A 53,210-nucleotide genomic window follows, 5' to 3' on the forward strand; every position below is an offset into this window, starting at 1 on the left:
TCAGCCTGCGGAGGGCAGTTCGGCAGGCCATCATCACCACGTCGAGGCCGACCAGCCGACGATGGGTGAGACGTGGGCCAAGGCCGATCACGGCTCCGGCAAGGCGGAGCAGCCATCCGGAACAAAGTGCGTGCAGTGCGCGCCTTGCTGCGGCGCCGTGGCGCCCCAGGCCGAAACGCCTGGCCTTGCGGCCGATGTGGTCAACGCCGACACGGTCTTGCAGCAGGTCCGCTCCCTTGTCGTGGGCGGCCGTATCGACCGCATCGACCGCCCCCCAAGAAGCCTGACCTGAGCCAGCCCGGCGGCTGTGCCTGAGCGCCCGCTGCAAACCGGCTCAAACTCGACCACGAGACCCCGCACGTCTGCCGCACCGGCAGCCGCTGCCGCGGACTCTTCGATCCACCTATTCGGACGAGGACATCATGTTCCCCACCCCCTTGAACGACGGTCTTTCCGCCGCGCGTTCGGCCTGGCCAGCCTCGGCCTTGGCCATGGTCTTTGCCGCGGCCCTGCTGCCGGCCCAGGCGCAGACGGCAGCTGGAAGGGCCGACCCCACCGACGCGCAAGCCAGCGCGCCTGCCGTTCGCCATGAAAGCGCACTTGCCCGCTACCGCCCGTTACAGGAGGCGCCGACCGGCTCCTGGCAGCAGGCCAACGAGGCGACCAACCGCGCGGGCGGCTGGCGCGCCTACGCCCGCGAGAAGGTGCAGACGGATGATCGCCCCGCGACGCCCGCCACTGCGCGTCCTGCAGCACAGCGCAGCGAGCAACATGAACACCACGCGCCGCGTTGAAGGAGGTCGACCGATGAAACGATCCCGACTCCCCCTTTCGCTGCTGGCCATCGCGGCGCTGGCAGGCTGCGCCTCCGTCGAACCGGGTGCCGCGCTCACCCAGGTGCAATCACTGACCCAGGCTCACACGGTTCATGCGGTGGCGGCTGATCGCTCCGACGCAGACCTGGCCCGCACGGATGCCAAGGTGGCGGAACTGCTGCGCCAGCCGATCAGCGCCGACGCGGCCGTGCAGATCGCGCTGCTGAACAACCGCGGCCTGCAGGCCCGGCTGCAGCAGCTCGGTATTACCGAGGCCGAAGTCAGCCAGGCATCGCGCCTGCCCAATCCGGGTTTCAGCTTCGGCCGCCTGACAAAAGGTGACGAGATCGAGCTGGAGCGCGGGCTGCATCTCAACCTCGCCCGGCTGCTGACCCTGCCCCTGGTCAGCCGGCTGGAGGAACGCCGGTTGCAGGGCGTGCAGCGTGAGGTGGCGATGGATGTGCTGAGCCTGGCCGCCGACACGCGCAAGGCCTGGGTGCAGGCCGTCGCGGCCGGGGAAAGCCTGCGCTATATGCGCCAGGTGCAGGACGCGGCGGAGGCGAGTGCCGAACTGGCGCGCAGGATGCAGCAGGCCGGCAACTTCAACGCCCTGACGCGGCTGCGCGAGCAGGGCTTCTATGCCGATGCGGCGCTGGGCCTGGCCCATGCCGAGCAGCGCCACCGCGCCGCGCGTGAGCGCCTGACCCGCTTGCTCGGGCTCTGGGGCGATCAGCTCGGCTTCCAGCTGCCCGAGCGCCTGCCCGACCTGCCCGCCGCGCCCAAGGACCAGCCCGACATCGAGCGCCAGGCCCTGGCCCAGCGCCTGGATGTGCAGTCGGCCCGCCTGGCGGCCGAACAGACCGCCAAGAACCTGCGCCTGACCCAGGTGACGCGTTTCATCAGCGTGTTCGAGCTGGGCCTGGTGCGCAACACCTCCAACGAGGCGCCACGCCAGACCGGCTGGGAGGTCGGCCTGGAGCTGCCGCTGTTCGACTGGGGCGGCGCCCGCACGGCCAAGGCTGAAGCGCTCTACATGCAGGCCCTGCACCAGGCGGCGGCGACGGCCATCAATGCCCGCTCGGAAGTGCGCGAGGCCTACGGCAACTACCGCGCCAGCTACGACATCGCCCGCCATCACCGCGACGAGATCGTGCCGCTGAAGAAGCGCATCTCCGAGGAGCAGCTGCTGCGCTACAACGGCATGTTGATCGGCGTGTTCGAGCTGCTGGCCGATGCGCGCTCGCAGGTCGGCAGCGTCAACGCATCCATCGAAGCCCTGCGCGATTTCTGGCTCGCTAAAGCCGATCTCGATGCGGCGTTGATCGGCCGCGCCGCCCTGTCCATGCCGGCCGCAGCCGCTGCGCCCGCCGGGGCCGAAGCCGGTGCGGGCCACTGAAGCTTTTCCAAGGAACACACATGACTTTCAATCGACGCTCCCTGCTGGGCGGTGCCGGTGCGATCACTGCCGCCGCTTCGATGGCCGCGGTCAGCAAGGTCGCCATGGCCGCCCTGCCCGAGCCGGTGCTGCAGACCAGGCCCGACACCATGCCGCCGCTGGTGCCCAACACCGGCCGGCCCTACAACCCCGTGGTTACGCTGAACGGCTGGACCCTGCCCTGGCGCATGAACCAGGGTGTCAAGGAGTTCCACCTGGTGGCCGAACCCGTGGCGCGCGAGATGGCGCCCGGCTTCAAGGCGCATCTCTGGGGCTACAACGGCCAAAGCCCGGGCCCGACCATCGAGGTGGTCGAAGGCGACCGGGTGCGCATCTTCGTCACCAACAAGCTCGGCGAGCTGACGAGCATCCACTGGCACGGCCAGCGCCTGCCCAACGGCATGGACGGTGTCACCGGCCTGAACCAGCCGGGCATCCCACCCGGCAAGACCTACGTCTACGAGTTCGTCGCACGCCGGCCCGGCACCTTCATGTACCACCCACATGCCGACGAGATGGTGCAGATGGCCATGGGCATGATGGGCTTCTGGGTCACGCATCCGAAGACCAAGCACCCGCTCATCGACGAGGTGGACCGCGACTTCTGCTTCCTGCTCAACGCCTACGACATCGATCCCGGCGCGGCCACGCCCAAGATCATGACGATGCTGGACTTCAACCTGTGGAGCTGGAACAGCCGCATCTTCCCGGGCATCGACCCGCTCGTCGTCGGCTTCAAGGACAAGGTGCGCATCCGCATCGGCAACCTGACGATGACCAACCATCCCATCCATCTGCACGGGCATGAGTTCCTCATCACCGGCACCGATGGCGGCCCCACGCCCAACAGCGCGCGCTGGCCCGAGATCACCACCGACGTGGCGGTGGGCCAGATGCGCCAGATCGACTTCCTGGCCGACGAAGAGGGTGACTGGGCCTTCCACTGCCACAAGAGCCACCACACCATGAACGCCATGGGCCACGACGTGCCGACCATGATCGGCGTGGACCACAGCGGCCTGGCCAGCAAGATCCGCAAGCTGGTGCCCGACTACATGGTGATGGGCGAGCGCGGCATGAAGGACATGACCGAGATGGACATGCCTTTGCCCGACAACACCGCACCCATGATGGCCGGCCAGGGTCCTTTCGGCGCCGTCGGCATGGGCGGCATGTTCAGCGTCGTCAAGGTACGCAAGGGCCAGAAGAAGGGCGACTACAGCGACCCCGGCTGGTACCAGCATCCCGCCGGCACCGTGGCCTATGAGTTCAATGGCAGCCTGCCCGACGCCGCCCGCTTCCAGTCGGAAAGCCCGGGGCTGATGCCGCAAGTCCAGCGCCCGAAGACCGACGTCGAGGTCAAGGTCCGCAAGCCAAGCGGTGGCCACAGCGGTCACTGATTTTCAGTTCATCGATCCGAAGAAGAGGACAACCATGAAACGAATCGCCACCGCCACCTTGCTCTCGCTCGCCGCCCTCAGCGGCTCAGCGTGGGCGCACGGCGACGAGAAGCACGGCAAGACTGCCGCGCCGCTGAAGAAGGAACAGGAGGCCTGGGGCATTGCCGGCGACGCCAAGAAGGTCACCCGCACCGTCACGCTGAAGATGACGGACAACATGCGCTTCACGCCCGACCGCATCGAGGTGAAGCTGGGAGAGACCCTCCGCCTTGTCGTGCACAACGACGGCAAGATGCTGCACGAACTGGTCATCGGCACGAAGAAGGAACTCGACGAGCATGCCGCGCTGATGCTGAAGTTCCCGAACATGGAACACGACGAGCCCTACATGACCCATGTCGACCCGGGCAAGAAGGGCGAGATCGTCTGGACCTTCAACCGCGCCGGCGAGTTCGACTTTGCCTGCCTGATCGCCGGCCACTACCAGGCCGGCATGGTCGGCAAGATACGCGTCGCCGCCCGATGACACCCGCTTCGCGCCTTGAATCAAACTCATTGAAAGCAACTGCCATGAACCGCATCACGACACATCGCCCCGGACTGTTTGCCGCCACCCTGCTGACCGTCGCCCTGCTGAGCCCTGCAGCCTGGGCCGCCGGCTCGGGCGCGCCGCCCGCACAGGCCAGCGCCCCCACGGCCAGCGCCGAGATGACCGACGCCGAAGTGCGCAAGGTCGACCGCGACACCGGCAGGCTCACGCTCAAACACGCCGACATCAAGAGTCTGGACATGCCGGCGATGACCATGGTCTTCCAGGTGCGCGACAAGGCGATGCTGGACAAGCTCCAGCCCGGTACCCGCATCCAGTTCAACGCCGTCAGCGAAGGCGGCAAGTTCGTCGTCACCGCCTTGAAGGTGCTGCCTTGAGGGCCGTCGCGCCGGCCGCCTGGGTCGCGCCGCTCGCCGGCATGCTGGCAGCGCTGCTGGCACCGACCGGGGCCGCCATCGCCGCCAGCCACATCGTGGACATTAAGTGGGACGCCCAGGGTCAGTTCGTCCACCAGGCAGACGTTGCGCCGGCCAAGTTCGTCGAGGTCTGCGGCGAGCTCAAGCCAGGTCAGCGGATCGCATGGTCCTTCAAGGGCAGTGCGCCGATGAACTTCAACATCCACTACCACCTGGGCAAGGAGACGGTCTATCCCGTCAAGCTCAGCGCGGCCAGGGACGGGGCGCAGACCCTCCAGGTGCAGGTCGAACAGGTCTATTGCTGGATGTGGTCCAACAAGACGGCATCTGGCGCGTCGCTGGACCTGGCATTGAAGATCGAGCGCTGAGCGCCTGATTCAAGCCCCCCAGACCCGGCCGAAGCGGTTGGCCGCGCGCGGCCTGCCCGAGGCCGCGGTCGCGCCGGGCCGCGTGACCGTCGACCTCGCGACCACGGCAGATTCGGGTGATGGGGCGAGAATCACACTCCATACCGGGGGAGGCACCATGCCCAGGATCAACAGGGTTGTATCGCGTTTGAAGCGTCCCGCCTCGCCGGCCAACCACGCAGCGCAACTGCGCAACCTCGTCGCGGCGCATACGGGCACGGTCATCCTGAGGGTTCCGTCCGGCACCGACAGCACGCCTGTCGCTGAAGCGCTTGGCCGCACGATGGATCGCAGCGTGGTGAAGGTCGACCTCGCCCAGGTGGCGAGCCGGTTCATCGGGGAGACCGAGAAGAACCTGGATCGCCTTTTCGCGGCGGCTGCGGCGAGTGGTGCCGTACTGTTCTTCGACGAGGCAGATGCGTTGTTCGGGAAACGCAGCGACATCAAGGACAGCCATGATCGCTATGCCAACGTGGAGCTTGGCTATCTTCTGCAGAAAATCGAGGCCTACAGCGGGATCGTCGTGCTTGCTTCGAACGCGCTGCAGGGCGTGGATCCCGCCCTCTCGAAGCGGTTGCGACACGCCCTCGAGCTTGCCTGGCCACCAACGGACGAGTGAACCGCCAGCCTGGGCGACAGGCTCAACATGGCTTGCGGCCTGACGGCCTTCACCGCAGCGTGCCAGCGCCGCACTCGGTGAGCCGGGCGGCGCGGACCTGCAGCCAGCGCGGTTCGGGTTCCCGCACCGCTGGTTTTGCGGGCGAGGTGCAATCCCTCCGCATCGGCATCGGCATCGCAGGCCGTGCAGGTGTTCAAGGCGGCCTACTCCCGGGTCTGCCGCGTTAGGCGGGGCGTCATCGCCGCCGCGGATGCCACGGCGCATGAACTACACTTTTTTCACACCCGCCCCGCCCCGCCCCGCCGCCGCAAGCCCAGGCCACGCTGCCGACAATCTCCGCATGCGCTTCGCCTACCGCTTCATGCGCCTGCTGTGCCTGCTCCTGATCCTGCAACTCGGCCCGGCCTGGGTCGCTGCAACACCGGCCGCATTGCGCGTGGACAACAGCAGCGACATCGCGCTGTGGCCGGCTGTGACCTTGCTGGACGACCCCAGCCACCGCCTGGGCGTCGCCGACGTGCTGCCGCGCCGCGCCGAGTTCTCCCCGCACACCGGCACGCCCGGCAATCTGGGGCGGCACGCTGCGGCGCTCTGGCTGCATGTGCCGCTCGACGTGACAGGCAGCGGCCCGCAGCAGCGCGTGCTGGAGATCGACTATCCGTCGCTGAACCGCGTCGAGGTCTATCTGGTGCGCGACGGGCAGGTGGTCTCGCAGCAGCTGATGGGCAACGAACTGGTCTACTCGGCCCGCCCCCTGCCCTCGCGGACGCCGGCCGCGCTGCTGACGCTGGAGCCCGGCCGCAGCGAACTGCTGATCCGCGTCCGCACCCAAAGCTCAATGGTGCTGCCCATCACGCTGCGCACGCCGCAGGGCTTTCTGGCAGCGGAGTCCGCGACACACCTGGTTCAAGGCATCCTGCTCGGGCTGGCGCTGTGCATGCTGATCTACAGCCTGGCGCACTACGTCAGCCTGCGCGACCCGATGTTCTTGCAGTACACCGCCATGCTGGTGGGCAACCTGGTGTTCCTGCTGGCCTACTTTGGCGTGGGGCCGCAATACCTCTGGCAGGACGCGCCGGAGCTGTCGCGCAAGCTGGCGCCCCTGGGTGTGCTGCTGTCGGTGGCTGCGGCGGCCCACTTCATCAACGGCGCGCTGGTCCTGCGGGACAGCCAACGCCTGATGTTCCACATGATGCGGGTCGTGGCGGCGCTGGCTCTGCTGACCATTGCGCTGGCCCTGCTGGGCGTGCTGACCTATGGCACGGCCCAAACACTGGCGATGGTGCTGGGCGTCGGCACGCCCGCCTCCGTGCTGCCACTGGCGTTCATCAGAGTGCTGCGCGGCGAACGCGTGGCCGCCTACATGCTGTTCGGCTGGACCTTCTACTTGGGCGGTGCGGCGACCTTGTCGTTGCTGATCCGGGGCTATACCGAGCCCACCGTGCTGGCGCAGTACAGCTACCCTGCCAGCATCATCATCGAGATGGCCGCATGGATGGGCGTGCTGGGCTTGCGGGTGCAGGCGATGCACCGCAGCGCCGACCGCGCACGGCTGGAGAGCGAGGGCCTGCGTGCATTGGCGCAGACCGACGCGCTGACCGGCCTGCCCAATCGCCGCGGCCTGCAGGATCGGCTGGCCGGCGCCCTGCCGCAGGCCACGCCACAGCGGCCGCTGGCCATCTACCTGCTCGACCTGGACGGATTCAAACCGGTGAACGACATGCACGGCCACGATGTCGGCGATGCCTTGCTGGTGGCCGTGGGCCAGCGGTTGCGGCAGCATCTGCGTGACAGCGACGTGGTCGCGCGGCTGGGTGGCGACGAGTTCGTCGTGCTGGCCGACGACCTGACCGACAACGACGCCGCCGCCGGGCTGGGCCAGAAGCTGCTGGCAGCCTTCGACGACCCCTTCGTCGTGCTGGGTCACCGCTGCAAGGTAGGCCTGACCATCGGCTACGCCATGGCGCCCCAGGACGGCCAGCGCGGCAATGACCTGCTCAAGCGCGCAGACGCCGCCATGTACGCCGGCAAGCGCGCCGGCCGGCATTGCATGCGCCGAGCCGAGCCGGCCAAGACCAGCGCCTAGGCGCGCCGACGGGCAAGTCGTCTCGTTATGCCTCGGGCGGCCGCTTGGTCGCGCGCAGTTCCCCGCGGCAGATGGCGCGTACCAGCGAGTAGGTGCACATCACCGCGACCGCACCGCCCATCGCAATGGGCAGCAGGGAATCGGTCGCGCTGGTCACGCCTGCGCCGATCACGATGCTGGCGATGCCGAGCAGATAGTTCTGCAAGGCGGGGTGGCGGAGTTTGGGCACGGCAGTCAAGGTGAGCGGCGGTCGCGCCAGTATGGGCATCACCGGCGAATCGCGGTGGGCGCGCTGCGATGGTTCCGGGCCGGTGCGTGCAAAAGGTCGCGGCGCACGCCTGCAGTTGACGGCGCGGCGGGCCGGCTCGTCCATCAGCTTGACCCGAGGGCGCAGTTCATGTCGCGGGCCATGACATAGCATCGCGCCATGACGAGCGCACCACCGAAGCAGCACAGCCGCGCTGAGCCCCTGCACGGTGGCCCGGCCGACGGCTGGCGCGTGCAGATGTACACGGTGATCTTCGAGGCCGATACGCGGGCCGGACGCATGTTCGACCTGATCCTGATCGCGATGATCCTGGCCAGCGTGACCGTGGTCGTGCTGGACAGCATGGCCGCCGTGCACTCGCGCTACAGCCAGCTCTTGGACGCGCTGGAATGGGCCTTCACCCTGCTGTTCACGTTGGAGTACGTCGCCCGCCTGTCCTGCGTCAGGCACCCCAGGCGGTATGCGGGCAGCGCGCTGGGCATCATCGATCTGGTCGCCTTGCTGCCCACCTACATGGCGATCCTGGTGCCGGGGCTGAACGCGCTGATCGACGTCAGGGTGCTGCGGCTGCTGCGGCTGTTCCGCATCCTCAAGCTCGGCGCCTACGTGGCCGAATTCGGCCTGCTGGGCCAGGCGCTTGCAGCGTCCAGGCGCAAGATCCTGGTGTTCATGGTCTTCGTGATGATGGTGGTCACCATCATGGGCACGCTGATGTACGTGGTGGAAGGCCCCGCAAACGGCTACACCAGCATTCCGGTGGGCGTGTACTGGGCCATCACGACGATGACCACCGTGGGCTTCGGCGACATCACCCCCAACACCGATCTCGGGCGTGGCATCGCCTCGCTGATGATGCTGCTGGGCTGGGGGACGCTGGCCGTGCCGACCGGCATCGTCAGCGCCGAGTTCACCGCGCAACGCATGAACCGGGCGCCCACCACGCGAACCTGCCATGAATGCCTGAGCGAAGGCCACTGGCCCAGCGCCAAGTTCTGCCGCGACTGCGGCGCGCCGCTGCCGCCGTGGCGGCACGACGAGCCGCCTGCCGGCTGACGCGCAAGGTGGACGGCGTCAGGTGAACGCGTTGGCGATCAGGAACAGCACCGTGCGCGCAATCGCGTAGATGACACCTGCCACCAGCAGCAGCGCCGCCGCGCCGACCAGCAGGCCGAAGGCGACCCACAAGCCGTCCCTCTCCATCAGACCCAGACACAGCACGCAGACCGCGAAGGCGGGCAGCATGTTGCCCAGCGGAATGGGCAGGAAGACCACCACGGACAGCACCAGGCAGACCAGGCCCACCAGGCGCTCGGCACTGTGTCCGGACCAGGCCGGCCACCGCGGCCGCAGCCGCCGCTCGGCGCGCTGCAACCAGGGGCTGATCCTGGCCACGACGGCGACGAACTGCGCATGCGACAGCGAGCGCTGGGCGACGAAGGCGGGCAGCCACGGCTTTGAGCCCAGCGTCAGTTGCGCAGCAAGCATCAGCATGGGCAGACCGAGGATCGCCGACGCGCCCGGCGGCACGGGAATCACGTTCGGCAAAGCGAATATCAGCAGCAGTGCCGCTACGGCACGGTCGCCGAGCAAATTCAGCAGATCTTGCAGCGAGACCCGCTCGCGACCGGTTTCGGCCGCGCGCGACGCCAGCGCCGCTGACAAGGGAGGTTGAACGCCTGAGTCTGGACTGTTCCCGCCTGTCTCAGCGTTCACTCGTCCCGGCCGCCAGCCAGACCGAGCAGTGCCAGCAGCGACTGGAACACGTTGTAGATGCTGAGATAGACACCCAGCGTGGCGCTGATGTAGTTGGTCTCGTAACCGTCCTGGACGCGCTTGAGGTCATGCAGGATGAAGGCCGAGAAGATGCCGATCGCCAGCACGCACAGCGTCATCATCAGGGCGCTGCTCTGCAGGAAGAAGTTCGCGATGCCCGCGACCAGCAGCATGACGGCGCCGATGAACAGCCACTTGCCCATTGCCGACAAGTCACGCTTGATGACGGAACTCAGCGTCGCCATGCCCAGGAAGATGACTGCCGTGCCGGCGAAGGCGGTCATGATCAGGCTCGCGCCGTTGGCCAGGCCAAGCACCGAGCCCACCAGCCGCGACAGCATCAGCCCCATGAAGAAGGTGAAGGCCAGCAGCACGGGCACACCGGCAGCCGAGTTCTTGGTCTTCTCGATGGCGAACATGAAGCCGAAGGCGCCGACAAGGAAGACCATGAGCCCGATGCCCGGCGACATGGCCTGCGCCAGGCCGGTGGACAGCCCGACCCAGGCGCCGACCACGGTGGGGACCATGGACAGCGCCAGCAGCCAGTAGGTATTGCGCAGCACGCGGTTGCGCTCGACGGCCGGGAGTACCGCGGCCGAATGGTGGGAGTGGGGGAATGAAGGATTCATGATGGCTCCTGAAAGCAAAGGGGTTGAAAGCAATGGGCACGGTGGCCGCCGGGCGGTGCGCTCGCGCGCAAGGTCGACGCGGGTCGACCGAGAAGCGGTTGCCGGTGACGGCAACCCAGCGGATCAGCCGAGGCGGGGTGGCCGGTCGAGACGGCTCAGTATGAGGCTCGGCACCGGAGCGCGCTCATGCCCGGCTGCATCGGACGGCACCGGCGAGGCTTGCCGCATATCCGCCAAGGGCAATGCGCATTCCTGGGGGTCCGCTGCGTTGTCCGTCGATGCCAGGTCGGCGTCCCAGATACCCGGCGGCGCCGGCTCCGAAGCATCGCGCTCACCGACGACCGCATCGGCATGGCATTCGCCTGCGGCGGCATGCACGGAAGTCCCGGGGCCGGCCAACACTTGAGCAGCGGTTGCTCCGCTCACACCGAAGACGACGGCCAGCAGCAGGAGCAATACCAACAGGCAGCGAGAGGTCGACAGGGAAGGCGCGATCACGGTGCCAGTTTAGCAATCGGGATGCCCATTGCCGGCGGCAGCGGCGTTGTCCCCGCGGTCAAGGTGTTGAGATCGCACGGTCCACCCATGGCTACACTGCGCGCCGGGTGCTGAGCCGATCCCCGGAACAGTAGGTTGATGAGCGCTGGTCGGGCCGCCACGCGGAGCAAACACGCGCATTCCCGCCATGTCCGAAGACGTCGTTCAGTACACCGCCCTGGTCATCTTTGTGCTGGCCCTGACGCACACGTTCGCAGCCAAGCAGCTCGAACGTCTGTCGCACCGTTTCCCGCAGCATTCAGGCCTGTTCCACCTCCTCGGGGAGGTCGAGGTGGTTTTCGGCTTCTGGGCGATCGTGCTGATCATGGCCATGGCCCTGTTGCAGGGCGGCGGTCAAGCCCTGGCCTACGCAGAATCGCGCAACTACACGGAACCGTTGTTCGTCTTCGTCGTGATGGTCGTGGCCGCGTCCCGGCCCGTGCTCCGCACCGTGATCTGGGTGGTGGACGGCATCGCCCGCGTGCTGCCGCTGCCCACGCCGATGGCGAGCGCCTGGCTGGGCCTGGCGGCGGTGCCGCTGCTGGGCTCGCTCATCACCGAGCCCGCAGCCATGACCATCGCCGCGCTGATGCTGGCGCCGCAGGTTTTCAGGCCGCAGGTGCCCGAGCGGCTGAAATACTTCGCCCTGGGCGTGCTGTTCGTCAACATCTCCATCGGCGGCACGCTCACCTCCTATGCCGCGCCGCCGGTACTGATGGTCGCGGCCACCTGGCAGTGGGACAGTGCCTTCATGTTCATGCACTTCGGCTGGAAGTCGACGCTGGCAGTGGTGACCAACGCGACCATCGCCACCGTGGTGCTGCGCAAGCACCTGGGCTCGGCGTCCGCCCCGGTCGCGCCTGCGGAAGCTGCCGTTCCCGTGTTGGTGGTGCTGGTGCACTTGGCGTTGCTGGCCGGCGTCGTCCTGCTGGCCCACCATCCGGTCGCCTTCCTCGGCCTGTTCCTGATGTTCCTCGGCTTCACGCAGGCGTACGAGCGCTATCAGAACCCGCTCATCCTGAAGGAGGCCCTGCTGGTGGCCTTCTTCCTGGCGGGGCTGGTGGTACTCGGCGGGCTGCAGGGCTGGTGGCTGCAGCCCATCGTCTCCAGCCTCGAACCCGTCGCCTTGTTTTTTGGTGCGCTGGGACTGACGGCCATCACCGACAACGCCGCGCTGACCTACCTGGGCTCCCTCATCGCCAACATCTCCGATGAAGCCAAGTACATGCTGGTGGCCGGCGCCGTGGCGGGTGGCGGCCTGACGGTGATCGCCAACGCGCCCAATCCGGCGGGCGTGGCCTTGCTCAAGCGCGGCTTCGAGGATGAATCCGTCGGCGCTGGCGGCCTGCTGATGGGCGCGCTCGGGCCCACGCTGATCGCGGCAGCGGCCCTGCTGCTGCTCTGAAGGCGCCTGCCGGCACGCGGCCTTGTCCGACTCCGCGGTAGCCGCGGGGCCGACGGGGCGGGCACGCGGGCCTTCCTAAGCTTCCTGGTGTGCCAGCCGCCGTCAGAGGACGCAGGCTGGCACTCCCCAAGCAAAAGGAGAACCCGATGAAAACGCAAACTCATACCCGCCTGCTCTGCGCCATCGCCCTGATGGGCCTGAGCAGCGTTGCCTCCGCCAACCTCACTCAGCCCGTCTATTCGCAGGCCAAGGATGAGGTGAAGGCGATGTTCAAGACCGAGCGCGACCGTTGTGGCTCGCTGTCTGGCAACGCCAAGGATGTCTGCGTCGAGCGCGCCAAGGGCCATGAGAAGGTGGCACTGGCCAATCTCGAATACCAACACACGGGCACGGTCAAGGACCGCAACGACTACCTCGAAGCGCGCTACGAAGCCCGCTACGAGCTCGCCAAGGAAATGTGCGATGACAAGACCGGCAACGCCAAGGACGTCTGTGTCGCCCAGGCCAAGGCCAGCCACGACAAGGCCAAGGCCGACCTGAAGGCGAACAAGGCCGTCGCCGAGGCACAGGCCGACGCGATGGAGGCCAAGCTCAAGGCCGACTACAAGGTCGCCAACGAGCGCTGCGACTCGCTGTCCGGCAACGCCAAGGACAGCTGCCAGGCCAGCGCCAAGGCACGCTACTTCCAGTAATTCAAAGCGCCCGCTGCAGCGGTTGCAGCGGGCGCCGTAACTCCCGCCGCCGGTTCATCAAACCGGCGGCTTTTTCATTGCGGCTTGGCGGCCGGCGACGTTGGCGGCAGCGTAGGCGCGGTACTGCCGCCCACGGCGACGACCTGCGGCGCCTGCGGCAATGTCAGCCGGTTGTCGACGCCGCGCACACCCTCCGGTGCACCAGCGAGCACCGTGGCGCGGTCCTTGGCGACCTGGTCCGGGGCCGGGCCCTCCAGACGCACGATGCCCTGGGTGGTGGTGACGTCGATACGCGGCGCGCTCAGGGCCGGGTCGGCGGCCAGTGCAGTCTTGACCTTCAGGCTGATGGCGGTGTCGTCGACCGCCGTGGTGACACCATCGAGCGCATTGCGCGACACATCCACGGCCGCGCTCTGCGAATCGGCAACGGCGCGCCCGGCCTGGCTGCCCATCTCACGCACGCTGGAGACGGCATCGTCGAGCTGGGCGCCCAGGCTGCGAGGGTCATGCATGTTGGACACGGCGATCGCCGCGATGGCCGCGCCCAACCCAAGGGCCAGCAGCCAACCGCCCACGCCGGACCGGCGTCGGCGCGGCTGCGTCACCGGCACGGGGGGCTGGACGACAGGATGAACGGCAGGCTGGCCGTAGGGTGGCAGGTTGTCGCGCCAATCGGCGGGCTCGGGGCGGGTTGAAGATTTCATGACGGTCTCCTGATCGGCAGGCTTAGGCCAGCCCGCAGGCCAAGTCTGCGCCGCGCTGGCGCCCCGGCCCATCAGTCGCCACAGCCGCCCGCTGTAGGACCACGCGCTGCTGCGCTCGGATGTCGTCTGGGCTTCGCTTTGTCCGATAGCACGCTCCGCAAGCCGCCGACAACGCGGGCCCGGCCGCACGCGGATCATTTGTGCATCCCACTTCAAGCGTCGCTGCCATGAAGCTCCCCCTGCTTTTCGCGCTGCTCAGTTTGTCACTCGCCCAAGCTGCCCGAGCCGATGGTTCGCTGGCGGGCGCTGCCGCTGCTGGCCCATCCACCGGCCCGGTCGCCGCAGCCGACCCTGAATTGCACTGGCGCGACCCGCGTTGGCTGAGCCGCCAACGCGAGCCGTCGCGCTGGCGCTATCAGTTGGGCGTGGAGCAGCGGCTGCGCTCGCCGGTGCAGTTCGGTCCGCAGGCCGCTGTGCGCGAAGCGGTGTGGGCGGGCGTCAGCTACGACTTCACCCGTCGCCTCACCGGTGGTGTGGAGTCGCCCGTCTGGGAGCGCGACAGCGGTTGGGCGTCGCGTATGGCGTTTGAAAAGCCAAAGAAGGAAGGCCTGGCTGGCCTGCGCGGCGCCTTCACGTATCAGCTGTCATCGCAAAGCCGGCTGACACTGCGCCCGCGGGCGCGCAGTGTGATGGTGAGCTACTCGGCGACTTGGTGATGGCCGGAGCGGGTTCGCGGACCGGGCGCTTAAACGGCCGCCCGAGGTCGTACCCTGAGAGCGACTTGTTCAGGCGGGCTTGGCTGACAGGCCAGCGCAGTAGCTGATCAGATCTTCCAGCTGGCGGCACTTGTCGAACACACGCTCCGCGCCCAGGACGGCGCAGCGCCGGCGCACCTCGTCGGTGGCGTAGTTGGTCAGCACGATGCGGCGAGCCGCAACGCCCAGACGCTGGGCGGCACGCAGCACGCCCAGGCCGCTGCCGGAGTTGAGGAAGACATCGACGATGACCACATCGGCCTTGCGGGCGCCCGGCCGGCTCATCCAATGCACGGCCGACTCTTCGTCGCCAGCGCTCCCGATGACTTCGACGTTGGCCAGTTCCTCCAGCGTGCCGGCCAGGTTCTCCCGGATGACGGGGCTGTTCTCGACGATGAAGGCACGCAATGCAGTCATGGAAGCCTCGGCCTCAGGCCAGCGCCTGACGTTGTTTGAACCGCCTGCAAGCCGGCTGAGCCGGCCGCAGGCATCGGCCGTCAGCCATTGCGCGCGACGGTCAGCTGGTTGTCGACCGAGCGGACGCCGTCCACAGCCGCCGCCAGCGTCGTTGCGCGGGCCTGCGAGTCGGCGTCGGGAGCGGTGCCGCTCAGGATGACGCGGCCCGCGTCAACCTTCACGTCGATCTGGGTCGCCTTGAGCTTGTCATCGGCCATCAGCGCCGCATTGACCTTGGTAACGATGCTTGCATCTGCCATGGCATCGGATGCGGTGGCCGTGGCGGCCTTGAGCTTGTTCTCGGCCGTGTCCATCGCCTGGCCGGCCTCGACCCTGGCTTCTGCGCCTGCCTGCTTGGCTTCGGCAATCGCGCCATCGAGCTTCTGGCCGGCGGTGCGGTCGTCTTCTTGCTTGCTGCAAGCGGCCAGGGCGGCCGCCAGAGCCAGGGCGCCGATCAACGGCGCGCGGAAAGTTGTGTTGCGTTTCATCATGCTTCCTTTGCTCATCGTTGGAATACCGGGGACACGACCGCCCTTGGCTGTGGCGCCTGGCTGCGCGCTGCCGTGGCCACGGTGTGCCGGGCGCTGCCACGTTGGGCCTGACGCAATTCCTCGCCATGGCGAACGTTCTTGTGCAGGGTGTTGACGAAGGCCGCCATCAAGGCGGCACCCACCACGGCCGCGATCATCAACGTCACCCAAAGCGGTGGCGTGGTACGCGGCAGGTTGGCGGTCAGGGCTTTCATCACTCACTCCGTATCGGCCAACAGGGCCATGGAACGAACTGTGCAAAAAGCCGAGCGCCACGAGTGCCGGCCGTAAACCCAAGCTGATGTAGGACAGAAGCCGCGACATGACTCGTGTAGGACACCGCTGATCGCATACGGCAAACGGCATCGTTACGCTTACGCACATCCCTCGATTGATGCGGAGAGTGAAACATGATTCGAATTGGCATCGTTGACGACCACGCCATCGTCCGCTCGGGCCTGCGACAGTTCCTGAGCGAGAACGTCGACCTCCGCGTCACCGGCGAGGCCGGCAACGGGCGCGACGCGCTGGAGCTGGCGCGCGGCGGCGAGGTCGACGTGCTGCTGATGGACATCTCCATGCCGGGCCAAAGCGGCGTGGACGCGCTGTCCGCCATCAAGACGCGCTTCCCCGACTTGCCGGTGCTGATCCTGAGCGGCTTTCCTGAGACGCACTACGCCACGACGCTGCTGCGCCAGGGCGCCAGCGGCTACCTGAACAAGGAATGCGACCCGGAGGAAATCGCCAACGCGATCCGCACCGTGGCGCGCGGCCGCCGCTACATCAGCCCGGCCGTCGCCGAGTTGCTGGCCGACGGCGTGGCCGGCGGTGCTTCGGACCGGCCGCTGCACGAGTCGCTGTCGGAGCGCGAACTGCAGGTCTTCCTGCGCCTAGCCAAGGGCGAAACCGTGGGCGACATGGCCAAGGCGATGTTCCTCAGCGTCAAGACCGTCAGCACCTACCGCACCCGCGTGCTGGAAAAGATCAAGCTGGAGACCAACAGCGACCTGACCTACTACGCGCTGAAGAACGGGCTCATCCAATAGGGACGCGAGCTTCTTCCTGCCGGGTCGCCGTTCAGTGGCCGCCAAGCATCGGTGCCATCGACAGGAAGGCGCGCTGCCGTACCCCGCGTTGAACTGTCGCCCGCGCTACGCCGCTTCCAGCACGTTTCCCGCCCGCGTCCAGGCCTCGATGCCGCCGCGCAGCACACGTGCCGGGTAGCCCTGGCGCTGCAGCCACTGAGCCGCGCGAGCCGCGGAGACATCGTTGGGGCAGGCACAGTAGGTGACGAACTCGGCACCCGCCGGCCAACCGACGAGCGCCGCGTCGCCCAGGGCGCCGAGGTCGAGATGGCGTGCCCCGGGGATGCGGCTGGTGGGCGGCCCGCCGCGTACATCGACGAAGACGATCTGGCAGCCCTGCTGCTGCAAGCTCGCCACTTCTGCCGGGTCCAGGCGCTCGAGGCCGTTCAGCTCACGCCGCACGACGGCGCGCCGCCATAACCGCCAGCCCAGATAGGCCGCAACCACCGCCACGCCCAGCGCGATGGCCGCGCTGCCCAGCCGGCCCAGCTCGCGCAGCAGCGCATCGATTTGCGCATGGAAGACGCGGCCAGCCGCCAGGCCCGCGGCGGCCCAGAGGGCCGAGCCGAGCAGGTTCCAGCTCAGGAAGCGCCCCGCCGTCATGCCTAGCGCGCCGGCGAGCGGCGGCGCCAGCATCGACAGCCCCGGCACGAACTTGGCGATGAGCAATGTCAGAGCGCCTCGGCGGGCAAAGCTGATCTCATTCTGTCGTACACAGCTGTCGGGCGAGATGGAGATACGGCACAACGCCGTCAGCACGCGCCGCCCGAGCCGCCGCCCGGCCCAGAACCACATCGTGTTGGCCACGACTGCGGCCCCCGTGATGGCGGCGAAGGCGCGCAGCGCCAGCCCGTCGCGCGACGCCGACTCGGCGCCCAGCAGCAACAGCAGCGGCGTGGACGGCAGCGGCGCGCCGAGCTGATGCAGCAGCACGGCCACGGCCACGGCGGCCAGACCGTGGCGGGAGAAGAGTTCGGTCAGCAGTTCCAAGCGGGTGCGCGCCAGCATAGAGCCATCAGCCATGCCCCGGCCGGCCTCGGCATTCCGTGATGTAGTCCATTACATTACGAACCATGCCAGCCGATCTCTGGACCCAGTTCGACGCCGCGCCGCTGGCCTTGACGCTGCGCGTGGCCGGCGTGGCGACGGCGCTGGCGCTGCTGCTGGGCGTGGCGCTGGGCTGGGTGTTCGCCCGCACCAAACTGCCCGGGCGCGGGGTGCTGGAGGCCATCTGCATGCTGCCGCTGGTGCTGCCGCCGACCGTGCTGGGCTACGGCATCCTGGTGCTGATGGGGCGGCGCAGTGCGCTGGGAGCCTGGCTGCGCGAGCACTTTGACTACACCGTCATCTTCAGCTGGCATGGCGCCGTGATCGCCTCCACGCTGGTGGCGCTGCCGCTGGTGCTCAAGGGCGCCAGCAGCGCCTTCTCACAGGTGGACCGCAACCTGGAGGCGGCCGCGCGCACGCTGCGCCAGTCGCGCTGGAGCACCTTCGTGCGCGTCACGCTGCCACTGGCCTGGCCCGGCATCCTGGCCGGCACGCTGCTGGCCTTCGCCCGGGCGATGGGGGAGTTCGGCGCATCGCTGATGGTGGCCGGCTCGATTCCCGGGCAGACGCAGACCGCGTCCATGGCCATCTATGACGCCGTGCAGGCAGGGCGCGACGACGTGGCGCTGATGCTTGCGCTGATCGTCTCGGCGGTGTCGGTCGCCATCCTGGTGCTGTCCAACCGTTTCCTGCAACGCTCGCCGTCATGAAGCGCCTGCTACTCCTCCTGCTGGCTGGCCTGCCCTGGCTGGCGTCGGCTCAACCACTGACGGTGTCGGCAGCGGCGAGCCTGACCGATGCCTTCAAGCAGATAGCCCAGCGCTTCGAGGCGACAAGGCCGGGCGTGACGCTGCGCTTGAACTTCGCCGCGTCGGGCCAGTTGCTGCAGCAGATCGCCCACGGCGCGCCGGTCGATGTGTTCGCCAGCGCCGACCCCGGCACGATGGATCGCGCAGCCGCGCAAAAGCTCATCCACGCCGACACGCGACGCGACTTTGCGAGCAACACGCTGGTGCTGGTCACGCCGCCCGGTGGCGCCGTCAAGTCCGTTCGCGACCTCGCGCGACCGGGGGTGAAACGCATCGCCATCGGCAAGGTCGCGTCCGTGCCGGTGGGCCGTTACACCCAGCAGGCGCTGCAAGCGGCCCAACTCTGGGCGCCGCTGCAGCCCAAGTTCGTCTTTGCCGACAACGTGCGCCAGGTGCTGGACTATGTGTCGCGCGGCGAGGTCGAGGCCGGCTTCGTCTACCGCACCGACGCCGACCTGGCGAAGGGCAAGGTCAGCATCGCGACGACCGTCGGCGGCCATGCACCCGCCACCTACCCGGCCGCCGTGGTGGCGGACAGCAAGCAGGCGGCGCTGGCACGCGACTTCGTTAAATTTCTCGACGGTGTGCAGGCGCAAGCCATCCTCGCCAACTACGGCTTCGGCAAACCTTGATCGACATTGCGCTCAGTTTGTCCGTCAGCGACGCTGGAGCCCGACCCCAGCGCCGCTTCGACCTCGACATCGCCTTCGCCACCGACGCGCCCTTTGTCGCGCTCTACGGCCCCTCGGGCGCCGGCAAGTCGCTGACGCTGCAAGCCATGGCCGGGCTGCTGCCGGTGCGTGCGGGACACGTCAGGCTCAACGGCCGCACGCTGCTGGACACGGCTGCCGGCATCGACTTGGCCGCAGAGGTGCGCGGCGTGGGCTACCTGTTCCAGCACTACGCCCTGTTCCCCCACCTCAGCGTGCGCGACAACATCGCCTTCGGTCTGACAAGCTGGCGCCAGCGCCTCAAGGCCGACGACGCGGCGCGGGTGGACGAGCTGATCGAATCCTTTGGCCTGACGGCCATGGCGGGCAGCCGGCCGGCGGCCCTGTCCGGCGGCCAGCAACAGCGCGTGGCGCTGGCCCGGGCCTTGGCCTGCAAGCCGCAGGTGCTGCTGCTGGACGAGCCCTTCGCCGCGCTGCACAGCGCGCTGCGGCGCGAGCTGCGCGCGGAGCTGAAGCGGGTGCGCGCGCAGTGGGGCATCCCGGCCATGATGGTCAGCCACGATGCGGACGACGTCATCGCGTTGGCCGACGAGGTCTACCTGTTCGACGGCGGCCGCATCACCGAATGCCTGCGCGCTGTCGACCACGACCTGCGGGAGCGGCTGAGATGAAATCAAAAGGCAACCACAGAGGCACAGAGACACAGAGGAATGCACAGAGATCTTTTCTTCTCATCTCTGTGTCTCTGTGCCTCTGTGGTTGCATTTCTGTACCCGTTCCATCCGCTGCGGGTGGCGCATGGCGCCGTGGACAGGTGAGATGACGGCCAACGACCACCCGCTGCTGCAGGGCGAGCTGCGCCTGGCCGGCCGGCTGGACGGGCGCTTCTTCGACCTGCTGGCCGCGCTGGCGTTGACCGGCTCGCTGCAGAAGGCGGCCAAGGCCGCCGGCTACAGCTACAAGGGCGCCTGGCTGGTGCTGGACGCAGTGACCGCGTTGACGCACGCGCCGCTGGTCGACAAGGCCACGGGCGGCACAGGCGGCGGCGGCACGACGCTGACGGCACAGGGTCAGGCCTTGCTGCTGGCCTGGCGCGAGCTGCAGGCCCGCCACGCCGCCTTCCTGCACGAACAGGCCGCCTGGCTGGCCACGCAACCGGCGCTCGACGCGCTGCTGAAAAGGATGAGCATGAAGACCACCGCCCGCAACCAGTTCCTCGGCCGCATTGCGAACGTGAACGCCGGCCCATCGACGACGACGGTGCGTGTCGCGCTGGACGACGGGCATTCGGTCACTGCCTCGCTGACCACCGAGGCTGCGCAGGAACTGAAGGTCAGACAAGGCCAGGAGGCGCTGGCGCTCGTCAAGTCCAGCGAGGTCGTGCTGGTGACGGACTTCGGCGGCTATCGCCTGTCGGCGCGCAACCAGCTGGCCGGCACGGTGTCACGCGTGGAGCGTGGCGCGGTGTCGTCGCTGGTGGGGTTGACCCTGCCGGGCGGCGTGGTCGTGACGGCCAGCGTCACCAACGATGCGGTCGACGGGCTGGCACTGGCCGTGGGCCAAGCAGCCACGGCGACCTTCAAGGCCTATGCGGTGATGCTGGCGGTGCGGGCGTGAATCCACCGCTGCAGGCGACACCCAATCAAATTTGCAGGACGGGGCTTTAGATCGACAGACTGGCCCCGACTTCACGATTTCGATCGAACTGCAGGACCGAGGATCGGTGTTGATGACCTTGCCGGACTACCGCGCTGAACTGGCCAGCGAGCGCCGCTTTGCGCGCGACTTGTTTGCATTGGTCGCGCCCGCCGGACCCGCGCGGGCTTCTCCGCCCAGCCGGCAGCACCTGGAGCAGTTCGCTCGGCACGAGGCCGACGAGTCCGGCCGCCGCATCGACGAGCAGACGGTCGATGACCTGGAGCTGCACGCCGCGGTGAATGCCGTGTTCGAGCCCTGTTCGAAGGCCGGGCACTACGCCGCCTACGCGGCACTCGTCAGCGGTACTGCGGATGTGGAGCGAAGCCACGCCACTTTGAAGGCCGATGTCAGGCGCAATGCCGAAACGCTGGAGCCGCTGCTCAAGCCGCTCCGCCATTCCCCGGACGACCCCTTGCCCTTTCTCTTCCTCGGCGCTCGATACCCGACACCGGCCTGGGCCAACCACCTGTACGTCGTGCCGCTGTTGCTGCTCATCGGCATTGCGCTGGTGGCCTCAGGTGCGGTGGCGCCGGCAGGCTGGACGTGCCTGGTCGTTGCGCTCGCAGGCATGGCGTACGCGCAAATCAGGCTGCATGCTTTCGTGATCTCGTGGAAGACGGTCAGGGCGGGCATCTGCACCGTGCTCGCCACTGCGGAATCGTTGATCGCATCGACGGATGTACGGCACACCCTGCCGCTTGCAGACATTCAGCGCATCCGCAAGGCGCTGGCGCGCAGCGAGTCGCAATGGGCATGGCTGAATGAGTACCTCAACCTCGTCATGCTTCGTGAGTACCGCAGCATGCTGGCCGACATCAGGCGTGTGGAGCGCGACGTCGACGTGGTTCGCCGCGCCTACCTCCACTGCGCGGGCATCGACTGCCAGCATGCGCTCGCCACGGCACCGGCTCGGCTCGGCATCCCGTGGTCGGATGCGCAGGACGATCCCGCGACGCGGGCCGACACCTTGAGCTTCGAAGGGCTGGTGCACCCGGGGCTGGCGGCTCCGGTTGCTTTTTCAGGCCTCCAAACCGACGTTGGCGGCACCTTCATCTCGGGCCAGAACGCCGCCGGGAAGAGCACCCTCCTGCGTACCGTTGGCGTCAACGCCCTGTTCCTGCGCGCCTTTGCCGGAGCCTTCTGCACCCGCTGCGCAGGCGAGGTGACCGGCGTCATCAGCTCGATCACCGCCACCGATTCCATGGCGAACCGCGAAAGCCTGTACGCCGCCGAACTCCGGCGATGCCGGCAAGTGCTGTCCAACGTGGAATCGACGGACAAGGTGCTGGTGCTGGTGGACGAGCCGTTCAGGGGCACCAACAACCTGGAAGCACTCTCCGCCTCCGCCAGCGTCCTGGAGTTCCTGGCCTCACGCGCGCGCACGGTCGTCGTCACGCACAACGTGCTTCTTTGCAGCCTGCTGCCGCAGTTCCGCGCTCTGCAGATCAAGCGGGCCAGCAAGCACATCTCGGTGGAGCCGGGCGTGCTTGCGGACCCGAACGGATTGCAGCTGTTCGACGACGTCGTCCAGGACGCCAAGCTGTCTGCCCGGGCGCGCTACTGGTTTGAGCGCATCAGCCGGGAGCACCTGCGCGATCTGGCCTGATGCGCGTCCGACCCACCGTTCACAGACCCAGGTCGCTCAACCCCGGATGCTCATCCGGCCGACGACCCAGCGGCCAGAAGAACAGCCGCGCCGATTCAAGTAAGGGCAGGTCGTTGATGCTGGCAAAGCGCCGCCGCATCAGGCCCTCGTCGGTGAACTCCCAGTTCTCGTTGCCGTAGCTGCGGAACCAGTGGCCCGAATCGTCGTGCCATTCGTAGGCAAAGCGCACGGCGATGCGGTTGCCACCAAAGGCCCACAGCTCCTTGATGAGCCGGTAGTCCAGCTCGCGGGCCCACTTGCGCGAGAGCAGCGCGTGGACCTGATCACGGCCGACGGGGAACTCGGCGCGGTTGCGCCACACCGTATCGTCGGTGTAGACGCCGACGACGCGGTCGGGGTCGCGGCTGTTCCAGGCGTCCTCGGCGAGGCGCACTTTCTGCGCCGCCGTCTCCGGCGTGAAAGGCGGCAGGGGCGGTTTGGTCGTCATCTCAGTAGGTTTTGTAGGGCAGAAACTTGCCGCTCATGACGATGCTGACGCGGTCGCCGGCCGCGTTGGGCTCGCGCTGCAGGTCCATCTTGAAGTCGATGGCGCTCATGATGCCGTCGCCGAACTCCTCGTGGATCAACTCCTTGAACGTGGTGCCGTAGACGCTGATCAGCTCGTAGAAGCGGTAGATCAGCGGGTCGGTCGGCACGCTGGTCGGCAGGCTGCCCTTGTAGGGCACGACCTTGAGCCACTGCGTCTCGCCCTCGGTCAGGTCGAAGGTCTTGGCGAGCTTGGCGGCCTGCTCGTCGTTGAAGGTCATCTGGCCGAGGCAGCCGGCTGTGACCCATTCCTTGCTCAGGCCGATGTCGGCAGCGACGTCGGCCCACTTGATGCCTTTGGCGACCTTGGTGGCGATGATCTTTTCGGTGACTTCGAGGCGGCTCATGCGTGACTCCTGTGGATGGCGGGGTTGGGTTCGAGAGGGATGACTTCGGCGGTCTGCGCGAGCCCCGGCCGCACTTCCGGCGGGTGCTCCGGCGCGCGGCCGTGCGACAGCGTGGCGCTGCGCTCGACGAGGAAGTCGACGAGGTGGTTGCGAATTCGGTAGAACTGCGGGTCGTGGTGCAGCGACGCGCGCTGCCGGCCACGGCTCATGGTGTTGACGACGATCTCCGCCACGCGCGCCTGCGGGCCGTTGGCCATCAGCAGGATGCGGTCGGCGAGAAGAATCGCTTCGTCCACGTCGTGCGTGATCATGAACACCGTCTGCCGCGTGGCGGCGCAGATCTTCAACAGCTCATCCTGGATGGTGCCGCGGGTCAGCGCGTCCAGCGCACCGAAGGGCTCGTCCAGCAGCAGCATGCGCGGCTCGATGGCAAAGGCGCGGGCGATGCCCACCCGCTGCTTCATGCCGCCGGACAGCTGGCTGGGCTTCTTGTCCAGCGCGGGCGTCAGTCCCACGAGGGCGACGTACTTCTCGACCTGCGCATCGATCTCAGCACGCTTCCAGTCGGGCCACTTGCTGCGCACCGCGAAGGCGATGTTCTGACGCACGGTGAGCCAGGGCATCAGCGCATGACCCTGGAAGACGACACCGCGCTCCAGCCCAGGCGCATTGACTTCGCGTTTGGCCATGAAGACGTGGCCGCTGCTGGCCTGCTCCAGCCCGGCCAGCACATTGAGGATGGTCGTCTTGCCGCAGCCGCTGTGGCCGATGATGCAGACGAACTCACCCTCGGTCAGCGTGAAGTTGACGTTATCGAAGACGGTCGCGTCGCCATAGCGCTTGGCCAGGCCCTGGACTTGCACGAGTTCAGTCGACATACGTGATCGCCTTCTGGGCGCGGGCAAAGAGAAGATCGAGCGCCATGCCGACCAGGCCGATGACGAGGATGGCGAAGATGACGTTGGGCAGGCTCAGGTTGTTCCACTCGTTCCAGACGAAGTAGCCGATGCCGGTGCCGCCGACCAGCATCTCGGCCGCCACGATGACCAGCCAGGCAATGCCCATGCTGATGCGCATGCCCGTCAGGATGGTGGGCGCCGCCGCCGGCAGGATGACCTCGAAGGCGCGGCGCAGCGGGCTCACCTCCAGCGTGCGCGCCACGTTCAGCCACTCGCGCCGCACGCCGGCCACGCCGAAGGCGGTGTTGATCAGCATCGGCCACAGGCTGCAGATGAAGATGACGAAGATGCCGCTCGCGGCCGAGTCCGTGTTCGTGTAGAGGGCCAGCGGCATCCAGGCCAGCGGCGAGATGGGCTTCAAGACCTGGATGAACGGGTCCAGCGCGCGGTGGATGAGCGGGCTCATGCCGATGACAAAGCCCAGCGGGATGGCAACCAGCGCCGCCAGCAGATAGCCCACGCCGACGCGGCCCAGCGAGTAGGCCAGCTGCAGGCCCAGCCCCTTGTCGTTGGGGCCGCGGTCGTAGAAGGGATCGGTGAGGTGGTGCAGCACCGTGCCCCCCATCTGCGCCAGCGTCGGAAAACCGCTCTTGGCCGCGACTGGCGTGGCATCGACAGGCTTGCCCATCAGCTTGGCGTACTCGATCTGCTCGGGCGTCATGGCGGCAGAGGGCGCCGCCTGCATGCCGCCCAGCGTGGCCAGATGCCACAAGCCGAGCAGGCAGCCGAGCAGCAGCAGCGACAGCAGGCCGGCGCGGAGGTTCAAGGATCTATGCATGGCGATGTCGAATGAGGAAATGCAACCACAGAGGCACAGAGACACAGAGAAGGCTCGGTATTCCTCCGTGCCTCTGTGCCTCTGTGGTTGCCTTTGAATTGGCAGTTCAGGCCCGCCTGATGGCGAAGCTGTTCACGTAGGCGTCCGCCTTGGCCGGATCGAACTCCTTGCCCATGACCTTGAACTTCGGGTAGCCGCCCGTCTTGTCATCCGGCAGCGCGATGTCCAGCGCCTTCATGTGCTTGCGCGCATCGGTCAGCAGGAAGACCTTCTCGGCGATCTGCTTGTAGTTCACCTCCCCCTTCAGGTAGCCCCAGCGCTTCATCTGCGTCAGCATCCACACGGCCATGCTCTGCCAGGGCATGGGGTCGAAGTCGGCGCGGTCGGGCACGACCTTGACTTGCCCCAGGCCATCGGCGAACTTGCCCGTCAGCACCTGGGCGATGACGGTCTCGGGCTGGTTCAGATAGGCCTGCGGTGCGATGACCTTGGCGATCAGCTCGCGGTTCTTGGCTTCGCGCGCCATCGCCGCCGCGGTCAGCACGGCGCGGTACAGCGCGATGAAGGTGTTGGGGTTCTTCTGGATGAACTCCGTGCTGGTGCCGAAGGCGCAGCAGGGGTGGCCGTTCCACAGCTCCTTGGTGAGGATGTGGAGGAAGCCCACTTCCTCGTACACCGCGCGCTGGTTGAACGGGTCCGGGCCGAGGAAGCCGTCGATGTTGCCGGAGCGCAGGTTGGCCACCATTTCGGGCGGCGGCAGCACGCGGATCTGGATGTCGCGGTCCGGGTCCAGCCCCGCTTCGGCGACGTAGTAGCGCAGCAGGAAGTTGTGCATCGAGAACTCGAAGGGCACCGCGAACTTGAAGCCCTTCCACATCGCCGGGTCGCGCTTGTCCTTGTGCTTGACGTTCAGGGTGATCGCCTGGCCGTTGGTGTTCTGGATGGTCGCCACGTTCATCGGCGTGGCCACCGAGCCCAGGCCCTGGCTGATGGCCAACGGCATCGGCGACAGGAAGTGCGTGGCGTCGTACTCCTTGTTGATCATCTTGTCGCGGATCAGCGCCCAGCCCGCCGTCTTCACCACCTCCACGTTCAGCCCCTGCTTCTCGTAGAAGCCGAGTGGCTTGGCCATGATCAGCGGCGTGGCGCAGGTGATGGGGATGAAGCCGATCTTCAGATCCTTCTTCTCCAGCGGGCCGTTCGTGCCTTGCGCCATCGCCTGCAGCGAGGCAATGGGCAGCACGCTGGAGATGGCGGCCATCGCCGTGTTGCGGCCGACGGCTCTCAGGAAGCGGCGGCGCAGTGCGTCCTGCGGGAACAGCGCCTTCACCAGCGTGGCTTCGATGAAGTTGGCCGATTCGGCCTCGAAGTCGGCCGTTTCGCTGCGGGTGCGGAGTTCAGCGGCAGCATGGTCGGCCGCGCTCGCATGCTGGCCGCAGCTGCAACGCATCAGCAGGGGCCGGTCAGCGTCGTAGGGATCGTGGGTCATCGAGTGCTCCTGGAGATGGGAGCGACTCTAAGAACGCCTGCGCCGTCGCGGAATCGTGGGGGGCGGCGAGTTTTTGTAGGGGTGGAACTACGAGGGAAAACCTGGGCCTCCGACGCGCGGCGCGCAAGCGGGCTGCATAGCATCCCCATCGGGAGACAGCGCCCTGTTCCGGCGCCGTCGCTTCGGACATCGGAGGTTCGCATGAGCTACATCGACTGTTTCCTCGCCCCGGTCCCGCGCGCCAACCGGGCCGCCTACGAAAGGCTCGCCAGGATCTCGGCGGCGGTGGTCAGGGAGCATGGCGCGGTGAACGTCGTCGAGTGCTGGCTTGACGAGTCGGGCCCGCAGGCCCAGTCCTACCACGGTGCGGAAACCAAGGGCTCCGAGATCGCCTACGGCAGCTTCACCACGGCTGCAGGCGCGCGGCAGGGCGAAACGGTCGTTCTCTCTTGGGTCGAATGGCCTGACAAGGCCGCGCGGGACGTGGGGATGGAGAAGGTCACGAACGATCCCCGCATGCAGTTTGGAGACCAGCCCGCCGCATTCGACGGCGGCCGCCTGATCGCGGCGGGCTTCAAGCCCATGCCACTGGGCATCGGCGACGCCTGACCGCGTCGCGACGACGCGCCTGTCGATCCGGTGCTGCCTGGTTCGTCGTGAGCGTTGCCGGCCAGCTTTGGCCGGCTCAACGAAGGAGCATCCAGTGACCCAGTACCTGATCTCGTTCAACGAAGGCGCGATGAACCACATCCCGCAAGCCGACTTCCCGGCCGTGGCCAGGGCCGCCGCGGCGGCCGTGCTGGACGCCATCGACGCCGGCGTCTTCGTCTTCGCCGGCGGGCTGCTGGAGCCGCCGACGACGACCATCGTGGCGATCGATGGGCGCATCACCCCGGGCCCCGACCCGGCTTGCCGGGACTTCATCGGCGGCTTCACCGTCGTCGACGTGCCCGACCGGGACGTCGCCCACCACTGGGCCGCCAGGATCGCCGCGGCCTGCCGCTGCGCGCAGGACGTGCGCGAGTTCATGCCGCTGCCGCCTGAGGTCGAAGAACGAATCAGACAAGGCTGACGCGCAGCCACCCCGATCACGGGCAGCATGGGCCGCAAGGAGACCGCCGCCGTGATTGAAAACCTGTTGGGTCGTTGGGCGTTTGAACCTTTCTCGAAGGCCCTCCCCCAGATGGGAGACACCGAGCGCGCCGCGCTCGAAGCGGGCACCGTCGGCTTCGAGGGCGAGCTGTTCGGCGGCAAGCCGGATTTCGACCGCCTGTTGGCCATGCCGGCCAACCGCCTGACGCCAGCGGAGCAGGCCTTCATCGACGGCGACGTGCGCGAACTGGTCGCGATGCTGGACGACTTCGCCATCGACGAGGCGGGCGACCTGCCGCCCGAGGTGTGGCGCTTTCTGCGCGAGCGGGGCTTCTTCGGCATGATCATCCCGCGTGAGCAGGGCGGGCTGGGCTTCGGCCATTTCGCGCACGCGGCGGTCGTCACGCGCATCGCCACCGTCAACGTCGCCGCCGCCGTGACGGTGATGGTGCCCAATTCGCTCGGCCCGGCCGAGCTGCTGCTGCGCTACGGCACCGACGCGCAGAAGGCCCATTACCTGCCACGCCTGGCGGACGGCCGCGACCTGCCCTGCTTCGGGCTGACCTCCCCCTATGCGGGGTCGGACGCCGCGTCCATTCCCGACACCGGCGTGTTGACCGAGCGCGACATCGACGGCGCGCGCGTGCGCGGCTTCGTCGTGAACTTCGACAAGCGCTACATCACGCTGGCACCCGTGGCCACCGTCGTGGGCCTGGCCTTCCAGGCCGTGGACCCGTCCCGGCCCGAGGGTCAGCAGCTGCTCGGCATCACCTGCGCCCTGATCCCCGTGCCCACGCCGGGGCTGCAGATCGGGCGCCGCCACCGGCCGATGGACTCGGCCTTCATGAACGGCCCCATCCACGGCGACGAGGTCTTCGTGCCGATGGACTGGGTCATCGGGGGCGAGGCGCAGGTGGGCCAGGGCTGGCGCATGCTGATGGAATGCCTGGCCGCCGGCCGGGCCATCTCGCTGCCGGCGCTGGGCGCGGCCATGCAGCAGACGGCGCTCTATGTGATGACGGGCTACGGCCGCATCCGCGAGCAGTTCGGCCTGCCCATCTCGCGCTTCGAGGCCATCGCGGGGCTCATCGCGCGCACGGCGGCCGACTTGTACGCGACCGACGCCGCGCGCCGCTACACGGCCGCGGCGCTGGACGCCGGCGAGCGGCCCAGCGTGGCCAGCGCCATCCTGAAGGTGCACCTGACCGAAGCCGGCCGCCGCGCCGTGACGACCGGCATGGACGTGCTGGGCGGCAAGGGCATCAGCAGCGGCCCCAGCAATCTGCTGGGCGTGGCCTACCGGCAGTCGCCCATCGCCATCACGGTGGAAGGCGCCAATTTGCTGTCGCGGGCCCTGATCATCTTCGGCCAGGGCGCCGTGCGCTGCCACCCGCATGTCATGGACGAGATGACGGCCGTGCAGGCGCGGGACGAGACCGCGCTGGGCCGCGCGCTGCTGGCCCATGCGGGCCACGTGCTGCGCAACCTCGGCGCCAGCCTGTTCAGCGCGGGCGCCAAGGGCCGGGTGCCACAGGGGCTGGAGAAGGAAGCGCACCTGATCGCCCGCGTGTCGGCCAAGTACGCCCTGACAGCCGACCTCGCGATGGGGCTGCTGGGCGGGCGTCTCAAGCGCATGGAGTTGCTGTCGGCGCGGCTGGGCGACGTGCTGTCCCACCTCTACCTGGCGGCAGCCAGCGTGTGGCGCTTCCAGGTAGAGGCCGACGCCGCGATGCTGCCGTTCGCGCGCGCGGCCATCCGCTTCCAGCTCGAAGCGGCGGCCGCCACGCTGCGCGACCTGCACGCCAACCTGCCGTCGGGTGCGCTGAAGGCGCTGTCGCCGCTGCTGCTGCACGGCACCCGCCACCTTGCACCGCTGCGCGACCGCGACCTCGTCGCGCTGTCCGAGACGCTGCGCACCACGCCATCCCTCGTGGCTCGCCTGTGCCCCGACTTCACGCCGCCGGCCAGCGGCGGCCTGCGCGACCTGGCCGATGCGCTGCGGCTGGCCGACGCGCTGGGCGACGAGGTGGCCGTCCTGAACAGCGCGTTACGCCGCACGCGGTCGCTGGAGCTTGCCGCGGCGAAGTCACGCGATCCAGCCGCCGCGCTGGCCTATCTGCGCGCGGCGGACAAGGTCATCCAGGTGGACGACTTCCCGCCGTCGTGACCGCGTCAGCCGCCGCTTGCGCCGGCGCGCGTGATCTGCACCTGCACCTCGCCGACGCCGGCAAACACATGCCGCGACTGCTGGCCGATGCGGATGTCGTGCACGCCGGTGATCATGCCGGTGGAGATCACGTCACCGGCCTTCAAGGCCTGGCCTTGCTGCGCACGCTTGTTCAGCGTGAAGGCCAGTGCGCCCAGCGGGCCCGGCCTGATGGCGACCTTGCCGGTGCCGACCGATTGGCCGTCGATGAAGGTCTCGACATCGATGGTGTCCAGCTCGCGCCAGTTGGCGATCTCGGCGCCGACGACGACGCCCCAGTTGTTGCCGAAATCGGAGATGACGGCGCCGGGGCCGATGTCGTTCAACGTGGCGAGCGGGCTGCTGGCGACTTCGACGCCGATGTGCATGGACTTGACGAGCGGGGCGACGGTGTCGACCGTCCAGTCGGCCTTGCCGGCCGGCGCGTCCTGGGCGACGACGATGACCACCTCGGCCTCCACCGCCGCGAAGCCGCCGTCGAACACCGGGCAGACGGCCGTGCCGCCCATCTCGACGCGGTGCACGTTGGGAGCGAACGCCGGGCCGATCAGGCGCTCCTCAGGGAACTGCACCGCGAAGGCCGGGTTCACGCGGGCGACCTTCCAGCCCTTGACTGCATCGGGCCAGCGCGCGATGGCCGCCGCCTGGATGGCATAGGCCTCGGCGAGCGTGGCGGGTGGCGTGCCCGGGTAGGCCTCGATGGCACGGCCGGCGGCGCGGGCGGCGGTGAAGGCTTCGGCGATTTGCTGGGTGGCGCTCATGGATTTCTTTCTGTGCGCCGTCCGGCGCCGTGATGCATGCGGCCGGCAATGTACCGCGCAAAACGAAACAGGGTTTCAATTTGCGGAAAGTACGCCTATCCGGCCTGCTCCATGCGCACCGCGAACAGCGCCAGTTCGACGTCGTTGCGAACGCCGATCTTCTCCAGCACGCGCGTGCGGTAGGTCGACACGGTGTTGGGCGACAGCACCAGTTGCTCGGCGATCTCGCCCACGCTGCGGCCGGCGGCCAGCAGCTGGAAGACCTGGTGCTCGCGATGCGACAGCTTCTCGTGCAGCGGCTGCTCGTCGTCCACGGGGCGGCCGCCTGCGCCGATGGCGCCGGCCAGCTGCTCGGCCACGCTGGGCGTGATGAAGAGCCGGCCGCGCGCGACGCTGCGCACCGCGTCGATCATCTGCTCGCTGTCGGCGCTCTTGTTCAGGTAGCCGGCGGCACCGAGCTTCAAGCTGCGCACGGCGTACTGGCGGTCGGGGTAGGTGGACAGCATCAGCACCGGCAGCCTGGGGAACTCGGACTTCAGCGCCTTGAGGATGTCCAGGCCGTCGCGCTGGGGCATGGCGATGTCCAGCAGCACGACGTCGACGCCGCCAGCGCGCACCTGCTGGATGGCGTCTGGCCCGTTGGCCGCTTCGCCGACGACGCGCAGGTCCTCGGCCTCGGCCAGCACCTGCTTGATGCCCTGGCGGACGATGAGGTGGTCGTCGCAGATCAGCACTCGGATCATTCCGCCTCCAGCGGCATCACCAGGCGCACGGTCGTGCCGCGCCCGGGGAAACTCTCTATGCCCAGCCGCCCGCCGAAGTGCCCCGCCCGCTCGCGCATGCCCAGCACGCCATAGCTGCGCGCATCGGTGAGCGCCTCCGGCGCCGCGCCGACGCCGTCGTCGCGCACCTGCAGGTAAAGCACCGGCGCGGGCGGCGCGTCCACGTCGATGCGGATGGACACCTGGCGGGCACGCGCATGCCGGGCCACGTTGGACAGCACCTCCTGGAAGATGCGGAACACGGCGATCGCGAGCCCGCCTTCCGGGGGCGCCACGTCGGCGGCGACGTGCATCTTGAAGTCCACCGTGCGCTCGTCGCTGCCCGCCAACTGAAACTCCTGGGCCTGCCATTCCAGCGCCGCCCACAGGCCCTGGTGGTCCAGGATGCTGGGTCGCAGGTCGGTGATGATGCGGCCGACGGCATCCACCGCCGTGTCCACCAGCCCGCCCATGCGCTGGCATTTGTCGACCATGGGCTCGCGCTGCGCCGCATCACCCACGCGCCGCGCCAGCCAGTCCAGGTCCATCTTCAGCGCGACGAGCAGCGAGCCCAGCTCGTCGTGGATCTCGCGGGCGATGCGCTTGCGCTCGGTCTCGCGCATGGCCTCCATGTGGTGAGCCAGCTCGCGCAGTTCGGCGGTGCGCTCGGCGACGCGCTGCTCCAGCTCGTCATGGCTGGCACGCAGAAGCGCCTCGGCCCGGCGGCGCGCCGAGATGTCGACGAAAGTGACGACGGCCCCCTGCACGACGCCGTTCTCGATGACCGGATAGCTCGAATACTCGGCCGGGAAGGGGCTGCCGTCGGCCCGCCACAGCACCTCGTCGTCGATGCGGCAGGGTTCGCCGCGCCGGAAGGCATTGAAGATGGGGCAGTCGCACTCGGGGTAGTGGGCGCCGTCGTCGCGCGAATGGTGGATGAGCGCGTGCATGTTGCGGCCCAGCACCTCCTCGGTGCGCCAGCCCAGCCCATCGCAGGCGGCGCGATTCACAAAGGTGCATCGACCGTCCATGTCGATGCCGAAAATGCCCTCGCCGGTGCTTTCCAGCAGCAGCGTCAGGCGGCGCGTGGCCTCTTCCGACGCGGGCGGCGGGGTGGTCAAGGCAAAAGGCATGCTCATGCGGGGAGCAAGCTCCATGCCACCATTTGGTGCATTCCGAATAAGGAAATAAGCAAACTGTCGTTTGGCGAATAAGCGACTTCGGGCACCCTCGCGGCTTTCGTTCACCCGAAGCCAAACACATGCCTGCCCTCCTGCCCACCCGCCGCGCCCTTGTCGCTTTGCTGGCCGCCTCGGCCGCGCTGCCTGCCTTCGCCGCGGACCCGACGCTGCTCAACGTTTCCTATGACGTCGCCCGCGAGCTCTACAAGCAGATCAACCCGGCCTTCGTCGCCGCACAGAAGGCCAAAGGCCAGGTCGTGACGGTCAACCAGAGCCACGGTGGCTCCAGCAAGCAGATCGGTGCCGTCATCGGCGGCCTGGAGGCCGACGTGGTGACGATGAACCAGGCCACCGACGTGGACCAGCTGGCCACCAGCGGCCTGACGCCGGCCGACTGGCGCAGCCGCTTCCCCAATGCCGCAGCGCCCTACTCGTCGACGATGACCTTCCTGGTCCGCAAGGGCAACCCCAAGGGCATCAAGGACTGGGCCGACCTGGCCCGCCCCGGCGTGCAGGTCATCCTGCCCAACCCCAAGGTCACCGGCAACGGCCGCTACAGCTACCTGGCCATCTGGGGCAGCGTCATCGCCAACGGCGGCAGCGAAGCCCAGGCGCGCGAGCTGGTGACCAAGGTGCTGACCAACGTGCCGGTGCTGGACGGCGGCGGCCGCGGTGCGACGACGACCTTCACCCAGCGCGGCATCGGCGACGTGCTCGTCACCTTCGAGGCCGAGGTCGAGCTGATCGAGAACGAGTTCGGCAAGGGCAACTTCGAGCAGGTCAACCCCAGCATCTCCATCGAGACCGATGCGCCGGTGGCCCTGGTCGACAAGGTGGCCGCCAAGAAGGGCACGGCCGCGCTGGCCAAGGCCTACCTGGACTTCCACTGGACGCCGGAGGCGCAGGAAATCATCGCCAGGAACAACTTCCGCCCGCGTGACCCGGCCGTCTTCAAGAAGCACGCGCAGCGCTTTGCCAACATCAAGCTCTTCACGGTCGACCAGACGCTGGGCGGCTGGGCCAAGGTGAGCAAGCAGCACTTTGCCGATGGCGGCAGCTTCGACCAGGTGATGGCGAGCATCAAACGCTGAGCCAATTCAAACGCAACCACAGAGGCACTGAGGCACAGAGAGAACTCCAGAGTCAGGTTTTGCTCTGTGCCCCTGTACCTCTGTGGTTGCATTCCTCTCTGCCGCCGCCGCGGCTGGACATCACTCGATATGGCCCTGCTCTCCCTGGGAAGACGACGCGTGCTCCCCGGCTTCGCGCCCACGCTCGGCTTCACGCTGTTCTACCTGTCGCTGATCGTGCTGATCCCGCTGATCGCGGTGTTCATCAAGTCCTCGGGCCACGGTTTCGAGGCCTTCTGGGCGGCGGCCACGTCGCCGCGGGTGATGGCCTCGTACAAGCTGAGCTTCGGCGCCTCCCTGCTGGCTGCGCTCATCAACCTGTTCTTTGGCCTCATCCTGGCCTGGTGCATCGTGCGCTATGAGTTCCCGGGCAAAAAGCTGGTGGACGCGCTGATCGATCTGCCCTTCGCGCTGCCCACCGCCGTCGCCGGCATCGCGCTGACGGCGCTGTATGCCCCCAACGGCTGGGTCGGCTCGCTGTTCGCGCCTGGGGGCTCGCTGGCCTTCCTGTTCGGCGATGACGGTCTCAAGATCGCCTTCACGCCGCTGGGCATCCTGCTGGCGCTGATCTTCATCGGTCTGCCCTTCATCGTGCGCACCGTGCAGCCGGTGCTGGAGGACATGGAGACCGAGCTGGAGGAAGCCGCCGCATCGCTGGGCGCGCAGCGCTGGCAGACCTTCCGATATGTCGTGCTGCCGACACTGCTGCCGGCCCTGCTGACCGGCTTCGCGCTGGCCTTCGCGCGCGCCGTGGGCGAGTACGGCTCGGTGATCTTCATCGCCGGCAACATCCCCATGGTCAGCGAGATCACGCCGCTGATGATCATCGCCAAGCTGGAGCAGTACGACTACGTCGGCGCCACGGCGATCGCAACGGTGATGCTGATCGTCAGCTTCGTGCTGCTGCTCATCATCAACGGGCTGCAGGCCTGGAGTTCGCAGCGGGGAGGCCGGAAATGAGTGCAGCCTTGCATCTCGCCCCGGCGCGCGCCCGCGCCAAATACCAGGACAACCCCGCCACGCGCGAATCCCCCTGGGTGCGGCGCTCGCTGCTGGCCCTGGGCCTGGGCTTCTTCCTCATCTTCCTGGTGCTGCCACTGGTGGCCGTCTTCACCGAGGCGCTGCGCAAGGGCTGGGAGGTCTACTTCGCATCGCTGGGCGATGAAGAAACCTTCTCGGCCATCAAGCTGACGCTGCTGGCCGCAGCCATCGCCGTGCCGCTGAACCTCGTGTTCGGCCTGGCCGCGTCCTGGGCCATCGCCAAGCACGACTTCCGTGGCAAGCAGTTGCTGATCACCTTCATCGACCTGCCCTTCTCGGTCTCGCCCGTGGTGGCGGGTTTGATGTATGTGCTGATCTTCGGCGCGCAGGGCTGGTTCGGCCCCTGGCTGCAGGCCAACGACATCAAGATCATCTTTGCCGTGCCCGGCATCGTGCTGGCGACCGTGTTCGTGACCTTCCCTTTCGTTGCCCGCGAGCTGATCCCGCTGATGCAGGCGCAGGGCCGTGACGAGGAGGAAGCCGCCACGGTGCTGGGCGCCAGCGGCTGGCAGACCTTCCGCCGCGTCACGCTGCCCAACATCAAGTGGGGTCTGCTCTACGGCGTCATCCTCTGCAATGCGCGCGCGATGGGCGAGTTCGGCGCCGTGTCGGTCGTGTCCGGCCATATCCGCGGGCTGACCAACACGCTGCCGCTGCATGTCGAGATCCTCTACAACGAATACCAGTTCGCGGCCGCGTTCGCGGTCGCCTCGCTGCTGGCGCTGCTGGCGCTGGTGACGCTGGTGATCAAGCAATTCATCGAGTGGCGCGCCAGCCAGTCGCACGGGGGCGAGTAATGGGCATCGAAGTTCAAAACATCCACAAGAGTTTCGGCAACTTCACCGCCTTGGGTGACGTGACGCTGGATTTCCCGCGCGGCGAACTCGTCGCCCTGCTGGGCCCTTCGGGTTGCGGCAAGACGACGCTGTTGCGCATCATTGCCGGGCTGGAGCAGGCCGACCGTGGCCGCGTGCTGCTGGACGGCCAGGACGCGTCCGACACGCATGTGCGCGAGCGCCAGGTCGGCTTCGTCTTCCAGCACTACGCGCTGTTCCGCCACATGACGGTGTTCGACAACGTCGCCTTCGGCCTGCGCGTGAAGCCACGCAAGGACAGGCCGAACGAGGCCGAGATCAAGAAGCGCGTCACCGAGCTGCTCAAGCTCGTGCAGCTCGACTGGCTGGGCGACCGCTTCCCGCCCCAGCTCTCCGGCGGCCAGCGCCAGCGCATCGCACTGGCCCGCGCGCTCGCGGTGGAGCCGCGTGTCTTGCTGCTCGACGAGCCCTTCGGCGCGCTGGACGCCAAGGTGCGCAAGGAGCTGCGCCGCTGGCTGCGCCGCCTGCATGACGAGCTGCACATCACCAGCATCTTCGTCACGCATGACCAGGACGAGGCGCTCGAAGTGGCCGACCGCATCGTGTTGATGGACCATGGGCGTGTCGAGCAGGTCGGCACGCCGCAGGAGGTCTACGAGCGGCCGGCGACGCCCTTTGTCTACGGCTTCCTCGGCGCGGTCAACCGCTTCGTCGGCCACGCGCGTGGGGGCGTGCTGCACATGGGCGAGCACCAGTTGCCGGGCGCCGGCACGAACGTGGGCGGCGGTGAAGTCCAGGCCTACGCGCGGCCGCATGAGCTGCAGATCCTGACGGACGAGTCGGCGCCCGGGTTGTCTGCCACGGTGGAGCGCGTGCTGTCGTTCGGCGCCAGTGCCCGCGTTGAACTGATCGGGCCGGACGGGCAGCCGCTGGAGGCGGAGCTGACGCGGGCCGAGGCTGACGCGTTGCGGTTGCAGGGCGGGCAGCGGGTGAGGTTGAGCGCGGCGCGGTTGAGCTTGTTTGAGGCAGGGGCGGGGATTTGAGGTTGCGCTGACGCAGCAATGGCTTGGTAGCGTTTGCGTCGATATCTACTGATTGCTGCATTGCCGGGAGTCCGTCCCCGGCAATGCACCGAGTCAAACCAACTCGCCGAAAAAGCAACCAAACTCGACACCCCCCTTTCTCACCCCCCCGCATGCCCACCCACGTTCTCGGATTAGCTCAGTGCCGCCTTGAACACCGCCAACGTCCGCTCCCACGCCAGCTGCGCCGCCGCCGCGTCATAGCGCGGTGTCGTGTCGTTGTTGAAGCCGTGCTGCGTGCCCGGATAGCTGAACTGCTCGTAGCGCACGCCCGCCGCCTTCAGCGCGGCTTCATACGCCGGCCAGCTGGCATTGACGCGCTCGTCGTTCGCCGCGTAATGCAGCTGCAACCGCGCCTTGATGCGCGGCACGTCCTCGAGCGCCGGCGCGCCGCCGTAGAAGGGCACGGCCACGGCCAGCTCGGGCACCTGCGTGGCGACATGGCTCGAAAGCTGGCCACCCCAGCAGAAGCCGACCACGCCGAGCTTGCCATTGGCATCCGCCAAGGTCAGCAGTCCACGCGCGCTGGCGACGATGTCGGCACGCGCCTTGGCCACATCGAGCTTGGCAAACAGCGCACGCGCATCGTCCTCGTGGCCCGGATAGCCGCCCAGCGGCGTCAACGCATCGGGCGCATAGGCCACATAGCCGGCCAGGGCGACGCGGCGCGTGATGTCCTCGATGTGCGGGTTCAGGCCGCGGTTCTCGTGCACGACGAGCACGGCCGGCAGCTTGCCCGTCGCGTTGAACGGCTTGACCATGTAACCCTGCACCTGGCCATTGCCGTCCGGTGACGGGAAGGCATGGCGGCGCGTCGCCAGTCGCGCGTCGTCCGGCTTGACCTGCTGGGCGGCCGCGAAGTTCGGGCTCAGCGCGGCCAGCAGCGCCGCCGCACCGGCCGGGCCGCCGGCAAACACCGCGGCCTGGTCCAGAAAGCCGCGACGGCTAAGGTCGCCGTGCACGTAGCGGTCGAACAGCGGCCAGGCCTGGGGCGGAATGGGTTGAGTCATGCGCGTGCTCCGTGGTGGAACGGCCGACTTTAGAGGCGGCCCAGCAGTGCAGCCGCACAAGGACCGAATAACCATATGGCAAATGGTTCGACGACAAATGCCGCCGCAGTTCCCAGAATCGCGCCGCATGAACCCAGCCACTCCGTGAGGCTCAACGCCGCGGCTTCAACCTGACCGAAGTCGCTCAGGCCCCGCACACGCGCGCTGCTGCCCGCCCCAGGGTGAATAGCCCCATTCCTAACTCGAAGACCATGCGCCGCCTACTTTCCGCCCTTTTCCTCACCGCCGCAGCCAACGGCGCCCTTGCCCAGACCACGCTGCTCAACGTCTCCTACGACCCGACGCGAGAGCTGTACCAGGACTTCAACAAGGCTTTCGCTGCCGACTGGAAGGCCAAGACCGGCGAAACACTCACCATCAGGACCTCGCACGGCGGCTCCGGCAAGCAGGCGCGCTCGGTCATCGACGGCCTGCAAGCCGACGTCGTGACGCTCGCCCTGGCCTACGACATCGACGCCATCGCCGACCAAAAGCTGCTGCCGCTGGACTGGCAGAAGCGCCTGCCGCAGAACGCCAGCCCCTATACGTCGACCATCGTGTTCCTGGTGCGCAAGGGCAATCCGAAGGGCATCAAGGACTGGAACGACCTGGCCCGCGCCGGCGTCGAGGTCATCACCCCCAACCCCAAGACCAGCGGCGGTGCGCGCTGGAACTATCTGGCAGCCTGGGGCTACAACCTGAGGAACGGCGGCACGCCCGCCACGGCGCAGGACTTCGTCAAGAAGATCTTCGCCAACGTCAAGGTGCTGGATTCCGGCGCCCGCGGTTCCACGACGACTTTCGTCGAGCGCGGCATCGGCGACGTGCTGATTGCCTGGGAGAACGAAGCTTTCCTGGCCGTCAAGGAACTGGGGCCGAGCAAGTTCGAGATCGTCACACCCACCCTGTCCATCCTGGCCGAGCCGCCGGTGAGCATCGTCGACAAGGTCGTCGACAAGCGCGGCACGCGCAAGCAGGCCCAGGCCTACCTGGCGTTTCTGTACGGCCCCGAAGGTCAGGAACTGGCCGCGCAGAACTACTACCGCCCGCGCGACGCCAAGGTCGCGGCCAGGTACGCGAAGACCTTCCAACCGGTCAAGCTGTTCACGCTCGGCGAGCTGTTCGGCGACTGGCGCCAGGTGCAGAAGGCGCACTTCGACGATGGCGGTGTCTTCGACAAGATCTATCTGAAGTAGAAACCCAACAAAGCCTCGCTGGCGCAGCGACGTGGCGGCGGCGGGATGACACCCGCTTCTGTGTCCTGGCTTAGCGCGCCCAGCGCTCGGCCATCGCCTTGACGCGCTCGCCAAAGGCCTTGGCCGTCGCGAAATCTCCTGCGGCCATTTCGTCGGTCGAGGCGTCGCTGGGCGAGACGGTCATCAGGCCGGCGAACGACGCGACGTAGTTGACGTCCTCGCGCGTGGAAGTCTTCTTGTTGGCCGGCATCAGGCCGGTGCCGGCCCAGACCATGCCGTGCTGCTGGCTCAGCGTGAACAGGTAGTGCAGCGTCGACAGCTTGTCGCCGTTCATCGACGCGCTGTTGGTGAAGCCGGCGGCCAGCTTGTCCTTCCAGACCTGGCCGAACCAGGGCTTGCTGGAGGCATCGGCGAACTTCTTGAACTGCCAGCTGACGCTGCCCATGTAGGTGGGCGAGCCGAAGACGATGGCGTCGGCGGCGGCCAGCGCCTCCCAGTCGGCGTCCTTGAGGTTGCCCTCTGCATCGATGGCGATGAGCTGCGCCGAAGCGCTCTCGGCGACGGTCTCGGCGATGCGCTTGGTGTGGCCGTAGCCGGAGTGGTAGATGACAACGATCTTGCTCATGAGACGACTTTCAGGGTGGGTGAACTAGAACCCTTGCGGGCGATGCGCGCGCGGCTGAACGCCGCGAGCGTCGCGGTACCCCCGGGGGGCCGCCAAGGTAGGCTTTGGCCGAGGGGCGCCATTTCAGGCTGCGAGGTCGAAGACAAGGACTTCGGCATCGCGACCTGCAGTCAACGTCAGGCGCGGTGCTTCACGAACCTGCAAGGCATCACCCGCCGTCAGGTCTTGCCCATTCACGGTCAGGCAGCCGCGAACGACGTGGATGTAGGCGAGGCGCCCGTCCGCCAGCGCCAGGTCGGCCTGCTCCGCCCCGTCAAAGAGGCCGGCGTACAGCTTGGCATCAGCATGGATGGTCACGGCGCCATGCGCTTGCGCTTCGCCGTCGTTGGCCGCCACCAGGCGCAGCTTGCCGCGCTTGGAAGCCGGGTCGAAATGCTTCTGCTCGTAGCTGGGCGCGATGTCGCGCTCGTTCGGCATGATCCAGATCTGCAGGAAGTGGGTCGTCTGGTCCTTGGCGTGGTTGAACTCGCTGTGCATGACGCCCGTGCCGGCGCTCATGCGCTGCACGTCGCCGGGGCGGATGACGCCGACGTTGGCACCACCGACCTCGCCGTTGCCCATGCTGTCCTTGTGCGCCAGCTCGCCCGAGAGCACATAGCTGATGATCTCCATGTCGCGGTGGCCATGGGTGCCGAAGCCCTTGCCGGCGGCAACCTTGTCCTCGTTGATGACGCGCAGGGCACCAAAGCCCATGCGCGCCGGGTCGTGGTAGTCGGCGAACGAGAAGCTGTGGAAGGACTTCAGCCAGCCGTGGTCGGCGTAGCCGCGGTCACTGGACTTGATCAGTTGGGTGGTCATGCTTTGCGCCTTGCTCCGTTGCGATGAAGTCAATGTAGGAGCCGGGCGCGCCGCCATCGACAAGCGTCTCTGAGGACATCGTTCAAATAGACTGAACCCATGAGCCATGCACAGGACAAGCGCCGCGCGCTGACCCCCGAAGCCCTGTCCATGATGGACACCATCGCCCGCACCGGCAGCTTTGCCGCCGCGGCACGCGAGATGGGCCGGGTTCCGTCGGCGCTGACCTATTCCGTGCGCCAGCTCGAAGACGCGCTCGACGTGCTGCTGTTTGACCGCAGCTCGCGCCACGCGGTGCTGACCGCGGCCGGCCAGGAGCTGCTGGTGGAGGGCCGGCGCCTGCTGCAGGAGCTGGACGCAGTGGCCAACCGCGTGCGCCGCATCGCCACCGGCTGGGAAAGCGAACTGACGTTGGCGGTGGACGACGCCGTCGCCCGCCGCGCGCTGTTTGACCTGATGGAGGCCTTCTACGCCGAGACGACCGAAGGCGGGGGCCCGCCGCCGACCCGGCTGAAGCTGCGCGTTGAAGTGCTGGCCGGCACGTGGGAGACCTTGTTGCATGGCCAGGCCGACTTGGCAATCGGTGTGCCGAGCCAGCTGCAGAACAGCAGCATCCACTGCGAGCTGGCCGGTGAACTTGAGTTCGCCTTCTGCATCGCGCCCCATCACCCACTCGCCAGCCTGCCGGAGCCGCTCAGCGCCAGCCAGATCGCCGAGTACCGCATCATCGCCGTGGCCGACAGCGCCCGTCTGCTCGCTCCCCTCACCGTCGGCATGCTGCCCGGGCAGGACGTGCTGACGGTGCCGTCACTGGCCACCAAGCTGGAGGCGCTGATGCGCGGGCTGGGATGCGGCTCCCTTCCGGTGCCCATGGTGAGCCGCCACATCGACGCCGGGCGCCTGGTGCGCAAGGCCACCTACGAAGGCCGGCGGACCGGGCTGATGCACTACGCCTGGCGCGACACGGGGCAGGCGCCGGGCAAGGCACTGGCCTGGTGGATAGACAAGCTGCGCGGGCCTGCCACGCAGCGCGCGCTGCTGGAGCAGCACGAAGGCCTACTGCTCTAGGAAAAGCCGTGTACCGAGGTCGATTTGCGCCCTCGCCCACCGGTCCGTTGCACGCCGGCTCGCTGGTGGCCGCGCTGGCGAGCTGGCTGGACGCCCGGGCGCACGGCGGACAGTGGCTGGTTCGCATCGAGGACGTCGACGGGCCGCGTTGCCCGCCCGGCATGGACGTGTTCATCCTCGGCCAGCTGGCGGCCCTGGGCTTGCGGCCGGACGAGCCGCCCGTCTGGCAGTCGCGTCGCGCTGATGTCTATCAGGCGGCGCTGGACCGCCTGGTCGCCTCGGGGCATGCCTATGGCTGCGCCTGCACGCGCGCCGAGATCGCCGCGCTCGCGGGGCCGCGGCCCCGCCATGGCGAGCTGGTCTATCCCGGCACCTGTCGCCACGGGACGAACGGCCGCGCCGCACGCGCGTGGCGCCTCCGCGTCGAAGGGGTTGTGGACTGGTGCGACCGTCGCCTCGGCCCGCAAACCCAGGATCTCCAGGCCGAGGTCGGCGACTTCGTGCTCAAGCGCGCCGATGGCCTCTGGGCCTATCAACTTGCCGTCGTCGTCGATGACGCCGAGCAAGGCATCACCGACATCGTCCGCGGCGAGGACCTGGCCGACAACACACTCCGCCAGATCGCGCTCCAGCGGCGCCTGAGCCTGCCAACGCCGCGCTATCTGCACACGCCGCTGGTGCTGGCCGAGGATGGGCACAAGCTGTCGAAGCAGAACGGGGCGGCGGCCTTGGACCTGGCCGATCCGGCGGCCCGCCTGCGGGAGGCTGCGGCCTGCCTGGGCCTGGAGACCGACGCTGCCGCGCGGCCGGCGAGCGACCTGCTGGCCGAGGTTGTGGCCCGATGGCGGGCGGCGAAGTAGCGCCGTTGGCGGCAGGCCTGAGGCGTCAGGCCTGCGCGCGTCTGCCGAAGAGCCTGGCCAACCAGCCCTGGCGCTCGCGTTCAGCAGGCGGCCATGCCACACCCAGTTCAAGCAGCCTGTCCTCCACCGCAGTCAGCCCGACCCTGCGGGCCGCCTGCATCGGCGTGGCGGCGTCGAACTCCGAGGGCAGGTCCGGATTTGCGCCGTTTGCCAGCAGGAACAGCGCCACCTCCTGCTGCCGCGCCAGGATGGCGGCCACCAGCGGGGTGGACAGGAATTCGGGGTGCGCGTAGTTGACGTCCACGCCGCACTTGACGTGGTACTCGACCAGCGCCAGGTCGCCCTCGCATCCTGCCTGGTACATCTCCTTCCAGTTCCCACCCGCTGGCATGACTCATCCTTGCTAGATTGACCGACGCCGCACTCTATAGGCATGTCGCCTGCCCTGCGCCGGGGCATCGACCGCGCGGCGACAATCGCCGCTTCGCCAACTCAAGGAAAGCCCCATGAATACGACGCCCAGTGGCCTGCAGTTTGAAGACACCGCCGAAGGCGACGGCAAGCAGGCCCAGGCCGGCCAGGACGTCACCGTCCACTACACGGGCTGGCTCTGGGTCGACGGCGCCAAGACGACCAAGTTCGACTCCAGCAAGGACCGCAGCGAGCCCTTCGAATTCGAGCTGGGCGCCGGCATGGTGATCCGCGGCTGGGACGAGGGCGTGCAGGGCATGAAGATCGGCGGCAAACGCACGCTGCTGATCCCGGCCGAGCTGGGCTATGGCGCGCGCGGCGCCGGCGGCGTCATCCCGCCGAACGCGACGTTGTGCTTCGAGGTCGAGCTGCTCGGCCTGGCCGGCGGCCCGGAGAACGTCGAGCTGAACCTGCACACGGCCTCCAGCGGCCTGCAGTACGAGGACCGCGTCGTTGGCGACGGCGCAGAGGCCGCGAAGGGCCAGCGCGTATCGGTGCACTACACCGGCTGGCTCTACAAGGACGGCCTGCGCGGCAAGAAGTTCGACTCCAGCAAGGACCGTGGCCAGCCCTTCAAGTTCCGCCTCGGCGGCGGCGAGGTCATCCAGGGCTGGGACGAAGGCGTGCAGGGGATGAAGGTCGGCGGCACACGCATGCTGGTGCTGCCGCCCGCGCTGGGCTATGGTGCGCACGGCGCCGGCGGTGTCATCCCGCCCAACGCGACGCTGCTGTTTGAAGTCGAGCTGCTGGCCGTCTGAGGCCTTCGCCGAACCACTTTCGAGCGACGACGGCGCTGCTGACAAGCGCCAGTCATTCGCAGATGCTTTGATCCAGTCCGTTCACGCACCAAGATCCCATCATGTCGATTGACCAACGCCGCTTCCCCCGTGTGGAGTTCTTCCTCGTGCCCGACGAGCACGAGCAGCTGCCGGTCTGGGTCATCAAGCCCGAAGGCCTGGCCGCCGAGCGCGGCGGCGTCGTCGTCAACCTCAGCGAGGCGGGCCTGCAGATCCTGGCCGCGGCCGAGCCGCCGCTGGACGCCGAGCACTACGAGCTACGGCTGCTGCTCGGCGAAGACCAGGGCGTGCCGCTGTTCACCGCCGACGTGCGCCGCGCCTGGTCGCGACCGCTGAGCCGCATCGTGCAGCTCGGGGTTTTCGTGTTCGATTCGCCCAACTCCGAGGCCGAGCAGTTCCTGCTGGCCCAGACGGCGCAGATCACGGCGCGCAAGTGGGTGCGCTGCGTGCTGGTGGAGCGCATGACGGCGCTGGCCTGAGGGCGCCGGGGCCAGGTTGCGCCAGCCGGTCGCTCAGGCGCATCGGGCGGCGCTGGCTGCCGCCGCTGGCGCCTCCTGCCGCCGCACGTAGACGTCGTCCATCGCCACCTGCAGCAGGCTGCTGCCCTGGCCGCAACCTTCGCCTGACACCGCCAGGCCGACGCGTGCTTGAACGTGGACTTGTGCCATCCGCCCTTCGATGCCGTAGGGGCCGCGCAGCTGCTCGATCAGCCGGCGCTCGACGAGTCGGGCGCCGGGCCGGGCCGTGACCAGCACTACCGCGAATCCAGCGGCTCCGAGCTGGAACACGCGATCGGTCTCACGCACGCGGTGCCGCAGCCGGGCGCTCAGCGCCAGCGCCACGGCCTCCTCGCAGCGGCTGCCGTGGGCGGGATCGACGGGCGTCATCAGCTCGACCTCCAGCCACAGCAGCGCCACGCTGTCGCCGTGGCGGCGGCTGCGTGCCAGGTGGCGGGCCAGCAGGGCCTCCAGCGCGTCCACGGTCTCGACGCGTTGTGTTTGCGTGGTGCCGCAGGGGCGGGCAGGCGGCGGACCTTCAGTGCAGTTCAGTGGCATGAGGGGGCAATGCGTGCAGTTGTGTGGGGTCAGGGTGAGGGACCCGTCCGCGCACTGCACCGATCCATGCCGGCCTCCCTGGCATCAACGAACGGGGCCCTCATTGATCAAAACGCAGTGGCGGCGACAAACCCGCCATGCCCGACGAGAAAATTCTTCGGGCAGGCCGTCGCCCGTGGCGTCACTGGCAGCTTGGCCGCGGCCCGCAGCGCCCCCCCAGCGGCTAGAGTGCGCGCCATGCAAGACATCACCCAGAGGCTCAAAGCCGCCGCGCAGGGCGACCGCGCGGCAGGCGACGAGGTCGTGGCACTGCTCTACGACGATCTGCGCCGGCAGGCACGGCGCCAGATGCGCCAGTCCGGGAAGATGACCCTGCTGAACACGACGGCCCTGGTGCACGAGGTCTGGCTGCGTCTGGCCGACCCGCGCGGGCCGGGCCGGGAGTTCCCCGACCGGCGCCACTTCCTGGCCTACGCCGCGCGGGCGATGCGCACCGTCGTCATCGACCTGATCCGGGCCCGCCAGGCCGACAAGCGCGGCGCTGGCCTGGACCTGCTGACGCTGGACACGGCGCTGGCCGAAGAGACGCCGCAGCGCGAGGACGACATCCTCAGAGTGCACGAGGCCCTGGAGGAGCTGGCCCAATGCGATCCGCGACTGGCCCAGGTCGTGGAGATGCGCTACTTCGCCGGCCTGGCCGAGCGCGACATTGCCGAAGTCCTCGGCGTGGCCGAGCGAACGGTGCAGCGCGACTGGCAGAAGGCCCGGCTGTTCCTGGCGGAAAGCCTGTGCGGCTGAGCTCGCAGGCGGTGCGATGAATGGCATCGACAAGCAGCAGTGGGGCATCCTGAGCCCGCTGCTCGACGAACTGCTCGACATGACCGAGCCGGGCCGCAGCGAGCGCATCGACGCGCTGCGCGCCCAGGACGGCGCCCTCGCCGCGCGGCTGGTGTCGCTGCTGTCCCACCAGTCGGCCCCGACGGTTCAGGCGCTGCTCGACACGCCTGCCGTGCAGGCCGTCATCGGCGAGCTGGCCGCTGCCGACGACGCGCCGGACCTGGCGGGCCAACGCATCGGTCCCTACGAGTTGCAGCGCGAGCTGGGCCGCGGCGGCATGGGCACCGTCTGGCTGGCGAGCCGGTCCGACGGGCGCTACGAGGGCCATGTGGCCATCAAGTTCCTGCGTGCCGACCTGTTCGGCAGCGGCAGCCGCTTCGCCCGCGAGGGGCAGATCCTGGGCAGGCTGTCCCACCCGCATATCGCGCGGCTGCTGGATGCAGGCTTGGGCGAGGGCAACCAGCCCTATCTCGTGCTGGAGTACGTCGAGGGCCTGCCCATCGACCAGTACTGCCGGCGGCAGGGGCTGGACATGGCCGCCCGCGTTCGACTCTTCCTCGACGTGCTGGCCGCGGTGGCCCATGCGCATTCGCGCCTCATCCTGCATCGCGACCTCAAGCCGGGCAATGTGCTGGTGACCCCTGCGGGCGAGGTCAAGCTGCTCGATTTCGGCATCGCCAAGCTGCTCGACGATGCCAGCCAAGCCATCGACGGTGCCGGCGCGACGGAAGTGACCCAGGTGGCCGGCAGCGCCTTCACGCCGCAGTTCGCTGCGCCGGAGCAGGTGCAGCTGGGCGACGTGACGACCGCCACCGACGTCTACGCGCTCGGCGTCATGCTGTATCTGCTGCTCAGCGGCCGGCACCCGACTGCCCAGGACACGCAGACCCGGCTCGACCATCTGAAGGCCGTCGTCGAGGTGGAGCCCCGGCGCCTGTCGGGCGCGGCTGCGGCGTCCGAAGACCCCAGCCAGGCCCGCCAGTCCCGCCTGCTCAGGGGCGACCTGGACACCATCGTCGCCAAGGCCCTGAAGAAGAAGCCCGGCGATCGCTACGTCAATGCGCAAGCCTTGGCCGACGACCTGCGCCGCTGGCTGACGCAGCAACCGATCAGCGCGCGACCCGACAGCCGGCTCTATGTGCTGGACCGCTTCGTGCGCCGTCATCGCTGGAGCGTGGCCCTGGGCAGCCTGGCGATCGTCAGCCTGGTCGGGCTGACCGCCTACAGCACCTGGCAGGCCCGCCGCGCCGCCGCCGCCGAGCACGAAGCGCAGGCCCGTCGCCAGGAGGCCGAGGAGACCCTGAGCTTCATGCTCGGCGACCTGGCCGACCGGCTGCGCCCCATCGGCCGGCTGGAACTGCTGGACAGCGTCGGCGGCCAGGCCCTGAGCCTGCTGGACCGCACTGGCCGCACGCCCAGCGCCATGGAGAGCCTGCAGCGCGCCAAGGCGCTGACGGTCGTCGCCGAGGTGCGCGTGGCCAAGCGCGACCTGGACGGCGCGCTGGACCCGCTTCAGCACGCCAGCGCCTTGCTTGACGGCGAGCCGCCGAGCTCCGCGCTGCTGGGCAGCTGGCGCAAGGCCCAGGGCGCGGCGGCCTTCTGGACCGGCGAGGTGCACCTGAAGCGGCGCGAGCTCGCATTGGCCGAACGCGCCTGGCTGCGCTATCTCGATGTCAGCCGCCGCTGGTACGCGGCCGCGCCTGATTCACTGGATGCCACGGTGGAGCTGTCCTATGCGCAAAGCAGCCTGGGCGCGCTGCAGCTCAGCCAGGGCCGGCTCGGCGCGGCCGAGGCGGCGCTGCGCGAGTCACTCGCCCTCAAGGCGCGGGCACTGCAGCGCCGGCCCGACGACGCCGAGCTGCGCAGCAACTGGGCCGACACAGCCAGTTGGCTGGGCACGACGCTGACGCGCGCCGGCCGCCTGCGCAGCGCGCAAGCGCAATACGAGTCGGCGCTCGCGGGCGTGGCGCGGCTGCGCGAGCAGCGGCCGCAGGATCTGGCCTGGCTGGCCAAGGCCGCCAGCGTGCAGTTCTATCTGGCGCTCACGCAGCAGGAGCTCGATCGCTCGGGGCGCGTCCTGCTGTCGCAGGCGCGAGAGGCCGCGCAGACCCTGATCCGCAGCGATGCTGCCAACCTGGCCTGGGCCCTGCTCGCCATCAACATCGAAGCCGAGTGGCAGGCACTGCACGTTGCCGATCCGCGCGAGCGGGCGCGAGGTGCGCAGGCGTTACTGGATCGCATCGAATCGCTGAGGCCGGGCAAGCCACCGCCGGAGAGCGCCCTGCCCCGCCAGGTCAAGCTGCTCGAAGAAGCGCAGAAGTCCGGCTGCAGCGCGAGCGATTGCCCGGCGCCCACCCGCCTGCGCGAGCGCCTGGATGCAGCCCTCAAGCGCAGCCCCGGCGACCAGCCCCTGCTGGCGGCTGCGGCCCACCTGGCGCAGCTCGACCGCACGACCGGCCGCCAGGCCGGCTGCGCCGCAGCCGCGGCGCTGTTGGCGCAGCATCAGGGCTGGTACCAGACCAATGCCGAGTTGACGCGCCGCTGGATGCAGGTGCAGGCCTGCCTGGACCCGGCCGCGCCGCGCCGCGCCGACTGGCTGGCTGCACGAGACTGGCTCCAGCAGCAACGAGAACTTTGATCACCCCACCACCAACCGGAGAGCTCCATGGCCTTTGTTCCGCCCTACCTCGTCACCGTCACCGCCACCACCGGCGGCCTGGCGCAATGCAGCTATGTGGATGGCAACGGCCAGCCCGTGCCGCCGGATGCGCCGCTGACCACCACCACGCCGGCAGACCAGCCCGGCAACCTCGTCATCAACTTCGTCGAAGCCAAGGTGGCAGGCCAGCGGCTGCGGCTGGTCGGCGCGGCCGTCAAGACCGTCGGGCACGATCCTTCACTCAACCCGCACAACTACCTGTTCGCCACGCGCACCCAGTGCGCCAAAGGCGAATGGACGGATAGCGTGGACATTCCCTGGGCACCCGACAGCTACACGACGCGCGGTGTCGTGCTGCTGTTCGCCAACGTGGACAAGAACGGCGACATGGTCGCCTTCATCCCGAGCGCCGATCCCCAGACCCAGAACGATCCGGAGTGACGCTGCGCCGGGCGGCCCGGCGGCGGGCCGCTCAATCGATCGACGGGTAGTCGCCCAGGCCGTCCGGCCACGGCGTCAGGATCTCGAAGCCGGCGGCCGTCACGGCCACCATGTGCTCCCACTGCGCCGACAGCGACTTGTCGCGCGTCACCACCGTCCAGCCGTCATTCAACTCGCGGATGCCGGCGCCGCCCGCGTTGATCATGGGCTCGATCGTGAAGATCATGCCCTCCTGCAGCTTGAGCCCTTCCCCCGGGCGGCCGAAGTGGTTGACGTGCGGCTCGTCGTGATAGACGTCGCCGATGCCATGGCCGCCGTACTCGCGCACGACGCTGAAGCCGGCCGCATGCGCGACCTTCTGGATGGCGTGACCGACGTCGCCTAGCGTCGCACCCGGGCGCACCTGGCGGATGCCGGCGCGCAGCGCCTCGTAGGTCGTGTTGACGAGCCGGCGCGCCAGCACATTGGTCTCGCCGACGATGAACATGCGGCTGCTGTCGCCGAACCAGCCGTCCTTGGTCAGCGTCACGTCCACGTTGACGATGTCGCCCTTCTTGAGCCGCTTGGTCGAGGAAGGGATGCCGTGGCAGACCACGTGGTTGGGCGAGATGCAGGCCGTCTTCGGATAGCCGTGATAGCCGACATTGGACGGAATGCACTTCAGCGTGTCCACGATGTACTCGCGGCAGATATCGTCCAGCTCCTGCGTCGTCACGCCGGGCACGACATGGGGCTTGAGCATGGCCAGCACCTCGGCGATGAGGTGCCCGGCCTCGCGGGCCTTGGCCACTTCCTCGGGCGTGCGCAGCTTGAGGCTCTTCATGCGCGGGCTCCTTTGACCTTGGCCGGCTGAGCCCAGCCCGCCACGCGTGCCAGGTCGAGCCCGCCCTCCTGCTCGGCGCGGATCAGCAGCTGGCAGATCTCGCTGTGGCTCAGCTGCGGGTGCAGTTCGGCCAGCATGCCGATGCGCATCCAGTGCTCGGCCTGGGCATTGATGGAGCGCGACAAGGCCTGGCTCGCAACGCGCAGGCTCTCATGCATCGGATCGGAGATTTTGACGATTCCCATGCGGCGCACTATATACGATTCGTATACGAAACGTATATTCAACTTTTGGGGACCAGCGCCCTTTCGTAGACATCCAGGAACTCGGCCGGCATGCGCCGCGGTTTGCCGCTGCTGATCTCGATGCACACCAGCGCCCAGCGGCCGCGCACCAGCGTGATGCCGTCGCTGGCGCGCTTCAGCTGGAAGCGGCGCTCCATCGCCAGCTTGCCGTCGCTCGCCGTCAGCCAGGTGCCCAGCACCAGCGCCTCGCCCTCGAAGGACGGCAGCAGGTAGTCATAGTGCCCCTCGCGGATCGCCATCGCGCGGTCCAGGCGGCGGTAGTCGGTGAGTGACAGCCCGAGCGCCTCGGAATGCGCCCAGCCGGCCTGCTCGCACCACTGCACGTAGACGGCGTTGTTGGTGTGGCCCAGGCCGTCGATGTGTTCCGGCGCCGGTGACAGCGCCAGCGTGAATGGCCACGGATAGTCCCAGGCATCGTTCACAACCAGCCCTCCTGCTCGGCTTTCAAGCCACGCACCCGAATCGCATCGCGCAGCGCCGCCAGCATGGGCGGCAGTTCCGCGTTCCCAAGCCGGTCCAGCGTGGCTCGGTCGTAGGCGCCGAGCACTTGAGCGCGCGGGTGAGCCAGCCGCGCCGCCTCCATCGCCTCCGGCTGCCAGGGCAGGTCGCGGTCGACCCAAGGCTGCGCGGCGGCGAGCGCGATCTCGATGCCCGCCGGGTCCGCGTCGGCACTGATGGCGGCAGGCGCCGGTGCCAGCGTGAGCAGGCGGCCGAGCCCAGCCGTCCAGGCACGCGTGGGACGGCCGGCAATCCAAACCAGCAGCGTGCCTGGCGCCAGCCGCGCGGCCTGCTTCTCGAAGCTGGCGCGGTTCTCGATCAACCACCAGCGCGCGGGCGCCGACTGCACCGCCAGCAGGCGCTCAAGGGACTCGCTGGGCAGCGTGACGAAGGGCAGTGCCGCCAGGTCCACGCGTCGGTCGCCGGGCCAGACGAGCGAGGCGGCACCCGCCAGCGTCAGCGTCGGTGCAAAGGGCCCGATGCCCAGCGCCGGGAGGTCAAAGTGACGCTCCAGCCATGCCCATTCACCGTCAGCCACCGCCTTGGTGTGGCCCAGGTGCAGCGCAAAGTCGCGCCGCAGGCCCTGCTGGCCGGCCGCCACCCAGGTGAGGAGCGCGTCAAGAAGAGCGGCGCGCGCCTGGGCCGGCTTGAGGGCCATGCGCGACTCGGCCAGGTCCTGCGCCGCCTCGCCCACCAGCGGGTCGGCCATCAGCGCATCGAGCTGCTCGGTCAAGGCCTGGCGCTGCGCATCGCGCTGGCTGCGGGTGGGCAGGCCGAGCGCCGTCTGCAGCGCCTCCAGCTCGACCCAGGCGATGCCGGCACGCAACCAGCGGCCGCGCTCGAACTTCTCCTTGAGCGTCAGCAGTCCCGCCACCAGGCCCTTGTCGGCCAGGCGGTCCGCCAGCTCGATGCGGGTGGGGCCGGCGGCATCCAGCAGGCCGGGCCAGGGTCGGCTGTCGGCGCTGCCGCGCAACCAGTCGGCCAGCAGCTCGCGCTCGTCCACGTCCAGCGCGGGCAGGGCCGGCGGCCAGACGGGCGCGGCGGCCGCACGATGGCGGCGCAGCCGGTCGGCGCTCAGCTCACGCGTACTCACTCTTCTCCGCCCGTCTCGCCAGCACCGCAATCGGCGGCGCCCAGCGCTCCCCACGCGGCTTCTTGCTCGTGACCAGCGTGATCTCGCTGGGCTCGAAAACCTCGACGTTGTGCGTGATCGGCGTCGTCAGCAGGTATTGCGCGCGGGTGCTGCGCAGGAAGTGGCCGACGAGCTGGATGTTGCGCACATCCAGATGGGCGAAGGGCTCGTCGATGAAGACAAAGCCGCCAGCGCTCTCGTCGTCCTTCATCAGGCCGACCAGCAGGATCAGGCTCTTGAGCACCTGCTGGCCGCCCGAGGCCTCGCCGTCGTTCAAGCCCACCTCGCCCTTGCCGTCGAAGTTGAACTTCACATGCAGTCCGGCCTGGGCCAGCACCGTGTCGTCGTTGTCGAGATGGGGCACCTGGGCCTCCGCGGCCACGCCGGCCAGCTCGCCCAGCTCGGCGACGTTCTTCTTGTAGCGGCGCACGGTGGCGCGCAGCACGTCGATATAGCGCTCGCGGGCATTGAAGGCGGCAATGCGCGCCATCTCGTTGCTGGCGCGGCGGTCGCTCAGCTGGGCTTCCTGCTCGTGCACCTGGGCGCTCATGCGGGCATGACGGTCGATGACGCTGGCGTCGGTTTCCCACACGCCGGTCTCCAGCTCCTGCTCGACATGGCGGGCGCGGATGCCGGCCTGGTGGGCGTTCTCGAACTCTTCGTTCAGCGCGGCCAGCGCGGCGGGCGTGATCCAGCTGGCCGGGAAGCGCTCGCGCTGGGAACGCGACTCGGCCGAGGCCGCCTTCAGCGCCGTCCGCCGCGCAGCATGGTCACGGGCGCGCTCGGCGGCGGCCTTCTCACCGTCGCGCAGGCGCAGCTGGGCGGCCTCGTAGGCCTGCTCGTTGCGGGTGGCGTCCCGCAGCACGCGGTCATGCTCGCCGTCCAGCGTGGTCATGCGGGTGGATGCTTCGGCGCGGGCCTGCTTCAAGGCCGGCAGGCGGGCGCGGGCCTCGGCAAAGTCCTGGGCGCGCTCGCTCAGCTCCTGCGCGGCCTTGTGGCCCTGGGCGGCGCGCTGGGCGTCCTTGAGCTGTCGCTCGACCTCGCTCTGGGCCTTGGCGATGCGGGTCAGCTCGCCGTCCAGCCGCGTGACCTCGGCCTCCAGCGACGCGCGCCGCGAGGCGATGGCGTTGGCGCCGAATTGGTGGTCGCGCGGCTCGACGAAGACGCTGCGCCCCCCCCGGCCATCGCGGTAGTAGGCGTCGGCGGTGATCCATTCGCCGCCTACCCTTGAACCCTCTTCGGTCGACGCCACGCAGCGGATGCCGCCCAGCTGGCGCAGCAGCCAGCTCGGCAGCGGCGCCGTGACCTTGAGCGCGGCCAGTACGCTGCCGGCTGGCGCCGCACCCGCTGCGGCCGTGTCCGACACGACGTAGTGCCGGTAGCGCTGCCTGGCGGCAATGTCGAAGGCGCGGCCTTCGTCGCTTCTAGCTTTCAGCACGACGACCCAGCGCGACGGCCGCAGCAGTCCCTCGGCGGCGGCGCGCCAGGCCTCGTCGGCGATGTCGATGCAGTCGGCCACGAAATGGTGGGCGATGCCGGCCTCGTCCAGCGCACGCTTCATCGGCGCCACCTCGGGCGGCGCGGGTGGCAGCTTCTTGCCGGCCAGCTCGGCGAGCTGGGCCTGCGCGCGATCCGCCTTGTCGCTGATGCGGGTGTAGTCGCCGCGCAGGCGGGCCTGCTCGGCCGCCAGTGCCTGGGTGCGGGCGGCGAGCGCGGCGGCGTCGGACTCGACGTCGGCCAGCGCACGCAGCTCGTCCTCGCGCTTGGCCAGCAACTCGACCGGGCGCTCGGCCTCGCGGGCGGTGTCGAAGGCAGCGCGGGCCTCGCGCTTGTCGGTCTCCAGTGCCACCAGGCGGGCCTTGGCGGCCTCCTGGGCGGCAAACAGGCCCAGCAGCGCGGCGCGCTGGTCGGTCAGC

The 53,210-nt window shown here is 68.5% G+C and carries 61 protein-coding genes and 1 pseudogene (1 of these 62 running past the window's edge); 35 read left to right on the forward strand and 27 right to left on the reverse strand.

Annotated features, from left to right (window positions below; translation table 11 throughout):
• The 9 genes from ACT6S0_RS05845 to ACT6S0_RS05885 form a co-directional block, all read left to right on the forward strand.
• On the forward strand, positions 1–292 hold a 292-nt coding region (locus ACT6S0_RS05845; RefSeq protein WP_444762947.1), incomplete at its 5' end, for a hypothetical protein.
• Between the two features lie 130 nt (positions 293–422).
• Entirely contained in the window at positions 423–794 is a 372-nt protein-coding gene (locus ACT6S0_RS05850) for a hypothetical protein (RefSeq protein ID WP_444762948.1), read from the forward strand.
• Positions 795–807: 13 nt separating this feature from the next.
• Complete coding sequence (locus ACT6S0_RS05855; protein WP_444762949.1) at positions 808–2,211, forward strand: TolC family protein; 1,404 nt, start codon at positions 808–810, stop codon at positions 2,209–2,211.
• Between the two features lie 20 nt (positions 2,212–2,231).
• Positions 2,232–3,650, forward strand: coding sequence for a multicopper oxidase family protein (locus ACT6S0_RS05860; RefSeq protein ID WP_444762950.1), 1,419 nt, complete (start codon positions 2,232–2,234; stop codon positions 3,648–3,650).
• Positions 3,651–3,684: 34 nt separating this feature from the next.
• Positions 3,685–4,176, forward strand: coding sequence for a cupredoxin domain-containing protein (locus ACT6S0_RS05865; protein WP_444762951.1), 492 nt, complete (start codon positions 3,685–3,687; stop codon positions 4,174–4,176).
• 44 nt (positions 4,177–4,220) lie between these two features.
• A complete protein-coding gene (locus tag ACT6S0_RS05870; RefSeq protein ID WP_444762952.1) occupies positions 4,221–4,577 on the forward strand; it encodes a copper-binding protein in 357 nt (118 codons plus the stop codon).
• Positions 4,574–4,984, forward strand: coding sequence for a hypothetical protein (locus ACT6S0_RS05875; RefSeq protein ID WP_444762953.1), 411 nt, complete (start codon positions 4,574–4,576; stop codon positions 4,982–4,984). The genes ACT6S0_RS05870 and ACT6S0_RS05875 overlap by 4 nt, the downstream gene beginning before the upstream one ends.
• 157 nt (positions 4,985–5,141) lie before the next feature.
• On the forward strand, positions 5,142–5,642 hold the full coding sequence (locus ACT6S0_RS05880; protein ID WP_444762954.1) for an AAA family ATPase: 501 nt from the start codon (positions 5,142–5,144) through the stop codon (positions 5,640–5,642).
• Between the two features lie 340 nt (positions 5,643–5,982).
• Positions 5,983–7,728 (forward strand): diguanylate cyclase domain-containing protein, encoded by a 1,746-nt coding sequence (locus ACT6S0_RS05885; RefSeq protein ID WP_444762955.1) that lies wholly within the window; start codon positions 5,983–5,985, stop codon positions 7,726–7,728.
• Positions 7,729–7,753: 25 nt separating this feature from the next.
• On the opposite strand, the gene ACT6S0_RS05890 is transcribed toward ACT6S0_RS05885, so the two are convergent.
• Positions 7,754–7,957 (reverse strand): hypothetical protein, encoded by a 204-nt coding sequence (locus ACT6S0_RS05890; RefSeq protein WP_444762956.1) that lies wholly within the window; start codon positions 7,955–7,957, stop codon positions 7,754–7,756.
• A gap of 198 nt (positions 7,958–8,155) precedes the next feature.
• On the opposite strand from ACT6S0_RS05890, the gene ACT6S0_RS05895 reads away from it, so the two are divergent.
• A complete protein-coding gene (locus ACT6S0_RS05895) occupies positions 8,156–9,049 on the forward strand; it encodes an ion transporter (RefSeq protein WP_444762957.1) in 894 nt (297 codons plus the stop codon).
• Between the two features lie 18 nt (positions 9,050–9,067).
• Here ACT6S0_RS05895 and ACT6S0_RS05900 read toward each other — a convergent pair whose 3' ends face one another.
• The 3 genes from ACT6S0_RS05900 to ACT6S0_RS05910 form a co-directional block, all read right to left on the reverse strand.
• A complete protein-coding gene (locus ACT6S0_RS05900) occupies positions 9,068–9,658 on the reverse strand; it encodes an exopolysaccharide biosynthesis protein (RefSeq protein WP_444762958.1) in 591 nt (196 codons plus the stop codon).
• Positions 9,659–9,705: 47 nt separating this feature from the next.
• Complete coding sequence (locus ACT6S0_RS05905; protein WP_444762959.1) at positions 9,706–10,398, reverse strand: Bax inhibitor-1/YccA family protein; 693 nt, start codon at positions 10,396–10,398, stop codon at positions 9,706–9,708.
• Positions 10,399–10,521: 123 nt separating this feature from the next.
• A complete protein-coding gene (locus ACT6S0_RS05910) occupies positions 10,522–10,896 on the reverse strand; it encodes a hypothetical protein (RefSeq protein ID WP_444762960.1) in 375 nt (124 codons plus the stop codon).
• 187 nt (positions 10,897–11,083) lie between these two features.
• On the opposite strand from ACT6S0_RS05910, the gene ACT6S0_RS05915 reads away from it, so the two are divergent.
• Together ACT6S0_RS05915 and ACT6S0_RS05920 are read left to right on the forward strand one after the other, a co-directional pair.
• A complete protein-coding gene (locus ACT6S0_RS05915; protein ID WP_444762961.1) occupies positions 11,084–12,340 on the forward strand; it encodes a putative Na+/H+ antiporter in 1,257 nt (418 codons plus the stop codon).
• Between the two features lie 146 nt (positions 12,341–12,486).
• A complete protein-coding gene (locus ACT6S0_RS05920) occupies positions 12,487–13,032 on the forward strand; it encodes a hypothetical protein (RefSeq protein WP_444762962.1) in 546 nt (181 codons plus the stop codon).
• Between the two features lie 74 nt (positions 13,033–13,106).
• On the opposite strand, the gene ACT6S0_RS05925 is transcribed toward ACT6S0_RS05920, so the two are convergent.
• Entirely contained in the window at positions 13,107–13,736 is a 630-nt protein-coding gene (locus tag ACT6S0_RS05925) for a BON domain-containing protein (RefSeq protein ID WP_444762963.1), read from the reverse strand.
• 227 nt (positions 13,737–13,963) lie between these two features.
• On the opposite strand from ACT6S0_RS05925, the gene ACT6S0_RS05930 reads away from it, so the two are divergent.
• Complete coding sequence (locus ACT6S0_RS05930; RefSeq protein WP_444762964.1) at positions 13,964–14,452, forward strand: hypothetical protein; 489 nt, start codon at positions 13,964–13,966, stop codon at positions 14,450–14,452.
• A gap of 69 nt (positions 14,453–14,521) precedes the next feature.
• Here ACT6S0_RS05930 and ACT6S0_RS05935 read toward each other — a convergent pair whose 3' ends face one another.
• The 3 genes from ACT6S0_RS05935 to ACT6S0_RS05945 all read right to left on the reverse strand — a co-directional run bounded on the left by ACT6S0_RS05935 (position 14,522) and on the right by ACT6S0_RS05945 (position 15,692).
• The gene (locus tag ACT6S0_RS05935) at positions 14,522–14,908 is read right to left on the reverse strand and encodes a response regulator transcription factor (protein ID WP_444762965.1); all 387 of its coding nucleotides are present in this window, start codon (positions 14,906–14,908) and stop codon (positions 14,522–14,524) included.
• Between the two features lie 80 nt (positions 14,909–14,988).
• The gene (locus ACT6S0_RS05940; protein WP_444762966.1) at positions 14,989–15,435 is read right to left on the reverse strand and encodes a BON domain-containing protein; all 447 of its coding nucleotides are present in this window, start codon (positions 15,433–15,435) and stop codon (positions 14,989–14,991) included.
• 14 nt (positions 15,436–15,449) lie between these two features.
• Positions 15,450–15,692, reverse strand: coding sequence for a hypothetical protein (locus ACT6S0_RS05945; protein ID WP_444762967.1), 243 nt, complete (start codon positions 15,690–15,692; stop codon positions 15,450–15,452).
• Positions 15,693–15,887: 195 nt separating this feature from the next.
• Between ACT6S0_RS05945 and ACT6S0_RS05950 the strand changes: the two genes are divergently transcribed.
• A complete protein-coding gene (locus ACT6S0_RS05950; protein WP_444762968.1) occupies positions 15,888–16,523 on the forward strand; it encodes a response regulator in 636 nt (211 codons plus the stop codon).
• A 105-nt stretch (positions 16,524–16,628) separates the two neighbouring features.
• Here the strand turns inward: ACT6S0_RS05950 and ACT6S0_RS05955 are convergent, their stop codons facing one another.
• The gene (locus tag ACT6S0_RS05955; RefSeq protein WP_444762969.1) at positions 16,629–17,570 is read right to left on the reverse strand and encodes a VTT domain-containing protein; all 942 of its coding nucleotides are present in this window, start codon (positions 17,568–17,570) and stop codon (positions 16,629–16,631) included.
• Between the two features lie 65 nt (positions 17,571–17,635).
• Between ACT6S0_RS05955 and modB the strand changes: the two genes are divergently transcribed.
• The 5 genes from modB (at position 17,636) to ACT6S0_RS05980 (ending at position 22,393) form a co-directional block, all read left to right on the forward strand.
• Entirely contained in the window at positions 17,636–18,319 is a 684-nt protein-coding gene (modB, locus tag ACT6S0_RS05960) for a molybdate ABC transporter permease subunit (protein WP_444762970.1), read from the forward strand.
• Entirely contained in the window at positions 18,316–19,050 is a 735-nt protein-coding gene (modA, locus tag ACT6S0_RS05965; RefSeq protein ID WP_444762971.1) for a molybdate ABC transporter substrate-binding protein, read from the forward strand. Before modB ends, modA begins: the two co-directional genes overlap by 4 nt.
• Positions 19,047–19,760 carry an ABC transporter ATP-binding protein gene (locus ACT6S0_RS05970; protein ID WP_444762972.1) on the forward strand — a complete coding sequence of 238 codons (714 nt, stop codon included), beginning with the start codon at positions 19,047–19,049 and terminating at the stop codon, positions 19,758–19,760. Before modA ends, ACT6S0_RS05970 begins: the two co-directional genes overlap by 4 nt.
• Before the next feature lie 148 nt (positions 19,761–19,908).
• Positions 19,909–20,706: a TOBE domain-containing protein gene (locus tag ACT6S0_RS05975; RefSeq protein WP_444762973.1), complete on the forward strand. Its 798-nt coding sequence runs from the start codon at positions 19,909–19,911 to the stop codon at positions 20,704–20,706.
• 178 nt (positions 20,707–20,884) lie between these two features.
• A complete protein-coding gene (locus ACT6S0_RS05980; protein WP_444762974.1) occupies positions 20,885–22,393 on the forward strand; it encodes a MutS-related protein in 1,509 nt (502 codons plus the stop codon).
• Between the two features lie 19 nt (positions 22,394–22,412).
• Here the strand turns inward: ACT6S0_RS05980 and ACT6S0_RS05985 are convergent, their stop codons facing one another.
• The 5 genes from ACT6S0_RS05985 to ACT6S0_RS06005 all read right to left on the reverse strand — a co-directional run bounded on the left by ACT6S0_RS05985 (position 22,413) and on the right by ACT6S0_RS06005 (position 26,551).
• Positions 22,413–22,880, reverse strand: a complete 468-nt coding sequence (locus ACT6S0_RS05985; RefSeq protein WP_444762975.1) for a nuclear transport factor 2 family protein — start codon at positions 22,878–22,880, stop codon at positions 22,413–22,415.
• 1 nt (position 22,881) lies between these two features.
• Positions 22,882–23,325 carry a cyanase gene (gene cynS / locus ACT6S0_RS05990; RefSeq protein WP_444762976.1) on the reverse strand — a complete coding sequence of 148 codons (444 nt, stop codon included), beginning with the start codon at positions 23,323–23,325 and terminating at the stop codon, positions 22,882–22,884.
• A complete protein-coding gene (locus tag ACT6S0_RS05995; RefSeq protein WP_444762977.1) occupies positions 23,322–24,203 on the reverse strand; it encodes an ABC transporter ATP-binding protein in 882 nt (293 codons plus the stop codon). Before ACT6S0_RS05995 ends, cynS begins: the two co-directional genes overlap by 4 nt.
• Positions 24,193–25,062 (reverse strand): nitrate ABC transporter permease, encoded by an 870-nt coding sequence (gene ntrB / locus ACT6S0_RS06000; protein WP_444762978.1) that lies wholly within the window; start codon positions 25,060–25,062, stop codon positions 24,193–24,195. Before ntrB ends, ACT6S0_RS05995 begins: the two co-directional genes overlap by 11 nt.
• Positions 25,063–25,168: 106 nt before the next feature.
• A complete protein-coding gene (locus tag ACT6S0_RS06005; RefSeq protein WP_444762979.1) occupies positions 25,169–26,551 on the reverse strand; it encodes a CmpA/NrtA family ABC transporter substrate-binding protein in 1,383 nt (460 codons plus the stop codon).
• A 201-nt stretch (positions 26,552–26,752) separates the two neighbouring features.
• Between ACT6S0_RS06005 and ACT6S0_RS06010 the strand changes: the two genes are divergently transcribed.
• The 3 genes from ACT6S0_RS06010 (at position 26,753) to ACT6S0_RS06020 (ending at position 29,810) form a co-directional block, all read left to right on the forward strand.
• The gene (locus ACT6S0_RS06010) at positions 26,753–27,160 is read left to right on the forward strand and encodes a DUF1428 domain-containing protein (RefSeq protein ID WP_444762980.1); all 408 of its coding nucleotides are present in this window, start codon (positions 26,753–26,755) and stop codon (positions 27,158–27,160) included.
• A gap of 94 nt (positions 27,161–27,254) precedes the next feature.
• Positions 27,255–27,623, forward strand: a complete 369-nt coding sequence (locus tag ACT6S0_RS06015) for a YciI family protein (RefSeq protein WP_444762981.1) — start codon at positions 27,255–27,257, stop codon at positions 27,621–27,623.
• 27 nt (positions 27,624–27,650) lie between these two features.
• Positions 27,651–29,810 (forward strand): acyl-CoA dehydrogenase, encoded by a 2,160-nt coding sequence (locus ACT6S0_RS06020; protein ID WP_444762982.1) that lies wholly within the window; start codon positions 27,651–27,653, stop codon positions 29,808–29,810.
• Positions 29,811–29,815: 5 nt separating this feature from the next.
• On the opposite strand, the gene ACT6S0_RS06025 is transcribed toward ACT6S0_RS06020, so the two are convergent.
• From ACT6S0_RS06025 to ACT6S0_RS06035, 3 genes are all read right to left on the reverse strand, one after another.
• On the reverse strand, positions 29,816–30,610 hold the full coding sequence (locus ACT6S0_RS06025; protein ID WP_444762983.1) for a hypothetical protein: 795 nt from the start codon (positions 30,608–30,610) through the stop codon (positions 29,816–29,818).
• A 95-nt stretch (positions 30,611–30,705) separates the two neighbouring features.
• Entirely contained in the window at positions 30,706–31,353 is a 648-nt protein-coding gene (locus ACT6S0_RS06030; protein WP_444762984.1) for a response regulator, read from the reverse strand.
• Entirely contained in the window at positions 31,350–32,510 is a 1,161-nt protein-coding gene (locus ACT6S0_RS06035; protein ID WP_444762985.1) for a PAS domain S-box protein, read from the reverse strand. The genes ACT6S0_RS06030 and ACT6S0_RS06035 overlap by 4 nt, the downstream gene beginning before the upstream one ends.
• A 122-nt stretch (positions 32,511–32,632) precedes the next feature.
• Between ACT6S0_RS06035 and ACT6S0_RS06040 the strand changes: the two genes are divergently transcribed.
• The 4 genes from ACT6S0_RS06040 (at position 32,633) to ACT6S0_RS06055 (ending at position 36,581) form a co-directional block, all read left to right on the forward strand.
• The gene (locus ACT6S0_RS06040) at positions 32,633–33,643 is read left to right on the forward strand and encodes a sulfate ABC transporter substrate-binding protein (RefSeq protein WP_444762986.1); all 1,011 of its coding nucleotides are present in this window, start codon (positions 32,633–32,635) and stop codon (positions 33,641–33,643) included.
• A 129-nt stretch (positions 33,644–33,772) separates the two neighbouring features.
• Positions 33,773–34,642 (forward strand): sulfate ABC transporter permease subunit CysT, encoded by an 870-nt coding sequence (gene cysT / locus ACT6S0_RS06045; RefSeq protein ID WP_444762987.1) that lies wholly within the window; start codon positions 33,773–33,775, stop codon positions 34,640–34,642.
• Positions 34,639–35,520, forward strand: a complete 882-nt coding sequence (gene cysW / locus ACT6S0_RS06050; protein WP_444762988.1) for a sulfate ABC transporter permease subunit CysW — start codon at positions 34,639–34,641, stop codon at positions 35,518–35,520. Before cysT ends, cysW begins: the two co-directional genes overlap by 4 nt.
• Positions 35,520–36,581, forward strand: a complete 1,062-nt coding sequence (locus tag ACT6S0_RS06055) for a sulfate/molybdate ABC transporter ATP-binding protein (RefSeq protein ID WP_444762989.1) — start codon at positions 35,520–35,522, stop codon at positions 36,579–36,581. The genes cysW and ACT6S0_RS06055 overlap by 1 nt, the downstream gene beginning before the upstream one ends.
• Positions 36,582–36,754: 173 nt before the next feature.
• Here the strand turns inward: ACT6S0_RS06055 and ACT6S0_RS06060 are convergent, their stop codons facing one another.
• Positions 36,755–37,630 (reverse strand): dienelactone hydrolase family protein, encoded by an 876-nt coding sequence (locus ACT6S0_RS06060; RefSeq protein WP_444762990.1) that lies wholly within the window; start codon positions 37,628–37,630, stop codon positions 36,755–36,757.
• 251 nt (positions 37,631–37,881) lie between these two features.
• Here ACT6S0_RS06060 and ACT6S0_RS06065 point away from each other — a divergent pair, with 251 nt between their 5' ends.
• Positions 37,882–38,865: a sulfate ABC transporter substrate-binding protein gene (locus ACT6S0_RS06065; RefSeq protein WP_444762991.1), complete on the forward strand. Its 984-nt coding sequence runs from the start codon at positions 37,882–37,884 to the stop codon at positions 38,863–38,865.
• Between the two features lie 70 nt (positions 38,866–38,935).
• On the opposite strand, the gene ACT6S0_RS06070 is transcribed toward ACT6S0_RS06065, so the two are convergent.
• Positions 38,936–39,490, reverse strand: a complete 555-nt coding sequence (locus ACT6S0_RS06070; RefSeq protein WP_444762992.1) for a flavodoxin family protein — start codon at positions 39,488–39,490, stop codon at positions 38,936–38,938.
• A 123-nt stretch (positions 39,491–39,613) separates the two neighbouring features.
• Positions 39,614–40,348: a pirin family protein gene (locus ACT6S0_RS06075; RefSeq protein WP_444762993.1), complete on the reverse strand. Its 735-nt coding sequence runs from the start codon at positions 40,346–40,348 to the stop codon at positions 39,614–39,616.
• 99 nt (positions 40,349–40,447) lie between these two features.
• On the opposite strand from ACT6S0_RS06075, the gene ACT6S0_RS06080 reads away from it, so the two are divergent.
• Together ACT6S0_RS06080 and gluQRS are read left to right on the forward strand one after the other, a co-directional pair.
• Positions 40,448–41,416 carry a LysR family transcriptional regulator gene (locus tag ACT6S0_RS06080; protein ID WP_444762994.1) on the forward strand — a complete coding sequence of 323 codons (969 nt, stop codon included), beginning with the start codon at positions 40,448–40,450 and terminating at the stop codon, positions 41,414–41,416.
• An 8-nt stretch (positions 41,417–41,424) separates the two neighbouring features.
• Complete coding sequence (gene gluQRS, locus ACT6S0_RS06085) at positions 41,425–42,276, forward strand: tRNA glutamyl-Q(34) synthetase GluQRS (protein WP_444762995.1); 852 nt, start codon at positions 41,425–41,427, stop codon at positions 42,274–42,276.
• Between the two features lie 25 nt (positions 42,277–42,301).
• Here the strand turns inward: gluQRS and ACT6S0_RS06090 are convergent, their stop codons facing one another.
• The gene (locus tag ACT6S0_RS06090) at positions 42,302–42,667 is read right to left on the reverse strand and encodes an ankyrin repeat domain-containing protein (protein WP_444762996.1); all 366 of its coding nucleotides are present in this window, start codon (positions 42,665–42,667) and stop codon (positions 42,302–42,304) included.
• Positions 42,668–42,782: 115 nt separating this feature from the next.
• On the opposite strand from ACT6S0_RS06090, the pseudogene ACT6S0_RS06095 reads away from it, so the two are divergent.
• The 3 genes and pseudogenes from ACT6S0_RS06095 to ACT6S0_RS06105 all read left to right on the forward strand — a co-directional run.
• Positions 42,783–43,127 (forward strand): annotated as a pseudogene (locus ACT6S0_RS06095) (FKBP-type peptidyl-prolyl cis-trans isomerase); the annotation flags it as partial.
• 30 nt (positions 43,128–43,157) lie between these two features.
• Positions 43,158–43,505 (forward strand): FKBP-type peptidyl-prolyl cis-trans isomerase, encoded by a 348-nt coding sequence (locus ACT6S0_RS06100; protein ID WP_444763008.1) that lies wholly within the window; start codon positions 43,158–43,160, stop codon positions 43,503–43,505.
• A 101-nt stretch (positions 43,506–43,606) separates the two neighbouring features.
• A complete protein-coding gene (locus ACT6S0_RS06105) occupies positions 43,607–44,023 on the forward strand; it encodes a PilZ domain-containing protein (RefSeq protein ID WP_444762997.1) in 417 nt (138 codons plus the stop codon).
• A 33-nt stretch (positions 44,024–44,056) separates the two neighbouring features.
• Here the strand turns inward: ACT6S0_RS06105 and ACT6S0_RS06110 are convergent, their stop codons facing one another.
• A complete protein-coding gene (locus ACT6S0_RS06110) occupies positions 44,057–44,599 on the reverse strand; it encodes a diguanylate cyclase domain-containing protein (protein ID WP_444762998.1) in 543 nt (180 codons plus the stop codon).
• Positions 44,600–44,836: 237 nt separating this feature from the next.
• Between ACT6S0_RS06110 and ACT6S0_RS06115 the strand changes: the two genes are divergently transcribed.
• From ACT6S0_RS06115 to ACT6S0_RS06125, 3 genes are read left to right on the forward strand one after another with little or no spacing between them, the layout of a single operon-like run.
• A complete protein-coding gene (locus tag ACT6S0_RS06115) occupies positions 44,837–45,397 on the forward strand; it encodes an ECF-type sigma factor (protein ID WP_444762999.1) in 561 nt (186 codons plus the stop codon).
• 16 nt (positions 45,398–45,413) lie between these two features.
• On the forward strand, positions 45,414–48,074 hold the full coding sequence (locus ACT6S0_RS06120; protein WP_444763000.1) for a protein kinase domain-containing protein: 2,661 nt from the start codon (positions 45,414–45,416) through the stop codon (positions 48,072–48,074).
• A gap of 27 nt (positions 48,075–48,101) precedes the next feature.
• Positions 48,102–48,536, forward strand: coding sequence for a hypothetical protein (locus ACT6S0_RS06125; protein ID WP_444763001.1), 435 nt, complete (start codon positions 48,102–48,104; stop codon positions 48,534–48,536).
• 31 nt (positions 48,537–48,567) lie between these two features.
• Here the strand turns inward: ACT6S0_RS06125 and map are convergent, their stop codons facing one another.
• The 5 genes in view from map to ACT6S0_RS06150 are tightly spaced (at most 38 nt apart) and all read right to left on the reverse strand, a layout consistent with a single transcriptional unit that may run on beyond the window.
• Positions 48,568–49,359 carry a type I methionyl aminopeptidase gene (gene map, locus ACT6S0_RS06130; RefSeq protein ID WP_444763002.1) on the reverse strand — a complete coding sequence of 264 codons (792 nt, stop codon included), beginning with the start codon at positions 49,357–49,359 and terminating at the stop codon, positions 48,568–48,570.
• Positions 49,356–49,604 carry a ParD-like family protein gene (locus tag ACT6S0_RS06135; RefSeq protein WP_444763003.1) on the reverse strand — a complete coding sequence of 83 codons (249 nt, stop codon included), beginning with the start codon at positions 49,602–49,604 and terminating at the stop codon, positions 49,356–49,358. The genes map and ACT6S0_RS06135 overlap by 4 nt, the downstream gene beginning before the upstream one ends.
• Before the next feature lie 38 nt (positions 49,605–49,642).
• Positions 49,643–50,086 (reverse strand): acyl-CoA thioesterase, encoded by a 444-nt coding sequence (locus ACT6S0_RS06140; protein ID WP_444763004.1) that lies wholly within the window; start codon positions 50,084–50,086, stop codon positions 49,643–49,645.
• A complete protein-coding gene (locus ACT6S0_RS06145; RefSeq protein WP_444763005.1) occupies positions 50,083–51,255 on the reverse strand; it encodes a hypothetical protein in 1,173 nt (390 codons plus the stop codon). Before ACT6S0_RS06145 ends, ACT6S0_RS06140 begins: the two co-directional genes overlap by 4 nt.
• Positions 51,242–53,210: the 3' portion of an ATP-binding protein gene (locus ACT6S0_RS06150; RefSeq protein WP_444763006.1), read on the reverse strand. 848 nt of this gene lie beyond the right edge of the window; 1,969 of the gene's 2,817 nt are visible here — the last part of the coding sequence; its start codon lies beyond the right edge, outside the window; its stop codon occupies positions 51,242–51,244. The genes ACT6S0_RS06145 and ACT6S0_RS06150 overlap by 14 nt, the downstream gene beginning before the upstream one ends.

Source organism: Roseateles sp. (genome assembly GCF_052436255.1).
Taxonomy (GTDB): Bacteria; Pseudomonadota; Gammaproteobacteria; order Burkholderiales; family Burkholderiaceae_C; genus Pelomonas.

Bases quoted from the DNA above. Each gene is read 5' to 3' on its own strand.
- ACT6S0_RS05895 (WP_444762957.1), top strand. From the start codon at position 8,156: ATGACGAGCGCACCACCGAAGCAGCACAGCCGCGCTGAGCCCCTGCAC.
- ACT6S0_RS05855 (WP_444762949.1), top strand. From the start codon at position 808: ATGAAACGATCCCGACTCCCCCTTTCGCTGCTGGCCATCGCGGCGCTG.
- ntrB (WP_444762978.1), bottom strand. From the start codon at position 25,062: ATGCATAGATCCTTGAACCTCCGCGCCGGCCTGCTGTCGCTGCTGCTG.
- cysT (WP_444762987.1), top strand. From the start codon at position 33,773: ATGGCCCTGCTCTCCCTGGGAAGACGACGCGTGCTCCCCGGCTTCGCG.
- cynS (WP_444762976.1), bottom strand. From the start codon at position 23,325: ATGAGCCGCCTCGAAGTCACCGAAAAGATCATCGCCACCAAGGTCGCC.
- ACT6S0_RS06020 (WP_444762982.1), top strand. From the start codon at position 27,651: ATGGGCCGCAAGGAGACCGCCGCCGTGATTGAAAACCTGTTGGGTCGT.
- ACT6S0_RS05945 (WP_444762967.1), bottom strand. From the start codon at position 15,692: ATGAAAGCCCTGACCGCCAACCTGCCGCGTACCACGCCACCGCTTTGG.
- ACT6S0_RS05850 (WP_444762948.1), top strand. From the start codon at position 423: ATGTTCCCCACCCCCTTGAACGACGGTCTTTCCGCCGCGCGTTCGGCC.
- ACT6S0_RS05985 (WP_444762975.1), bottom strand. From the start codon at position 22,880: ATGACGACCAAACCGCCCCTGCCGCCTTTCACGCCGGAGACGGCGGCG.
- ACT6S0_RS05975 (WP_444762973.1), top strand. From the start codon at position 19,909: ATGACGGCCAACGACCACCCGCTGCTGCAGGGCGAGCTGCGCCTGGCC.
- ACT6S0_RS05865 (WP_444762951.1), top strand. From the start codon at position 3,685: ATGAAACGAATCGCCACCGCCACCTTGCTCTCGCTCGCCGCCCTCAGC.
- ACT6S0_RS06080 (WP_444762994.1), top strand. From the start codon at position 40,448: ATGAGCCATGCACAGGACAAGCGCCGCGCGCTGACCCCCGAAGCCCTG.
- map (WP_444763002.1), bottom strand. From the start codon at position 49,359: ATGAAGAGCCTCAAGCTGCGCACGCCCGAGGAAGTGGCCAAGGCCCGC.
- ACT6S0_RS06055 (WP_444762989.1), top strand. From the start codon at position 35,520: ATGGGCATCGAAGTTCAAAACATCCACAAGAGTTTCGGCAACTTCACC.
- ACT6S0_RS05940 (WP_444762966.1), bottom strand. From the start codon at position 15,435: ATGAAACGCAACACAACTTTCCGCGCGCCGTTGATCGGCGCCCTGGCT.
- ACT6S0_RS05915 (WP_444762961.1), top strand. From the start codon at position 11,084: ATGTCCGAAGACGTCGTTCAGTACACCGCCCTGGTCATCTTTGTGCTG.
- ACT6S0_RS06065 (WP_444762991.1), top strand. From the start codon at position 37,882: ATGCGCCGCCTACTTTCCGCCCTTTTCCTCACCGCCGCAGCCAACGGC.
- ACT6S0_RS05925 (WP_444762963.1), bottom strand. From the start codon at position 13,736: ATGAAATCTTCAACCCGCCCCGAGCCCGCCGATTGGCGCGACAACCTG.
- modA (WP_444762971.1), top strand. From the start codon at position 18,316: ATGAAGCGCCTGCTACTCCTCCTGCTGGCTGGCCTGCCCTGGCTGGCG.
- modB (WP_444762970.1), top strand. From the start codon at position 17,636: ATGCCAGCCGATCTCTGGACCCAGTTCGACGCCGCGCCGCTGGCCTTG.
- ACT6S0_RS05880 (WP_444762954.1), top strand. From the start codon at position 5,142: ATGCCCAGGATCAACAGGGTTGTATCGCGTTTGAAGCGTCCCGCCTCG.
- ACT6S0_RS06120 (WP_444763000.1), top strand. From the start codon at position 45,414: ATGAATGGCATCGACAAGCAGCAGTGGGGCATCCTGAGCCCGCTGCTC.
- ACT6S0_RS05870 (WP_444762952.1), top strand. From the start codon at position 4,221: ATGAACCGCATCACGACACATCGCCCCGGACTGTTTGCCGCCACCCTG.
- ACT6S0_RS06105 (WP_444762997.1), top strand. From the start codon at position 43,607: ATGTCGATTGACCAACGCCGCTTCCCCCGTGTGGAGTTCTTCCTCGTG.
- ACT6S0_RS05930 (WP_444762964.1), top strand. From the start codon at position 13,964: ATGAAGCTCCCCCTGCTTTTCGCGCTGCTCAGTTTGTCACTCGCCCAA.
- ACT6S0_RS06090 (WP_444762996.1), bottom strand. From the start codon at position 42,667: ATGCCAGCGGGTGGGAACTGGAAGGAGATGTACCAGGCAGGATGCGAG.
- ACT6S0_RS06115 (WP_444762999.1), top strand. From the start codon at position 44,837: ATGCAAGACATCACCCAGAGGCTCAAAGCCGCCGCGCAGGGCGACCGC.
- ACT6S0_RS06040 (WP_444762986.1), top strand. From the start codon at position 32,633: ATGCCTGCCCTCCTGCCCACCCGCCGCGCCCTTGTCGCTTTGCTGGCC.
- ACT6S0_RS06125 (WP_444763001.1), top strand. From the start codon at position 48,102: ATGGCCTTTGTTCCGCCCTACCTCGTCACCGTCACCGCCACCACCGGC.
- cysW (WP_444762988.1), top strand. From the start codon at position 34,639: ATGAGTGCAGCCTTGCATCTCGCCCCGGCGCGCGCCCGCGCCAAATAC.
- ACT6S0_RS05920 (WP_444762962.1), top strand. From the start codon at position 12,487: ATGAAAACGCAAACTCATACCCGCCTGCTCTGCGCCATCGCCCTGATG.
- ACT6S0_RS05950 (WP_444762968.1), top strand. From the start codon at position 15,888: ATGATTCGAATTGGCATCGTTGACGACCACGCCATCGTCCGCTCGGGC.
- ACT6S0_RS05905 (WP_444762959.1), bottom strand. From the start codon at position 10,398: ATGAATCCTTCATTCCCCCACTCCCACCATTCGGCCGCGGTACTCCCG.
- ACT6S0_RS06070 (WP_444762992.1), bottom strand. From the start codon at position 39,490: ATGAGCAAGATCGTTGTCATCTACCACTCCGGCTACGGCCACACCAAG.
- ACT6S0_RS06060 (WP_444762990.1), bottom strand. From the start codon at position 37,630: ATGACTCAACCCATTCCGCCCCAGGCCTGGCCGCTGTTCGACCGCTAC.
- ACT6S0_RS06025 (WP_444762983.1), bottom strand. From the start codon at position 30,610: ATGAGCGCCACCCAGCAAATCGCCGAAGCCTTCACCGCCGCCCGCGCC.
- ACT6S0_RS06035 (WP_444762985.1), bottom strand. From the start codon at position 32,510: ATGAGCATGCCTTTTGCCTTGACCACCCCGCCGCCCGCGTCGGAAGAG.
- ACT6S0_RS05860 (WP_444762950.1), top strand. From the start codon at position 2,232: ATGACTTTCAATCGACGCTCCCTGCTGGGCGGTGCCGGTGCGATCACT.
- ACT6S0_RS06110 (WP_444762998.1), bottom strand. From the start codon at position 44,599: ATGCCACTGAACTGCACTGAAGGTCCGCCGCCTGCCCGCCCCTGCGGC.
- ACT6S0_RS05885 (WP_444762955.1), top strand. From the start codon at position 5,983: ATGCGCTTCGCCTACCGCTTCATGCGCCTGCTGTGCCTGCTCCTGATC.
- ACT6S0_RS05935 (WP_444762965.1), bottom strand. From the start codon at position 14,908: ATGACTGCATTGCGTGCCTTCATCGTCGAGAACAGCCCCGTCATCCGG.
- ACT6S0_RS06030 (WP_444762984.1), bottom strand. From the start codon at position 31,353: ATGATCCGAGTGCTGATCTGCGACGACCACCTCATCGTCCGCCAGGGC.
- ACT6S0_RS05995 (WP_444762977.1), bottom strand. From the start codon at position 24,203: ATGTCGACTGAACTCGTGCAAGTCCAGGGCCTGGCCAAGCGCTATGGC.
- ACT6S0_RS05955 (WP_444762969.1), bottom strand. From the start codon at position 17,570: ATGCTGGCGCGCACCCGCTTGGAACTGCTGACCGAACTCTTCTCCCGC.
- ACT6S0_RS06005 (WP_444762979.1), bottom strand. From the start codon at position 26,551: ATGACCCACGATCCCTACGACGCTGACCGGCCCCTGCTGATGCGTTGC.
- ACT6S0_RS06075 (WP_444762993.1), bottom strand. From the start codon at position 40,348: ATGACCACCCAACTGATCAAGTCCAGTGACCGCGGCTACGCCGACCAC.
- ACT6S0_RS06135 (WP_444763003.1), bottom strand. From the start codon at position 49,604: ATGGGAATCGTCAAAATCTCCGATCCGATGCATGAGAGCCTGCGCGTT.
- ACT6S0_RS06010 (WP_444762980.1), top strand. From the start codon at position 26,753: ATGAGCTACATCGACTGTTTCCTCGCCCCGGTCCCGCGCGCCAACCGG.